The sequence below is a fragment of the Pseudomonas citrullilanati genome (assembly GCF_030580855.1).
Classification (GTDB): Bacteria; Pseudomonadota; Gammaproteobacteria; order Pseudomonadales; family Pseudomonadaceae; genus Aquipseudomonas; species Aquipseudomonas citrulli.
Window position 1 is genome coordinate 173,015 of sequence record NZ_JAUQOP010000004.1, and the last position, 56,105, is coordinate 229,119.

General features: G+C 55.9%; 59 protein-coding genes and 1 pseudogene (2 of these 60 running past the window's edge). 44 read left to right on the plus strand and 16 right to left on the minus strand.

The window, feature by feature from the left end; all coding sequences use genetic code 11:
* From Q6A48_RS05260 to Q6A48_RS05290, 7 genes are all read left to right on the plus strand, one after another.
* Positions 1-415: the 3' portion of a ParA family protein gene (locus Q6A48_RS05260; RefSeq protein ID WP_304552526.1), read on the plus strand. It extends 428 nt beyond the left edge of the window; only the last 415 of its 843 coding nucleotides appear in the window; its start codon lies off the left edge, out of view; the stop codon is at positions 413-415.
* 292 nt (positions 416-707) lie between these two features.
* Positions 708-2,291 (plus strand): ParB family protein, encoded by a 1,584-nt coding sequence (locus Q6A48_RS05265; protein ID WP_047739034.1) that lies wholly within the window; start codon positions 708-710, stop codon positions 2,289-2,291.
* Positions 2,288-2,836 carry a DUF2857 domain-containing protein gene (locus Q6A48_RS05270; protein WP_047739035.1) on the plus strand — a complete coding sequence of 183 codons (549 nt, stop codon included), beginning with the start codon at positions 2,288-2,290 and terminating at the stop codon, positions 2,834-2,836. Before Q6A48_RS05265 ends, Q6A48_RS05270 begins: the two co-directional genes overlap by 4 nt.
* Entirely contained in the window at positions 2,833-4,017 is a 1,185-nt protein-coding gene (locus tag Q6A48_RS05275) for an STY4528 family pathogenicity island replication protein (RefSeq protein WP_080964368.1), read from the plus strand. Before Q6A48_RS05270 ends, Q6A48_RS05275 begins: the two co-directional genes overlap by 4 nt.
* Positions 4,018-4,198: 181 nt before the next feature.
* A complete protein-coding gene (locus Q6A48_RS05280) occupies positions 4,199-4,954 on the plus strand; it encodes a PFL_4669 family integrating conjugative element protein (protein ID WP_047739037.1) in 756 nt (251 codons plus the stop codon).
* On the plus strand, positions 4,951-5,469 hold the full coding sequence (locus Q6A48_RS05285) for a DUF3158 family protein (protein ID WP_047739038.1): 519 nt from the start codon (positions 4,951-4,953) through the stop codon (positions 5,467-5,469). Before Q6A48_RS05280 ends, Q6A48_RS05285 begins: the two co-directional genes overlap by 4 nt.
* Positions 5,466-5,936, plus strand: coding sequence for a single-stranded DNA-binding protein (locus Q6A48_RS05290; protein WP_047739039.1), 471 nt, complete (start codon positions 5,466-5,468; stop codon positions 5,934-5,936). The genes Q6A48_RS05285 and Q6A48_RS05290 overlap by 4 nt, the downstream gene beginning before the upstream one ends.
* A gap of 253 nt (positions 5,937-6,189) precedes the next feature.
* On the opposite strand, the gene Q6A48_RS05295 is transcribed toward Q6A48_RS05290, so the two are convergent.
* On the minus strand, positions 6,190-7,104 hold the full coding sequence (locus Q6A48_RS05295) for a hypothetical protein (RefSeq protein ID WP_304552531.1): 915 nt from the start codon (positions 7,102-7,104) through the stop codon (positions 6,190-6,192).
* A gap of 50 nt (positions 7,105-7,154) precedes the next feature.
* Positions 7,155-8,168, minus strand: a complete 1,014-nt coding sequence (locus Q6A48_RS05300) for a restriction endonuclease (RefSeq protein ID WP_047739041.1) — start codon at positions 8,166-8,168, stop codon at positions 7,155-7,157.
* Between the two features lie 289 nt (positions 8,169-8,457).
* Between Q6A48_RS05300 and Q6A48_RS05305 the strand changes: the two genes are divergently transcribed.
* From Q6A48_RS05305 to Q6A48_RS05315, 3 genes are all read left to right on the plus strand, one after another.
* Positions 8,458-10,329, plus strand: a complete 1,872-nt coding sequence (locus Q6A48_RS05305; protein WP_047739042.1) for an ATP-dependent nuclease — start codon at positions 8,458-8,460, stop codon at positions 10,327-10,329.
* Positions 10,326-12,038 carry a UvrD-helicase domain-containing protein gene (locus tag Q6A48_RS05310; protein WP_080964369.1) on the plus strand — a complete coding sequence of 571 codons (1,713 nt, stop codon included), beginning with the start codon at positions 10,326-10,328 and terminating at the stop codon, positions 12,036-12,038. Before Q6A48_RS05305 ends, Q6A48_RS05310 begins: the two co-directional genes overlap by 4 nt.
* A 430-nt stretch (positions 12,039-12,468) precedes the next feature.
* Positions 12,469-14,439, plus strand: coding sequence for a DNA topoisomerase III (locus Q6A48_RS05315; RefSeq protein ID WP_047739043.1), 1,971 nt, complete (start codon positions 12,469-12,471; stop codon positions 14,437-14,439).
* Between the two features lie 21 nt (positions 14,440-14,460).
* Here the strand turns inward: Q6A48_RS05315 and Q6A48_RS05320 are convergent, their stop codons facing one another.
* Positions 14,461-14,718, minus strand: coding sequence for a hypothetical protein (locus tag Q6A48_RS05320; RefSeq protein WP_047739044.1), 258 nt, complete (start codon positions 14,716-14,718; stop codon positions 14,461-14,463).
* 208 nt (positions 14,719-14,926) lie between these two features.
* Here Q6A48_RS05320 and Q6A48_RS05325 point away from each other — a divergent pair, with 208 nt between their 5' ends.
* The 12 genes from Q6A48_RS05325 (at position 14,927) to Q6A48_RS05380 (ending at position 24,422) form a co-directional block, all read left to right on the plus strand.
* Positions 14,927-15,268: a helix-turn-helix domain-containing protein gene (locus Q6A48_RS05325; RefSeq protein WP_047739045.1), complete on the plus strand. Its 342-nt coding sequence runs from the start codon at positions 14,927-14,929 to the stop codon at positions 15,266-15,268.
* Between the two features lie 908 nt (positions 15,269-16,176).
* The gene (locus Q6A48_RS05330) at positions 16,177-16,731 is read left to right on the plus strand and encodes an STY4534 family ICE replication protein (RefSeq protein WP_080964370.1); all 555 of its coding nucleotides are present in this window, start codon (positions 16,177-16,179) and stop codon (positions 16,729-16,731) included.
* Between the two features lie 70 nt (positions 16,732-16,801).
* Positions 16,802-17,059, plus strand: coding sequence for a hypothetical protein (locus Q6A48_RS05335; protein ID WP_304552536.1), 258 nt, complete (start codon positions 16,802-16,804; stop codon positions 17,057-17,059).
* Between the two features lie 96 nt (positions 17,060-17,155).
* Positions 17,156-17,650, plus strand: a complete 495-nt coding sequence (gene radC, locus Q6A48_RS05340) for a RadC family protein (protein ID WP_047739047.1) — start codon at positions 17,156-17,158, stop codon at positions 17,648-17,650.
* Between the two features lie 53 nt (positions 17,651-17,703).
* Positions 17,704-18,450, plus strand: coding sequence for a DUF5983 family protein (locus Q6A48_RS05345; RefSeq protein WP_047739048.1), 747 nt, complete (start codon positions 17,704-17,706; stop codon positions 18,448-18,450).
* A gap of 111 nt (positions 18,451-18,561) precedes the next feature.
* The gene (pilL2, locus tag Q6A48_RS05350) at positions 18,562-19,104 is read left to right on the plus strand and encodes a PFGI-1 class ICE element type IV pilus protein PilL2 (RefSeq protein WP_080964371.1); all 543 of its coding nucleotides are present in this window, start codon (positions 18,562-18,564) and stop codon (positions 19,102-19,104) included.
* Positions 19,101-19,769: a hypothetical protein gene (locus Q6A48_RS05355; RefSeq protein ID WP_047739049.1), complete on the plus strand. Its 669-nt coding sequence runs from the start codon at positions 19,101-19,103 to the stop codon at positions 19,767-19,769. Before pilL2 ends, Q6A48_RS05355 begins: the two co-directional genes overlap by 4 nt.
* Before the next feature lie 9 nt (positions 19,770-19,778).
* On the plus strand, positions 19,779-20,495 hold the full coding sequence (locus Q6A48_RS05360) for a TIGR03759 family integrating conjugative element protein (protein ID WP_047739050.1): 717 nt from the start codon (positions 19,779-19,781) through the stop codon (positions 20,493-20,495).
* Positions 20,477-21,025 carry a lysozyme family protein gene (locus Q6A48_RS05365; protein WP_080964372.1) on the plus strand — a complete coding sequence of 183 codons (549 nt, stop codon included), beginning with the start codon at positions 20,477-20,479 and terminating at the stop codon, positions 21,023-21,025. Before Q6A48_RS05360 ends, Q6A48_RS05365 begins: the two co-directional genes overlap by 19 nt.
* Complete coding sequence (locus tag Q6A48_RS05370) at positions 21,022-21,498, plus strand: integrating conjugative element protein (RefSeq protein WP_047739052.1); 477 nt, start codon at positions 21,022-21,024, stop codon at positions 21,496-21,498. Before Q6A48_RS05365 ends, Q6A48_RS05370 begins: the two co-directional genes overlap by 4 nt.
* Before the next feature lie 9 nt (positions 21,499-21,507).
* Entirely contained in the window at positions 21,508-23,613 is a 2,106-nt protein-coding gene (traD, locus tag Q6A48_RS05375) for a type IV conjugative transfer system coupling protein TraD (protein WP_047739053.1), read from the plus strand.
* An 80-nt stretch (positions 23,614-23,693) separates the two neighbouring features.
* A complete protein-coding gene (locus Q6A48_RS05380) occupies positions 23,694-24,422 on the plus strand; it encodes a TIGR03747 family integrating conjugative element membrane protein (protein WP_047739054.1) in 729 nt (242 codons plus the stop codon).
* A 38-nt stretch (positions 24,423-24,460) separates the two neighbouring features.
* Here Q6A48_RS05380 and Q6A48_RS05385 read toward each other — a convergent pair whose 3' ends face one another.
* Positions 24,461-25,534: a hypothetical protein gene (locus tag Q6A48_RS05385; protein WP_047739055.1), complete on the minus strand. Its 1,074-nt coding sequence runs from the start codon at positions 25,532-25,534 to the stop codon at positions 24,461-24,463.
* A 111-nt stretch (positions 25,535-25,645) separates the two neighbouring features.
* On the opposite strand from Q6A48_RS05385, the gene Q6A48_RS05390 reads away from it, so the two are divergent.
* From Q6A48_RS05390 to Q6A48_RS05430, 9 genes are read left to right on the plus strand one after another with little or no spacing between them, the layout of a single operon-like run.
* On the plus strand, positions 25,646-25,975 hold the full coding sequence (locus Q6A48_RS05390; RefSeq protein WP_080964415.1) for an integrative conjugative element protein, RAQPRD family: 330 nt from the start codon (positions 25,646-25,648) through the stop codon (positions 25,973-25,975).
* Entirely contained in the window at positions 25,972-26,211 is a 240-nt protein-coding gene (locus Q6A48_RS05395; protein ID WP_047739056.1) for a TIGR03758 family integrating conjugative element protein, read from the plus strand. The genes Q6A48_RS05390 and Q6A48_RS05395 overlap by 4 nt, the downstream gene beginning before the upstream one ends.
* A gap of 17 nt (positions 26,212-26,228) precedes the next feature.
* The gene (locus Q6A48_RS05400) at positions 26,229-26,600 is read left to right on the plus strand and encodes a TIGR03745 family integrating conjugative element membrane protein (protein ID WP_047739057.1); all 372 of its coding nucleotides are present in this window, start codon (positions 26,229-26,231) and stop codon (positions 26,598-26,600) included.
* Positions 26,601-26,607: 7 nt separating this feature from the next.
* Positions 26,608-27,021 (plus strand): TIGR03750 family conjugal transfer protein, encoded by a 414-nt coding sequence (locus Q6A48_RS05405; RefSeq protein ID WP_047739058.1) that lies wholly within the window; start codon positions 26,608-26,610, stop codon positions 27,019-27,021.
* Positions 27,018-27,659 (plus strand): PFL_4703 family integrating conjugative element protein, encoded by a 642-nt coding sequence (locus Q6A48_RS05410; RefSeq protein ID WP_046816021.1) that lies wholly within the window; start codon positions 27,018-27,020, stop codon positions 27,657-27,659. Before Q6A48_RS05405 ends, Q6A48_RS05410 begins: the two co-directional genes overlap by 4 nt.
* The gene (locus tag Q6A48_RS05415) at positions 27,656-28,468 is read left to right on the plus strand and encodes a TIGR03749 family integrating conjugative element protein (RefSeq protein ID WP_047739059.1); all 813 of its coding nucleotides are present in this window, start codon (positions 27,656-27,658) and stop codon (positions 28,466-28,468) included. Before Q6A48_RS05410 ends, Q6A48_RS05415 begins: the two co-directional genes overlap by 4 nt.
* Positions 28,458-29,975, plus strand: coding sequence for a TIGR03752 family integrating conjugative element protein (locus Q6A48_RS05420; RefSeq protein WP_047739060.1), 1,518 nt, complete (start codon positions 28,458-28,460; stop codon positions 29,973-29,975). Before Q6A48_RS05415 ends, Q6A48_RS05420 begins: the two co-directional genes overlap by 11 nt.
* Complete coding sequence (locus tag Q6A48_RS05425) at positions 29,938-30,354, plus strand: TIGR03751 family conjugal transfer lipoprotein (protein ID WP_047739061.1); 417 nt, start codon at positions 29,938-29,940, stop codon at positions 30,352-30,354. The genes Q6A48_RS05420 and Q6A48_RS05425 overlap by 38 nt, the downstream gene beginning before the upstream one ends.
* Positions 30,354-33,104, plus strand: coding sequence for a conjugative transfer ATPase (locus tag Q6A48_RS05430; protein ID WP_047739062.1), 2,751 nt, complete (start codon positions 30,354-30,356; stop codon positions 33,102-33,104). Before Q6A48_RS05425 ends, Q6A48_RS05430 begins: the two co-directional genes overlap by 1 nt.
* A gap of 42 nt (positions 33,105-33,146) precedes the next feature.
* Here the strand turns inward: Q6A48_RS05430 and Q6A48_RS05435 are convergent, their stop codons facing one another.
* Positions 33,147-33,401: a LasR-specific antiactivator QslA gene (locus Q6A48_RS05435; protein WP_080964373.1), complete on the minus strand. Its 255-nt coding sequence runs from the start codon at positions 33,399-33,401 to the stop codon at positions 33,147-33,149.
* Between the two features lie 169 nt (positions 33,402-33,570).
* Here Q6A48_RS05435 and Q6A48_RS05440 point away from each other — a divergent pair, with 169 nt between their 5' ends.
* From Q6A48_RS05440 to Q6A48_RS05460, 5 genes are all read left to right on the plus strand, one after another.
* Positions 33,571-33,825 carry a helix-turn-helix domain-containing protein gene (locus Q6A48_RS05440; RefSeq protein ID WP_047739063.1) on the plus strand — a complete coding sequence of 85 codons (255 nt, stop codon included), beginning with the start codon at positions 33,571-33,573 and terminating at the stop codon, positions 33,823-33,825.
* A 118-nt stretch (positions 33,826-33,943) separates the two neighbouring features.
* Complete coding sequence (locus tag Q6A48_RS05445; protein ID WP_047739064.1) at positions 33,944-34,900, plus strand: TIGR03756 family integrating conjugative element protein; 957 nt, start codon at positions 33,944-33,946, stop codon at positions 34,898-34,900.
* Positions 34,897-36,279 carry an integrating conjugative element protein gene (locus tag Q6A48_RS05450; protein ID WP_047739065.1) on the plus strand — a complete coding sequence of 461 codons (1,383 nt, stop codon included), beginning with the start codon at positions 34,897-34,899 and terminating at the stop codon, positions 36,277-36,279. The genes Q6A48_RS05445 and Q6A48_RS05450 overlap by 4 nt, the downstream gene beginning before the upstream one ends.
* 3 nt (positions 36,280-36,282) lie before the next feature.
* Positions 36,283-36,591: a hypothetical protein gene (locus Q6A48_RS05455; protein ID WP_047739066.1), complete on the plus strand. Its 309-nt coding sequence runs from the start codon at positions 36,283-36,285 to the stop codon at positions 36,589-36,591.
* 10 nt (positions 36,592-36,601) lie between these two features.
* Positions 36,602-38,140 (plus strand): conjugal transfer protein TraG N-terminal domain-containing protein, encoded by a 1,539-nt coding sequence (locus Q6A48_RS05460; RefSeq protein ID WP_047739067.1) that lies wholly within the window; start codon positions 36,602-36,604, stop codon positions 38,138-38,140.
* On the opposite strand, the gene Q6A48_RS05465 is transcribed toward Q6A48_RS05460, so the two are convergent.
* The gene (locus Q6A48_RS05465; protein ID WP_047739068.1) at positions 38,133-38,543 is read right to left on the minus strand and encodes a DUF3742 family protein; all 411 of its coding nucleotides are present in this window, start codon (positions 38,541-38,543) and stop codon (positions 38,133-38,135) included. The two genes, Q6A48_RS05460 and Q6A48_RS05465, sit on opposite strands and share 8 nt — an antisense overlap.
* 447 nt (positions 38,544-38,990) lie before the next feature.
* Between Q6A48_RS05465 and Q6A48_RS05470 the strand changes: the two genes are divergently transcribed.
* Together Q6A48_RS05470 and Q6A48_RS05475 are read left to right on the plus strand one after the other, a co-directional pair.
* Complete coding sequence (locus tag Q6A48_RS05470) at positions 38,991-39,320, plus strand: hypothetical protein (protein ID WP_047739069.1); 330 nt, start codon at positions 38,991-38,993, stop codon at positions 39,318-39,320.
* Between the two features lie 120 nt (positions 39,321-39,440).
* Positions 39,441-40,421 carry an ArdC family protein gene (locus Q6A48_RS05475; protein WP_047739070.1) on the plus strand — a complete coding sequence of 327 codons (981 nt, stop codon included), beginning with the start codon at positions 39,441-39,443 and terminating at the stop codon, positions 40,419-40,421.
* A 271-nt stretch (positions 40,422-40,692) separates the two neighbouring features.
* On the opposite strand, the gene Q6A48_RS05480 is transcribed toward Q6A48_RS05475, so the two are convergent.
* Complete coding sequence (locus Q6A48_RS05480; protein WP_047739599.1) at positions 40,693-40,887, minus strand: DUF7740 domain-containing protein; 195 nt, start codon at positions 40,885-40,887, stop codon at positions 40,693-40,695.
* A gap of 232 nt (positions 40,888-41,119) precedes the next feature.
* On the opposite strand from Q6A48_RS05480, the gene mobH reads away from it, so the two are divergent.
* From mobH to Q6A48_RS05500, 4 genes are all read left to right on the plus strand, one after another.
* Entirely contained in the window at positions 41,120-42,844 is a 1,725-nt protein-coding gene (gene mobH / locus Q6A48_RS05485) for a MobH family relaxase (RefSeq protein ID WP_047739071.1), read from the plus strand.
* Positions 42,845-43,036: 192 nt separating this feature from the next.
* On the plus strand, positions 43,037-43,471 hold the full coding sequence (locus Q6A48_RS05490; protein WP_143045107.1) for a hypothetical protein: 435 nt from the start codon (positions 43,037-43,039) through the stop codon (positions 43,469-43,471).
* An 823-nt stretch (positions 43,472-44,294) separates the two neighbouring features.
* Positions 44,295-45,596: a phosphoribosyltransferase-like protein gene (locus Q6A48_RS05495; protein ID WP_047739073.1), complete on the plus strand. Its 1,302-nt coding sequence runs from the start codon at positions 44,295-44,297 to the stop codon at positions 45,594-45,596.
* 189 nt (positions 45,597-45,785) lie between these two features.
* Positions 45,786-46,952: a reverse transcriptase family protein gene (locus tag Q6A48_RS05500; protein ID WP_047739074.1), complete on the plus strand. Its 1,167-nt coding sequence runs from the start codon at positions 45,786-45,788 to the stop codon at positions 46,950-46,952.
* A 179-nt stretch (positions 46,953-47,131) separates the two neighbouring features.
* Here Q6A48_RS05500 and Q6A48_RS05505 read toward each other — a convergent pair.
* A pseudogene (locus tag Q6A48_RS05505) lies at positions 47,132-47,572 on the minus strand (IS66 family transposase); the annotation flags it as partial.
* A gap of 120 nt (positions 47,573-47,692) precedes the next feature.
* The gene (locus Q6A48_RS05510) at positions 47,693-48,523 is read right to left on the minus strand and encodes a DUF2971 domain-containing protein (RefSeq protein WP_234407913.1); all 831 of its coding nucleotides are present in this window, start codon (positions 48,521-48,523) and stop codon (positions 47,693-47,695) included.
* 169 nt (positions 48,524-48,692) lie between these two features.
* On the opposite strand from Q6A48_RS05510, the gene Q6A48_RS05515 reads away from it, so the two are divergent.
* Positions 48,693-49,391 (plus strand): hypothetical protein, encoded by a 699-nt coding sequence (locus Q6A48_RS05515; protein ID WP_047739075.1) that lies wholly within the window; start codon positions 48,693-48,695, stop codon positions 49,389-49,391.
* Positions 49,392-49,471: 80 nt separating this feature from the next.
* Here Q6A48_RS05515 and Q6A48_RS05520 read toward each other — a convergent pair whose 3' ends face one another.
* The 6 genes from Q6A48_RS05520 to Q6A48_RS05545 form a co-directional block, all read right to left on the minus strand.
* Positions 49,472-50,065 (minus strand): Cap15 family cyclic dinucleotide receptor domain-containing protein, encoded by a 594-nt coding sequence (locus Q6A48_RS05520; RefSeq protein ID WP_047739076.1) that lies wholly within the window; start codon positions 50,063-50,065, stop codon positions 49,472-49,474.
* The gene (locus Q6A48_RS05525) at positions 50,066-50,512 is read right to left on the minus strand and encodes a diadenylate cyclase (RefSeq protein WP_144419464.1); all 447 of its coding nucleotides are present in this window, start codon (positions 50,510-50,512) and stop codon (positions 50,066-50,068) included.
* 252 nt (positions 50,513-50,764) lie between these two features.
* On the minus strand, positions 50,765-51,274 hold the full coding sequence (locus Q6A48_RS05530; protein ID WP_047739077.1) for a Mov34/MPN/PAD-1 family protein: 510 nt from the start codon (positions 51,272-51,274) through the stop codon (positions 50,765-50,767).
* Positions 51,262-52,878 carry a ThiF family adenylyltransferase gene (locus tag Q6A48_RS05535; RefSeq protein WP_047739078.1) on the minus strand — a complete coding sequence of 539 codons (1,617 nt, stop codon included), beginning with the start codon at positions 52,876-52,878 and terminating at the stop codon, positions 51,262-51,264. Before Q6A48_RS05535 ends, Q6A48_RS05530 begins: the two co-directional genes overlap by 13 nt.
* Before the next feature lie 4 nt (positions 52,879-52,882).
* On the minus strand, positions 52,883-54,022 hold the full coding sequence (locus tag Q6A48_RS05540) for a CBASS cGAMP synthase (RefSeq protein WP_047739079.1): 1,140 nt from the start codon (positions 54,020-54,022) through the stop codon (positions 52,883-52,885).
* A gap of 287 nt (positions 54,023-54,309) precedes the next feature.
* A complete protein-coding gene (locus Q6A48_RS05545) occupies positions 54,310-54,969 on the minus strand; it encodes a hypothetical protein (RefSeq protein ID WP_047739080.1) in 660 nt (219 codons plus the stop codon).
* A 284-nt stretch (positions 54,970-55,253) separates the two neighbouring features.
* Here Q6A48_RS05545 and Q6A48_RS05550 point away from each other — a divergent pair, with 284 nt between their 5' ends.
* Positions 55,254-55,412, plus strand: coding sequence for a hypothetical protein (locus Q6A48_RS05550; RefSeq protein ID WP_160310731.1), 159 nt, complete (start codon positions 55,254-55,256; stop codon positions 55,410-55,412).
* Between the two features lie 289 nt (positions 55,413-55,701).
* Here the strand turns inward: Q6A48_RS05550 and Q6A48_RS05555 are convergent.
* Positions 55,702-56,105 (minus strand): IS3 family transposase gene (locus tag Q6A48_RS05555; protein WP_217510060.1) (it continues 819 nt past the right edge of the window). Within the gene, positions 55,702-56,105 belong to an annotated coding region that runs on past the window's edge; the region does not span the whole gene.

Genomic DNA, 56,105 nt, shown 5'->3' on the forward strand with positions numbered 1-56,105 from the left:
TCTCTCACCTATCACTCCGGAAATGCTAGCCGCCCGCGAACTACGCCGTGGAACCTTGAAACTGCTCAACGAACTTGAGCCATTTCGCCACCTGGGCATCGCTCCACCACCCCTGAGGCTTTTGTTGAATCAAGTGGACGACATCAAATCGGACACTCGCATGATCATGCGCAGCCTGCGCGAAACGTTCATCGGGACTTCAGCCATCCAGGTCCTGCAGACCGTAATTCCCGATCGCGTGGCCTACTTGAATGCAGCTTCCCTGGGTCTACCCGTTCATCGTGTCGAAGCTCGGCGTCCCATTGGCCGGCGTTCTGCCTCGGCCTTGGAAACCATACAAACCCTGGCCATCGAGTTGTTTCCTGAGTGGCGCCAAGCCATTTGCTCAGTAAGCGGCCCGCTGGTTCGATCATGACACTTCTCGCGTCGTCATCGTTGTTGCATCAGCCTTTGATGAGCAAGCGCTAGCCAAGGAGTTCTGTAATGCTGAATCACTGCCATATCATCGTTCCACCGCCCGAACTATCCGAGCCACCTCCTAGCGATGAGTACTGCACCGTGGTCTTTCGCCTCCAAGGAGGCCGCTCGGCTGTGGGGTGGTTCCTCGCAGAACTCTCCCAACATTTCGAAGGATCGGGTACGGCCGAGGTCGTTGAGTTTGAGATAGGTGACCACTTGCGCGGCCGGCGTTAGCTGAGGTTTTTCCAATGAAAAAACCCAGTCAGAAGGAGATCACCGACAAGCTGCAGCAAGACCACTTCCCACAAGGGCCGAACCAGAAGCAACCATCCGATCCGATCACCGACACACCCATGCTGGTAACGTTAGAACAGCTACGCCCTTACGACTTGAACCCACGATTCATTCGTAATCCGCTGTACGACGATATCAAAGCCTCAATCCGCGAGCGAGGGTTGGATCAGCCACCGCCGATCACCCGCCGCCCGGGTGAGCCAACCTTCATCATCCGCAACGGCGGCAACACCCGCTTGGCGATTCTCGGAGAGCTATGGCAAGAGACTCACGACGAACGCTTCTTTCGTATCCACTGCCTGTTTCGACCCTGGACCAATGAAGCCACTGCCCTGCTCGGTCATCTGGCGGAAAGCGATTTGCATGGCCAACTCACCTTCATCGAACGTGCCCTCGCCGTTGCAAAACTCAAGACCATGTTTGAACAGGATGGGGGGGCACTATCGCAGCGTGAATTGGCAAAACGCCTCGCTTCCGGGGGCTATCCAATTTCACAATCGCATATCAGCCGGATGCTCGACACCCTGGAATATTTACTGCCAGCTATTCCACAAACACTGTATGCAGGATTGGGTAAGTCGCAAATCGAACGCCTGATCGGTCTTCGTAGCCAGGCAGAAAAAACCTGGAATCGCTATCCGGCCAATAATTTTGAGTTCACCGAGCTCTGGTTGGACACCCTAGCTTCTTTTGATGCCGAGCCCGAATCCTTCGACCTTGAGCGGATCCAGGATGAACTGCTCGAGCGAATGAGCCAACCGCTCGGGCAGTCCTATCGCATGCTGGCCTTGGAGCTGAGCGATAACCAACGCCCTCCGCAGATACCAAGCGTTGCCATGACCATACCAGTAACGCAAACGCTTCCGCCAAGTGAAGAAGAGGCAACAGCCCCCCCTTTTCGCTCTGAGCTCGAACCCTCTGACCATAAGCACCAATCGAAGACCGATCCTACGGAAAAGCTTCCCACACTGCCTCAGGCCAAGCTCACACCAGAGCTTAGCCCTCCATCGCGCGTTCAACAGATTCGCAACCAAATCGATCACGAGACGTTCGCCGAACCAGTGGGAGAAGTCGAACCCGGCACAAGTGACGATATCTGGAACATCCCCCCTGCGCTGGATACCCCCGAACAACTGCGTTCAGCCATCGCTGCGCTAGCGAAGGAGATGGCAGCCTATGCCGGGCGACCCGAAATTATCATCAATCAGAAGGACGGATTGGGTTTCATCCTCGACATGGAACAGGTTGATCTGACGACACCTCGTGCGACCGGTATCCACCTGCTGCTCCTAGCCCTGTTGCGTGCTCAAGACGAGGTGGACTGGGAGGATCGAAAACTATTGCCCTCAGCTCTGTTTGGGCAGTTGTTGCTGGGTGTCTATCAGTTACCCCTGGCAGATCAACCAACCATGGACGTGGGGTTGGAACGCCTGCCGGATCATTTGCTGATCAAGCTGTATCGCCTGATTCGCCTGGCCCGACGCCTGATCGATTTAACATTGACGCCTGAAGACGACTCACCGGAGGAACTGCCATGAGCTTGTCTTTCAACGTACTCAACCAAGCCATGTTGACTCAGGTACTGCATGAGCTGCGGTTGGGTAATCTGCAGCGCTGCAAAGCGTTAGGGCTGGGTGAGGATGACATCTACTTGTTGCAGTCCCTGCCGCCGACCACTCTGGCACGCTTGGCACACGCGAGCGTACCTTGGGTCGAGGTCAAGATCGACTCGCCGGTGCTACACAGGCTAATCGAGCAGGCTGATCGCGATGAGCAGAATGAGCGCTTGATCAATCGAGCTCTGAAGCTCGGCGCCAGCAGCACTATCATGTACCAGACCTTCGGTCTGGCTCACTCGGAAACCGCGATGCGTCGACGTCTGCTCAAAATAGAAACGCGCAAGGGACGACCGCAGAATTTGAGCGAAGCGCAAGAACACGCACTGTGGCAACGCTGGTGTCAGCTACGGGCCCAAGACCCTACCGAAGATCAGCTCGACGCCATGATGATGTTGGCTGAGGAACAACAGATCAGCTTGACCATCGTCTGGCAGCAGATCGAGCACTACAGCAGAAAAACATGAACATCGTCCCGCTCAGCCGCTGGCAGCGTGTCCTGCAGCAATGTGCCCAGCAATTGAGTGAACGCTGGCCTACTCGCCCTTCAATCGAGAAACCCTCCAACCAAGCTCTGCAGGCTGGATTTTTGTTCAGTGGCCAATCACACGAAGTCGTACCGCGTCGTTTGCTGCTGGATAATCGTTTGACGCCTTTGGAGCGCAATGCCTGGCAGGTCTTTCGACTCATGCTGCAAGACCAAGGCTTGGTGACACCGCGCTATGAGGATCTGCAACCGTATCTTTCGAGTATCCCCTATGGGACCTCAGCCTCGCGTGAAACCATCGCTCGCGTATTGACGATGCTCAGGCTCACTCGTTGGCTCAGCTTGGTGAGTCGCGGGCGTGATCAGGTTAGTGGACGTCTGCAAGGCTCCTTGTATGTTCTGCACGATGAACCATTAACTCCCGCCGAAGCCATGGAACTGGACCAGGATTATCTGGAGCTGGTTGGACATTGCCTCAATCATGCCACCAAGGCTGTACGTATCGTCGCTCAGCACCTTCTGGATGAAATCGGACTGGATACCAGTATCGACCTGAGCCATCTTCCCACCCGCCTCGACACTTGGGGTGATCGGTGGGTAGATCAGAACCCTAACTTGAAAACAGAAGGTTCGCTGGACGATTCCGAACAAGGCGGCGACCACTCCGTTCGGAGTCGTGCTGCACTTCGTTCGAATTCCGAACCAGGTGTAGAAACCAGTGTTTCCGGCGACGTTCGGAATCTGAACGCCGCTTGTACAGTATTAAAAGAAAGTATTTGTACAGTACCGCACGCGAACCCAGCGGCGGATAACATGTTCTGGCCCACCACGCTGCACCTGAGCCCGAACGAACGGCAGGCCGTCATCGTGGCGCTGAATAAGCTCAAGCCGACAGAGAGGCAGGCGGTGCTCAACGAAGCTGGAGCACGTTGTGCCGCCGGCGGCATCCGCAAACCTGCGGCCTATCTGATGGGCCTGATCCAGCGCGCGCTGAAAGGCGACTTTCATCCGTGGGCGGGTCAGGCAGAACCGACGCCGGTTACAGTCTCGCAATCAACACCAGCGCGGACCACCCGAAAGAAAGGTGAGCCCGCCTCCGCCCTCGCTCAAGCGTGCTTGAATGAACTGCGCCAATTGCGTGGGAAACATCCTGGACGTTAGTGGATTTGATGCCAGTGGCATCAAATCCAGGGAGTTCCAACAGACGACCTCTGTGGTGCCGTCAGTATCTGATGAGTCCCCCCCCCAGAAGCTCAAACCGAACAGACCGCATTCAGGTTTTCTGCTGCCCCCATAGCTGATCTATCCCAAGGTGCTCGCAAGCCTATGCGAGGACAACACCGTGGCCGATCACTACCAACTCAACCTGGGTTCATTGCGTAGCAGCATCACCTTGACCCTGCATACCCACCACGCCGCCCGCATCTGGCAAGGTCGGAACGCACGCGAAGGCGTCCATTCGATCATGGGCATGGCCGGCTACATCAGTGTCACGAACCTGATCAAACAAACCGCGGCTCAGGACGATCCCTATGCTGACTGGGCCATCGTGCAACTCGAAGAGAAGCTGATGCAGGCCAAAGCAGGGATGCTGGAACTGACCCAACAGTTGGACCGGATCAGGCAGGACCTGCCAACACAGATCGACATGGGTGACAACCTCAACATCCACCCCGTCACCTTGCCGTTGTACATCGGCAGCCAACTCGGCTTTCTGGCCGTCTACCTACTGACCGACTACGACACTCTGGTGCGTCACACCCTGTTAGCTCATCACACAGCTTTGATTGGTCGCAGGGACATGGAAGCCTGGATCGACGATGGCGCACATCTGCTGCGCAGCCTGTTCGGCCAGGCACAGCGTTATCGCCATGCTGGCGTCACACGCGATGATATGGCAGCGAACAACGCCCGTGCCCTGGCGGCTATCGAAAAATTCGGTTTGCCCCCCATGGATATCCTTGAGGGTCATCACCGCTCCCAGTTTGCGCCGCCCATCATTCGTCGCGACACCGAGGCTGTGAGTGACTCCACTGCGTTGACAGAGGTAGCGGATGAGCCAACTGCGACGCTGGATCAGCCGGAGGACGAAGCATGAATCCTCTAAGCCAGACTCAGTCAACACTCGTTGAAACGTTGACATCGGATGCCTATCGACAACTCGAACACGCAGCCTCCCTAAAAGGCCTTTTAAAACCTTTTAAGGGTAAGGGAGAACTGGAACACCTGGCGCAAGTGGCGAGGGAAATCGAGGCGCAGCTATGCCATCTGATGGAAGCTGTTATGCAGCAAGCAGCACAGCCGCCCTACTCGCTGTTGGATATTCGAATGGTGCTGCAGAACACCAGCGCTGGCAGCACCTTCTTGCGTTGGCGCACCCGTGACTTCGCACGTATGGGAGTAGCGGTCTTGGAACGCCAGGTCTGCAACAGAGCCCTGCCGCCAGCCGTGCGCGAAGGATTGCATCGCTTCGAGTGCGATCGCATTGCACTGAACCTACAGATGAGTGTGGTGCATTCGCTCTACCGCCAGGCCACGACCTGCGCGATCAAGATAAGCAGTGCCGATCGGCTACTGCGCCAGTTCACAACCGCAGTGGAGGTATCACAATGAGTACTTTTTTCGTCGGCGAAGGCAATATTGGCAGTGCGCCAGAGTTCCAGGAGTTTCCATCGGGCAATGACGAGCCACGGCGTTTGCTGCGGCTGAATGTGTACTTCGATAATCCCGTTCCGCGCGAGGGCAGCTATGAAGATCGAGGCGGATACTGGGCGCCGGCTGAGCTTTGGCACCGTGAGGCTGAACACTGGAGCACGTTGTACCAGAAAGGCATGCGTGTACTGGTCGAAGGCCGCACGGTGCGCGATGAGTGGGAGGACAGTGAAGACAATGCGCGGGTGACCTTCAAGATCGAGGCCCGTCGAGTCGGCATTCTGCCTCACCGGGTGCAAAGCGTTGTCATGCGGGAGCGATCCAGTGAGCAGGCAGCGTCTGCGTCACGTGCTGGGCAAAATACAGAGCAGGCTAATTCTACTGCGTCGAAACCCAGAAAACGCAAAGCGCCACCGCCGTCGGACTGATGTAGGTCAGGCATAAAAATTGCGCCTTTGCGGGAAGTTGCTGGCTTGATGCTGCTCGCCGCTCGTGGCGCTTCACGCTGCTGCGAAATTGCAGTTCACTTGACCAATTGTTTGCATTCGTTCTGACCTCCGATTGCATCGGTTGACCAGCAAGCGTTGTAGCCATGATCGGCAGAGAACGGCCAGAAGGGGACGGTGGCTCCGATAGATGAATCTGTCCCCATTGCCGCTTTATTGCATTCGGCTACCTGACCTATTCCTCTATCTCGGCAGCAGCTTCCTCTGTTTGTGCTTCCTCCTGCTCATCCGGTCGCGGCGGCTGAGTATCGGGCGACTCAGGCAGGATAGCCAATCGTGCGGCTATAAACGCTGCGATTTCGGCTAGCCCGTTTGCTGATTGAGTAATCTTTCTGTCGGCATCAATAGTCGCATTGTGCTCCCCCAGTTTTGCTTCGACTTTGTCGATACGGGTAAGCCAACACCAATAGACGGGGCGGTGCTGAACGTGCAACGGGCCTGCGTGAAAGTTTGTGACCTTGAGCTTTACGTCAAGGCCCGGAAGATCGCCGATCAACCTCTTGACAGCAGCAGGCTCCGTTTCCAAGTTGGAGACATGGATCTCCTGCTCTCCGACAGTTACCAGAGACTTACACCAAGGACGCCCACGAAAGGTCAGGTAGAACTTGGGGTCAGCGTCATAAACATGCAGAAAGTATCGACTGCTTTGAGTCTTGTTTGCCGTCTCGGGGATGAGCAGTGACAAACGAAGCAAGTCAGCCAATATTGCGCCAGTAGCCGGGGATTTGTTCCCTGCATGCCGGCTACCATCTTCGCCAGCTTGACCGCGAAGGAACTTGCATTCGAGCCATAGATGATGTCGCCAGCCGTATTGGCTTAGCCGCTTGTTGGCAACAAATAGACGATTGACGTCAGCGAACAGGTCTGCACGAAGATATCGTGGGGCTCCTCCCTGCTGATATAGGCCGTCGAGACGGTAAAGCCGCTCGCTTTGCAGGCAACCTATGGGGTTCGGGACATTGCGCCCGTTCAGCACCTGGAGGAGTGACAGGGTCAGAGCAGAAACAAGCCCAGATTCATAGCTTTGTGATTGGTAGCCCGTTCCGTGGAGGACTTCTGGCAGTGAGAAGAAGGCCTGTTCAATAAGCACTTGCTGAATCCCTCATGTGATTGAAGCCAGTCGATATTACTCGGAACAGACTACGTTGGTGGCAGAAAGAAATCTGGCATGGCATGAGGCTGCAAGTAGAAGACGTGGGACACCACCTTCTGCCTGAAAGCCTCATCCAGTGCAGCCGAGAAGCTCGCCACATTCGCAGTGACCTGCTCCCTTCGCAGCAGCCCACGCCAATGCGGCCTGCCATCGTGAGGCGATTCCCAGTTCAGCAGGTAGACCAGGGCTGAGTGCGCGAACTGTATCCCCTCGGTTCCCGCGACGAAGTGCAGGTGGATATGGGAGTCAGTGTGTTCCTCCTTCTCCTCCAGGTCCCATGCGGTAAACAACGATTGGACTGCACTGCCGAAATCCGTGCGACGGGCTCCTTCGCGATCAGTGAAGCTCACGTCGTCAATGGTCATTGCCCACTGCTCTGTGTGGCCCTCGCTGGTCTTATCGGAGCCAAGCAGTCTGTCCTTGCGGAAGCGTAAGTGTATCCCTGCGCCGGCACCGATTTTGTAGGCGACGTCGCCAGCCAAGACACCCAGTAGGTTCTCCCGCATAGCTGTCGCCAGCGGGATGTTGAAGTTCTTGTTGGCCTTCTTCATGTGCCTTGCCTCGAACAGCATCCAGAGGCTGTGGAATTTCCAAGCCACCAGCAATGGCATGCCCACTAGATCGGCGTAGTTCTGCAGGCGCCCCATGTACTCGGGCTTGAATGACAATAGCTTGTCCTTCTTTGACTTCACCTCGATTAGTACGGGGGACTTACTGGTCTGGGTGGAGAACTTCGCCAGAAGGTCAGGCACCTGAAACTCCTGCTTGGAGGCAATGGGCACCTGATGCTGGTCTAGCTTGTGAAGGAGCTGGCACTTCCCGAGCCAGGCGCACACGACTGAGAATTCGTCCTCAATCGGCAGTCCGATGTCCAGGCGGCGAACTCGCTCGGCCACTGCTGCGGCGTCCGCGTCATATCCCAGCTCCGCCAGAACATCCTGGATGAGTCTCGGTAGGTCAAGCGGTGCCGCCGTCTCTTTTTTCTTAGTTTCTATGTCCATGGACCTCCCATCCCAACGACTAAGTCTAGTAAGGATAGCCGTAGCCTTAGCAGACGCGGTAGGCGGACCACCCTCAGGTCGCACCAGATGGCCTGTGTCGAGTCAGGAGGCCTTTACAAAGGCGTGGTGCCGACCGGTTCCATCCGCTTCCGGCCAATAGCGGCCCTGGTTGCACGCGCGGTACGCGAACCGACCCGAAGGAGCTCTCAAGTGGCGATACAGTCGAATCGCACCTACCATGAGGCACTAGAATCAGTAGATTGGTTTCCGCTAGACAAGGAGGGTCGAAGTGCATCTTGTGCGTGTTCGCGTCCGGAACTTCAGAGGCATCGCCTACGGTGAGGTCCATTTCAATGGACACACTGCTTTTATTGGCGACAACAACGCCGGCAAGTCCACATTGCTGGAAGCGGTGGATCTGGTACTTGGCCCGGAGCGCCTGAGTCGCCGCCCTGTAATTGATGAGCACGATTTCTATGCAGGTACGTACGTAGATCCGGCCAAGAACGAGGTCGTCCCGATCCAGATCGAGGTTATTGTCGCTGGACTTTCCGATGAGCAGCTGCGGCATTTCCGCGACCATATCGAGTGGTGGGATTCACAGGCCAAGAGATTGCTTGTGGGGCCCCCCCCAGAGGGAACAGACGCCCCCCATGTTGGCGCAGCAATACGCGTCTTCTTCAACGGCTGGTATGACGTACAAGAGGACGACTTCGCTGGGGATACCTTTTACGCCACTCCCGAAATGCCGGATGGCTCCTACCTGCGGTTCTCTGCGCCCGACAAACGAAAGTGCGGTTTTCTTTATCTTCGCACCCTACGAACCGGCGCCCGCGCACTCAGCCTAGAGCGAGGCTCTTTGTTGGACGTAATCCTTCGGCTGAAGGAGACACGACTGACAATGTGGGAAGACTTGCTCGACCAACTGAGGGCATTGCCAGTTGGAGAGACCGAGGATATCGGCGAGTTACTTGTCGCAGTCCAGGATGCAGTACGGCACTACGTACCATCCGACTGGGCAGAGCAACCCCACATGCGGGTTTCGGACCTCACCCGCGACATGCTCCGTCGAACCCTGACTGTATTCATGGGCACTGGAGCGAAAAGGCCGGACGGCTCCGTCTATTCCGCCCCATATCAGCACCAAGGCACTGGCACGATTAACACGCTGGTATTGGCTCTGTTGTCTATCATCGCCGAACTCAAGCAAAGCGTGATCTTCGCAATGGAAGAGCCAGAGATCGCGCTTCCGCCGCACACCCAGAAACGAATTATCAATTCGCTACGCCAGAAATCGGCACAGGCCATCTTCACCTCCCACTCACCCTACGTGCTGGAGGAGTTCGATCCTGCCCAGGTGGTGGTTCTCAAGCGCACGGCCGGTGTTATGACCGGAGTTCCTGCAACATACCCACCAGCAGTCAAGCCCAAGGCTTATCGCACAGAGTTTAAAGCTCGGTTCTGCGAAGCTCTACTTGCCCGCTACGTGCTTGTGCTTGAGGGCCGTACAGAGTTCGACGCATTGCCTGCCGCCGCCCGCCGGCTCGCCGAGCTGGATCCCACGCGATTCAAATCTCTCGAAAATCTTGGAGTGGCTATCGTCGATGCTCGCGGCGAGACCAATGTCGCTCCTCTGGGTGCATTCTTCCGGTCTCTCGGCAAGATCGTATTCGCGGTGTTCGACAAGCAATCACAGGAGGCGCTCGCAACCATCACTGCCTCGGTCGATCATGCCTATGAGTCCGCGACTAAGGGCTTCGAAAACCTTGTGTTGTATGGCGTGTCTGAGGTCGTACTCCGCAGCTATGCTGCTGTTGTAGTTGCTGGCGGCGATTGGCCGCAGCATCTCGCGGCATGGACGCCAACGCCCGCAACGCCGCTGGCCGATCTGCAGGCGGCTCTATCGAGCTATTTCAGCTGGGCCAAGGGTGGTGGCGACGCCGGCGACTTGCTCGCCTCATGCCCAACCGCCAATGACATGCCTGAATACGTGAGAACCACGCTGGCAGCCATCAAGAACGTCATTGAGCCACCTCCGCTGCTTCCGCTACCTCCCCAGGTAGCAGGCGTGCCCCCTCTCCCAGAGGCGGCAGCCAAATCGCCGCCATTGGCAGCCGCCTATGGGAAGTTCCAACCGTCCCCACCCCAGCCTCTGGCATGACTGAAGTGTGGAGCGATCAGAAGCGCGACTTTCTGGAGTGCACCAGGCACGCCCTGGCGCTAGGTGGCCCTGGTGCCGGTAAAACACACGTCGCACTGGTCAAAGCTCGCAATGAGATTCGCTCAGGAGTACTCAAGCCAGGCCAGAAGGTCCTTTTCTTGAGCTTCGCCAGACCGACCGTAGCGCGCATCATCGAAAAGGCTTCTGAGCTGATTTCTCGCGAGGATCTGAAGCAACTAGAGGTCAGCACGTACCACGGTTTCGCATGGAGCATTCTCCGAAGCCATGCCTATCTGTTGAATGGCAGACCGAACCTGCAGCTTCTGCCACCGCCCGAAGCAGCAGCGCATTTGGCAGATATCGATAAGGCCCAGCACGAAAATGAGAAGCGACGCCTTTTCGAACAGGAGGGCCGCCTGCATTTCGACTTGTTCGCAAGCTTGGCCAGCGAACTGCTGAGCCGCAGTGATCGGTTAGGCGCCATCTTCTCCGACACCTATCCCATCATCATCCTCGACGAATTTCAGGACACAAACAGTGATGAATGGGCGCTGATTCAGCAGCTTGGAAAGCGCAGTCGCCTCATTGCACTGGCCGACCCCGAACAGCGGATCTATGAGTTTCGAGGTGCTGATCCCAGGCGGGTGGGAGAATTTCTGGAGAACTTCGGCGCCGCCCATTTCGATTTCGCGGGTGAAAATCATCGCAGCAGCGGTACCGATATCACGGCCTATGGGAATGACCTGCTCACTGGCGCAAACAAGGGCAAGGCCTACCAGCAGGTCAAAATCACGCGTTACGACTTCATGTATGGCAAGAGCCTGCACTTCACCGCCAAGGCTGCAGTGTTCTCGGCGTTGGATCGCCTCAAAAAAGTACCTGACAAATCGATCGCGATCCTGGTGCCATCCAGGCGGCTGATGCTCGATTTTTCTGACTACCTTTCTTCTGCAGCTGATGGTCTGCCAGCGCTACATCACGACGTCGCAATGGATGCTGAACCGCCGGCTCTAGCCGCTGGCGTTATCGCCACGTTACTGGCGGGAGGTACCGCTGGCGATGTGGCGAGCCGCATGCTCGGCGCACTTCACTCGCACATTCGTGGGCGGCGCGGGGGCAGGCCTACCCCACAGACCGAGCTTGACCTGGCGGATGCTCTTAGCGGGTTCCTCTCCTCGGGAAAGATCCGCGGCTCCAAGCGCCTGTTGATTGTCAGCGAAGTTCAGCGCATCTCAGAATTGCGGCGGCAACTGCAATTAACGGGCGACCCTGCGGAAGACTGGTTATACCTGCGCGGCCTATTGGCATCGTCCACTGCGGAAGCCTTGAAACAAGTAGCAACAGATGCTCGCTACCTACGACTGCTGCACCGAGGCTCAGTATTGCGAACCAATTTGGGTGCGTTGTGGCGCGCCCAGGGAGAGTACATGGGGGCTGAAGAGGCAGTCCGAAGTGCCTTGATGCAGGAGCATTTCGCTGCAGCCCAAAAGGACTGGCGTGGCATCCATCTGATGACGATACATAAATCTAAAGGGAAGGAGTTCGACGAGGTCATCATCTACGACGGCCTTTACCAGCGCATTGCCAAAGCCCCGCAGAATCCAAAAATCTGCGCCCAGGATCTTTTAGTACTGCGGGTGGGCGTGACTCGGGCGATACGTCGGACCACTATTGTGACTCCGAAGCGCGATCCATGCCCTTTACTGTGAATCAAGATTTCCGCTGCTCACACCTCTCCCTGCTAATCCGGCCGCAGCTGAGCGGTCGTAGGCGCACCTATCTGAAGAGGTAAAGAGCTCCTCAGTCTCAAAGTTGCTGGCACAGAATGGTTTACGTTAAGTCCGCTTTTGGCCGTTAGTTGCCTTTCTTGAAAGGCCACTTTGGGTCGTCCTGTGCCGGATATGTCCACGCAGCATGATGGACAAAGCCGATACAAATGAGTGGTCAGTTCGACTGCAAATGGGTGGCCAATGTCTGTGTAATTACCCGCACTGCCGCTCAACCACAACTGGATAGCCCCCTCGGCTCACTCAAGCCTGCCGTCACCGACTAATATGAGGAACCTGTCATTCAGGTTTCTCGTATCTAGCCACTGCCGTTTCCAACAACGCTGCTCTGAACTCAAGCCGGAGCAGCTCTATGCGCCTCTTCCTCTGCGAGAAACCTTCCCAAGGTCGAGACATTGCCAAAGTGCTCGGAGCCACCCGACGTGGTGATGGCTGCCTGATCGGCACCGACTCAACCGTCACTTGGTGCATAGGCCACCTGCTGGAGACGGCCCCTCCTGAAGCCTATGGGAAGCAGTTCAAGAGTTGGTCGTTGGATCATCTACCGATCATCCCTACGCACTGGCAGGTCGAGGCCAAACCCAAAACTGCGGCACAGCTCAAAGTCATCAAGCGCCTGCTCCGTGAGGCTTCCACCGTCGTCATTGCTACCGACGCTGATCGTGAAGGTGAAATGATTGCCCGCGAGCTGTTGGAGCTTTGCAAGTATCGAGGCCCCGTGCAGCGCCTCTGGTTATCGGCACTCAACGAGACGTCAATTCGCAAAGCACTGTCTTCACTGAAGTCAGGTCAAGAGACCTTCTCGCTCTATCAAGCCGCCCTCGCCCGCAGTCGCGCCGACTGGCTGATCGGCATGAACCTCAGTCGTTTGTTTACCCTTCTTGGTCGGAGGGCGGGCTACGACGGCGTACTGTCGGTTGGACGTGTCCAAACTCCCACCTTGCGCCTGGTGGTTGATCGAGATCGCACAATTGCCAGCTTCGTCTCGGTGCCCTATTGGGAGGTGGATGTGCACCTGGCCTCAATGGGCCATCCATTCATTGCGTCGTGGTCACCACCAAGTTCAGAACAGGACGAGTCCGGCCGCTGCATTCAGCAGACACTAGCAAGTCAGGCGACCCAAGCGATTTCTAACACTAGGACCGCCACAGTGCGCTCTTTGCAGACTGAGCATCTCCGTGAAGCCCCGCCCTTGCCCTTCGATTTGAGCACCCTGCAAGAAGTCTGCTCGCGCAAGCTGGGGCTAGGTGTACAGGAAGTCCTGAACATCGCCCAAGCGCTGTATGAAACGCACAAAGCCACCACCTACCCGCGCAGCGATTGTCGTTATCTGCCGGAAAGTATGTTCGACGAGGCTCCGGCGGTCCTTGATGCCCTGCTCAAAACGGATCCCGCATTACGGCCTGCACTCGCAAGCCTCGACCGATCGTTACGCTCACGGGCATGGAACGATGCCAAGGTCACCGCGCATCATGGCATCATCCCCACTACTGAGCCGGCGAATCTGGCGCGGATGTCTGAACAAGAGCGCCAAGTCTACGAACAAATTCGTAGTCACTACCTCGCGCAATTTCTTCCGCAACATGAGTTTGACCGGACCCAGGTCGAACTGGAGTGTGGCGCAGAGCGATTGACCGCTGTAGGTAAACAGATCCTGGTCCAAGGCTGGAAAGGCTTGCTCCACGATACATCTGAGGAGGATGAGTCCAGTCGAAAAGCCCAAGTCTTACCCGTCTTGCAACAGGGCACACAGTGCACAGTAAACAATGTCGAACTAAAGTCGATGCACACCAGCGCGCCCAAGCCGCTCACCGAGGGCGATCTGATCAAGGCGATGAAAAACGTAGCCAAGCTGGTCAACGACCCACGCCTGAAACAAAAACTCCGGGACACCACAGGTATCGGTACCGAAGCCACTCGAGCCGGCATCATCAAGGGATTGATTGATCGGGGTTATTTGCAAAAGAAGAAACGCGCTTTAGTGGCCTCCGCAGCGGCTCATACCCTGATCGAAGCGGTACCCGCAGCAGTTACGGATCCAGGTATGACGGCGATCTGGGAGCAGGCGCTAGACGAAATCGAAGCAGGACGTCTAACCCTTGATGCATTCGTCGCCAAGCAGGCGAACTGGGTCACGCAATTGGTCGAACACTGCGCAGAGCTCACCTTGGCGTTACCGGTCGAAAAAAGCGGCCTAGCCTGCCCCATTTGCAACGCATCAATGCGCAGACGCACGGGAAAATCAGGGCCGTACTGGTCCTGCTCCCACTACCCGGACTGCAAGGGCACCATCCCAATCAGAAAAGATACGCGACGCCCATGACGCATCAATGGAATGTACCGATCAGTGTGTCATTAACGGAGACTGATCCCTCTCCAGGTCAATTAGCGGTTGTCCGATTTCACGGGCCAAGGCGATGCCCGTCGAAATCCATATCTGTCCCAATTCATTGAACGCTTTCAGGTGTGCAGGATCTTCGTTGAGCCAATGGACAAGACTGTCCAAGTGTTCGGGGTTATCAGGACAATCATGGATCTTGATGAACAACTCCAGTGTTCGATCCCAAATCAAATCCGTGACGTCCTTGCTCGACTCTTCCATGCTCAACCATCCCTCAATGCGGCCCTGTTAGACCAATCATCTCTCACTGACCACCCTGGGCTCTGATGCCGAGGAATAGAAACCACATCGCGATGCAATGCAATTTCAGTCATCATTACAACCTAACAAGTCGATACTCAACCTTTAAGGATGTTCATGTCAACGGGTCTTTGCTCAACCATTCGGGTTGAACCGGAGAACTCATCACTTGGCACATAAACATCCAACCCAAGCCCAAATCGGGCGCATGATCGCGAAGCACCGCACCGAGCGTAATCTGACCCAGGAAGAGGTGGCTGAACGCTTAGGGATCGGCAGCGAAGCCATCTCGCGCCTGGAACGGGGTGTGGTGGAGCTTTCCGTGGTCAAGCTGATGCAGCTGGCGGATATTTTTGACTGCCGTATGGATGAACTGCTGACGGAGTCGAGCAATCGTCCCAATGACCAAGGCCAGATGATTGCGGGCCTACTGAGTGGACTGGAGGAAAGCGACCGCGCCTTTATCCTGACGACTGTCGAACAATTGGCCGCTCATCTGGGCAGCAAGTAAGCTCATCATTCGCTGGAGTTCGATATGGAAACCCTGAGGTGGACGCTCTGCCTTGGCCTTGACGTCGCCCCGCCCCCTTTGCTGTAGTACCTCAGGATCATCGCCAACGGCGACCCAAGACCGACTCGCTCCGGGTAGCTCGGTCGGACTCTTAGAGTTCGGAGCCTTTTCTCTTCTCCGGAATTGCATTCCTGACTTGTGCTCGACCTGATTGCTGAGGCGGATGACCGTTGTTGCTTCTACCAGGCAACAACGGTCATCCGCCTCGGCGATTGTATTCAGTCCCGGGGCCCACCGGGGAAACACTGGGCACCCTTTGTGCGCGGATGCGTGCCAGCAATTTCCGACCCAGGCCACGACAAGGGTCGGTTGGCGAGTCGTGACGCGGTTTAATCAAGCTTTGCGAGGGGCTTGTCCGCTGTGTGAGACGGCCAAAGGTGGCTTTTCTCTTCTTCGCCTGGCCGCACGCCGGGCCCACTCTTCATTTTTTTCATTCCAGTGACCGCCACAGTATTCCGGCCCTAAAAATTCGGGTTGCAGCGTCTTGACGCTCCCCTGTGACAGGCTTATACAAAGGGCGTGGTTCGCTGTCGTTGACAGCCCAGCCCAGGTAGCTTGAACCTTCAAGGCTACGCCACGTTCGTGGTGGTTTACCCAAGTGCGATTAGCATCCGGAAGCTCGCACGGTTACCGCTCCAGCGGTGATGAATGCCCACTCCCCCGCCTGCGGATTTTTGCCACAGACATCCCTCTGCTGTATCGCTATTCACCCAGAGCATCGTCCTGTCCCTCATCAATACCGATGGCGGGCAGCTCATTGCTGATCCTCACCTTACCCACCCTGACGGGGTTCACTTTCCCGTCAGGGATCGTGCGCCGCCGTTTTTCCTTGTAACAGGAGAACCATCATGGCCCACGCCAACCAACCTCAAGAAGTGACTTACTTCAATCTACATACCGCCGGCATTGGCTACCTCAACCGTGTGCGTGAAGTACAGGTTCGCCGCGGACAGCCGTTCATGGCCTGCGATATTGCAGCTCTGCACGGTGCGGCCGATGCGGTGGAATACACTCGCTTCGATTGCAAGGTCGCTGGGGGCGAAGCTGAACGCTTGATTCGCCTCTACATGGACGCCGTCAATGCCGAGAAAAAGGTGTTGCTGTCGTTTCGTATCGGCGATCTGTGGATTGATCCGTTTCTCTACGAGAAAGGCGTCAAACAAGGCCAACCAGGCGCCAGCCTGAAGGGTCGTCTGCTGTTCATCGACTGGATCAAGGTCAACGGCATGCTCGAGTACAAAGCGCCTGCCAGGCAGGAAGCAACAGCACCTGCTGAGCAAGCGCCTACCCATGAACCTCCTCCTGCATCGTCTGATGCCGAAGGTGAAGAGAACGAACCCGAAGTTAAACCTTCGTCACGCCCGGCTCGCCGTGTCTCTACTCAAACCGTTCGGTCCGCTTGAATGGTTCGTAAAGCCCGTCATCAAGGCGCTCCTTCGGGCGCCTTTTTTTAACCGACATGGGAGCCATCTTATGGAATCCTTCTGGCTTTGCGACGAATGCTTGTGCGCTGCGGCTTATGAGGACTACAGCACGCTTTCGCTTTATCAAACAGCGGATCAAATCGCTCAACGCATCGCCGCTCTTCCACCTGGATTGGCTCGACTGATACCCGTCAGTGCCGACTTCGATTCCGAGGCCGGCTGGGGAATAAACGGATTTTCCTCGCAGCCCTGCGATGGCTGCGCTTCTCCTCTGCACGGTCAGCGCCACCAATTCACTCGGTTGTAAACGGCTCGACACCTGCTCACAACCACTTCATACCCAGCCAGGGGATACCACTCCCCTGGGGTGTGTGCCCCTGCCGATCCAACTCGGAGGCACCCCATGAGTAATCAACTCACACTGATTGAAACCACCGATCCTGAAGCTGATCGGCTCGCACACGAGAATCGCGTGATCGATGAAGCGCTGCATATTCTGGATCGTCGATTGTTCACCCGCGGCCCAGGTCTGACTTCTCCTGAGACCGTGGCCTCATTCCTGAAACTGCAACTGACTCAACAGGAGCATGAAGTCTTCGGCGTGATCTTCCTCGATGCCAAACATCGAGTGCTTGCGTTCGAAATTCTTTTTCACGGCAGCATCGACGGTGCCAGCGTATACCCTCGCCAGGTCGTTAAACGCTCCATGGCTCATAACGCCGCAGGCGCTATTTTTGTTCACAACCACCCTTCTGGTTGCACCGAACCCAGCCAGGCAGACCGCATCCTGACCGTTAGGTTGAAGGAAGCTTTGGCGCTGATCGAAGTGCGTGTACTGGACCACTTCATCGTTGGCGAAGGCCGTCCGCTGTCCTTTGCCGAATACGGTTGGCTTTAACGCTTACAGGCACTCTCGGGTGCCTTGTTCATTGTTAGCCTGGAGAGCTTCCTATGAACCCTATCCATCAAGACTCAGTTCCGCTGGTAGATTCAAATCCTTTTATGCGTGGCTACCATAGCCTGGATATCGAGCGGCTACTGCAAATCACCTATGACGAATACTGTCCGCCCTGCTTTCGCTCCTTGCACCACTCGCAAGCCCATCTGTCCGACGATGAACTACAACTGTCCCGCTGTTTGTTCAATGATGATTTCGCCTTGATCAGCGAAGGCCAATCCATTCCAAATGAGTTAGATGAATGCTGCCAGACCACTGGACTGGTCCGCCAAGTCGTCTACGCGGTAATGGGTGAAAGGCTCAACCAGAGGCGCCATGTCGGTGATCTGTATTCTCTGGAAGAAGCACAAACTGTGATTCATCACTTGAGCTTCGAAACGGGGCACTACAGTCGGTCCTGGGAGATCAGCACTAGCCATCTTCCCGCAGAGGCGATGTCTTACCTGCAGGAGCGGGTGTACAACGCAATGCCCAAGCCAACGAGTCTGTTTTTCGAGCTGTTCAAATTGCCGGACTGCGACGGCATCGGGTGCAAGCTGATCGGCACCCCTTGGACGGATGAACAGCTGTTGAAAATCGACGGTCGCTCCTACTTGTCACTCAAACAAGAACAACTCGATGCCGGCACCCCGGGAGCCTTGGTCCATGTGTTGTACCTGGCGGCGCTGGCGGATGTGCGGATATTGATCTTCGATCCCTACGCGGCCGTCTTGCCCGGGCTCGCGGTTTTCGACGAATAACCATGCGATGTGCCGCATTAATACGGAGCCCCCCTGAATCGCATTTCTCACTGAATCACGCTTCCCCTCATGTCAGGTTCTGCACTGAATCTGACATGAGGAATCTTTTCCATGGCCCGTTTTTTCACGCTGGTCTGTCTGCTAGGCGCACTGAGCGCGTGCACTGCGCAAGCTCCAAGTACATCGCCGTCCCATCCACCACCCGACAATGAGATGAGCCGGAGCCAATCCAAAAAGGATACTGGCGAAGGCAGTCATCAGGCGGACCTTCGCTATGGCCGCTATACGCTAGTGAGCACCGCGCCCACTAGGGAACAACGAGACCTGCTTGCCCAGATCATCGACATCAGCATCCCGTCAAACCTGAGTCCATCGGTCCAGGATGCGCTGCACTATGTGTTGTTGCGCTCGGGCTATTCGCTCTGTCCTGATGCCCCGCCAGTGAAGGTGCTCTTCAGCCGTCCATTACCAGCAGCACACTATCGCCTTGGACCGATCCCGTTGCGCAGCGCACTGCAAGTGCTGGCCGGTCCGGCTTGGCAACTCACAGTCGACGATATCAATCGCTCAGTCTGCTTCGAACCACAAAAAGCCGAGACCCGAACTGTACCGATCGCCTCTTCTCCGTCCCCCCAGCTGGAGACGCGCCCATGAAAGCCTCAACGTTTCAAACCCTGATCGTTGGGGGACTGTGCCTGGCGGTCGCTGGGCTGAGCGGTGGTCTATATAACCAGGCTCAGAGCATGACGAAATTGCAGGACAGCAGCATCCAACACCAACAGACCTTGGACACCCTGCAACGTGACTCAAACGCCCTCAAGGATACGCAGGAAAAACTGCATTACGCGGTGAAAGACCTGAGGCAGATGGTCGATACCGGCGAGCAACAAGCCAGTGTCCTCGACCCGATGCTGGACCAGTGGGCACAAGAAATTCAGGAATTGCGCGACGGTCTGGCAACCCGGGCTACCGAGGCTGACATGACTGCGTTACGGGCACGCCTGGAACAAGTGGAGCAGAAGCTCCTGGACCTCAGCTCCAAGCCATCACCACCAGCGCCACCGTCCACAGCCAAACCGAAAAACACCGTTCTCCCCAAGTCCGTCCCACTCTCGCCTCCCTTTTCAGTGTCGGGTGTTGAGTCCCGCGGCGGCGAACGTTTCTTGGCGGTCACCCCGCATGACAGCCGTACTCTCGCGGATGTTCGACTGCTGCATAGCGGCGAACAAATCAGCACCTGGCGCCTGAAAGCATTGGAACCAACCTCGGTCATTTTTGCGGTGAGCGGACATCCAGACCAAACCGTTCAGGTTCCTTAAGAGGTCTGCATGAACAAAGTGCTCCCGACCGTCCTCTGTCTCGTATCAATAGTTGCCGTTAGCGCTGCGCAGGGAGATACCGCTGCGATCCATTCGCAGCCCCAAGACACTCAAACCATCCCATTGGAGCGCCTCCGTTCGACTCAGGCTGCGACCTGGGGATTGTCCGAGCAAGAGTGGTCACGCTTCGAGCAGATCCAAGCTGGCCCGCGCGGTTTCTGGAGTCCAACTCTCGATCCATTGACGGCTCTCGGGGTCGAAGCCGAGTCCGATCAGGAGCGTCAGCGCTATGCCGAATTACAGGTCGCGTTGGAGGCCAAACGCGCCGAACGCGAGCTGGCCTATCAGAACGCTTATACCGCCGCATGGGCCAAGCTGTTTCCCGGACTGCTGCCGATCCAGGGCATGGCGTCCGCCTCCCCTGCCAACTCCCCAGTAGCGCCCCGCCCAGCGTTGTTCGTGAAAGATCATTGCCAGCCATGTGTCGTCGAAGCGCAGCGTCTGCAAAACAGTGACGCCGCTTTCGATATCTACCTGGTGGGCAGCCAAGGCGACGATGAACGCATCCGCACCTGGGCACGGCAGGCGGGCATCGACCCGGTTCGAGTACAGCGCCGGCAGATCACCCTGAATCATGACCGTGGTCACTGGCTCAGTTTGGGGGCTTCAGGCCCATTCCCTGTCACGTTCCAACAGGTGAATGGACAATGGCAACGTCTCAACTGAGCAGTTTGTTACTCACGCTCATGGCACTGACGGTTCATGCGAACGAACTGCCGCCGCCGGCCTATCAACTGGCGGCGCACGGTGCAGACATTCCTCCTGCTGTTCTTTTCGCCATCACCTTGCAGGAGAGTGGTATTCGCGTGCGAGGTCGGCTGTTGCCCTGGCCTTGGACACTGAATATCGCCGGAACACCTTATCGCTTCGTCACTCGCCAAGCGGCGTGCCAAGCCTTGGTTCAGGCGCTCGCCCACCACGGCGCCAAGCGGGTCGATGTTGGACTCGGACAAACCAACCTGGGTTATCACGGGCAACGCTTTTCCAGCCCCTGCGAAGCCCTCGATCCTTACCGAAATCTCGCCGTGACCGCCGCGCTGCTGCGTGAACATCACGCCGCCACCGGTGATTGGGTACTGGCTGCCGGACGCTACCACCGCCCAGCGGGAGGCCCGCCTGCTGCTCGCTATCGCGCCAGTTTTTCTCGCCAACTCCAACGGGTACTGTTTTCCTTCAATCAGGTCATATCTCCATGAAACGAATTACCCTCACCTGTTGCTCAATCTTGTTCCTGGCACCTTTCGCTTGCGCGCAACTGGCCATTGCAAAGGATTCTCCTCAGTCGAATAAGGGGCTTTCATCCCATCGGGCCATTTATGCAGACCTGTCCATACCGCCCGATGAGGCGTGGATATTGCCGGTCAAAAGCTCTCAGCTGAGTCCAGGTAAAGTCATATCTCGACAGCTGAAAATGCCCGGTTTAAAGCCGTTCTTTCTAGTGGGCGACGACCCTCGTTCGCTGGATTGGCTACGCCAACGTGCTGGTGAGTTAAAAGCGATTGAGGCGGCTGGCCTGGCCGTGGAAGTCGCCGATACCAATGCCCTGTCACGGATCCGAGCAGCAGCTCCTGGCATCACCATTCTGCCGGTCAACGGCAACGACATCGCCGCCCGCTTGCAGATCGATCACTACCCCGTCTTGATTACTGCTACCTCGCTGGAACAGTGAGCCTAAGCCATGGCCGACCATGCGATGGAATCCAAGCTTCGGCCGGCAGTGGAGCTTTATACCGTAGCGATCTGTATCGCGGCCGCGCTGTTGTGCGTGTTTTCGCCTTGGGCCGTGGCCCTGTCACCTGAAATCGGCAGAGTCACGGCGCTGGCTTACACGCTGTTCGGGCTCGTGCGATTTCGCCAGGCCTGGGATGTGCTGCGCTATCGCCGCAACATCCGTCGGTTACCTCGTTATGAACTGACCAGTCGACAGATTCCAGTCAGCCGCAAACATCTGTTCATGGGGCGCGGGTTTCGCTGGACTCGCCTGCACACACAACGTCTGGTCGAGGCCCAGGATCCAGCCGTCGCCTGTTATGTCGATCCACCTACTGGCTATCGCCTGGCACGAGGCCTGGAGCGTCGTCTGGAGCATGCGCCGTTCCCACTCTCGATCATGGGGCGCGTTACGGCCTGGGACAGTATTTTCAATCCCGTACGCCCCTTGCCACCGGTAGGTGGCTCACCGTTGCTGCATGGTGTCGAACCAAACGAGATGGAGGTCAGCCTTCCCCTGAGCGAACGAGTTGGCCATACCCTGGTACTGGGCACCACCCGTGTTGGCAAGACGCGACTGGCTGAGGTGTACATCACCCAGGATATTCACCGCGCCGAGCACGAGGTAGTGATCGTATTCGACCCCAAGGGCGATGCCGACCTGCTCAAACGCATGTATGTCGAAGCGCGACGGGCTGGTCGTGAGAAAGAGTTTTACGTGTTCCATCTGGGTTGGCCAGAGATCTCGGCCCGATACAACGCCGTGGGACGTTTTGGACGTATATCGGAGGTAGCGTCGCGCATCGCTGGGCAGCTCAGCGGCGAAGGCAACTCCGCCGCTTTTCGCGAGTTCGCCTGGCGCTTCGTCAACATTATCGCAAGAGCCCTGATCGAGCTGGGTCGGCGTCCGGACTATCTACAGATCCAACGGCATGTGGTCAACATCGACGCGCTGTTCGTTGAATATGCCCAGCAGTTCTTCGCTAAGACCGACGCGAAAGCCTGGGAAGTCATCGTCCAGATCGAAGGCAAACTCAACGAGAAAAACACGCCTCGGCATATGGTCGGGCGCGAAAAACGCGTGGTCGCCATCGAGCAATACTTGGCGGCGAAACGCGTATTCGATCCGGTATTGGATGGGTTGCGTTCGGCAGTACGTTACGACCGGACCTATTTCGACAAGATCGTCGCCTCGCTACTGCCACTGCTGGAGAAACTCACCACCGGCAAAACCGCTCAACTACTGGCCCCCAACTACACCGACCTGGACGACCCGCGGCCGATCTTCGACTGGATGCAGATCATTCGAAAACGCGGCATTGTCTATGTCGGTCTGGATGCGTTGACCGACGCGGAGGTAGCCGCTGCGGTGGGCAACTCCATGTTCGCCGACCTGGTTTCGGTCGCCGGGCACATCTACAAACATGGCATTGATCAGGGACTACCCACAGAGAGTAGCAGCACAGAAAAACTCCCCATCAACCTACACGCCGATGAGTTCAACGAGCTGATGGGCGATGAGTTCATTCCGCTGATCAACAAAGGCGGTGGCGCTGGCATCCAGGTGACGGCCTATACCCAGACTCTGAGTGATATCGAAGCGCGTATTGGTAACCGAGCCAAGGCCGGCCAGGTCATAGGCAACTTCAACACCCTACAGATGCTTCGCGTCCGTGAGACGGCTACCGCTGAGCTGCTTACCCAACAGTTGCCCAAGGTCAATGTGCTGACCAAGACCCTGGTGTCGGGGGCCACCGACACTTCCGACCCAGAGGCTAATACGGACTTCACCTCGTCCTCGCAGGATCGCGTCAACAGCACCAGCGTGCCGCTGATCGAACCTGCTCATATTGTCAGCCTGCCCAAGGGGCAAATGTTCTCCTTCCAGGCCGGGGGGCAGTTATGGAAGGTGCGGATGCCATTACCTAAAACCTCCAACGACGATGCCATGCCCAAGGACCTGCAAGAGCTCACTCAGCGAATGCGGGCGACTTACAACCAGCAAGCGGGCGAATGGTGGAGTACGAGCGGCGGTGGCCCAACCGTTGACTTCAATCTGGATCAGGTGGGGTAAGTCTCATCAATGGTCCAGGTTTCGGCTAGGAACATTCAGAAAGCGTCATGACACCGTCGGCACGATGCAATGGGATAACGATGACAGCCTCTACGCAAAACGCTCTACAGCCTATCCAACGTCCAGGATTGATCGTATCGGCGATCAGGCTCGTCCTACGGGTAATTGGAGTGCTGATAGCGTCGTTGCTACTCTCAATTCTGATTGAGTTCGCGGGGCTGCTGCTGTTCTGGGGGGATCAAGGTTGGCGTCACAGCCAAGCCATGCTGAACAGCGAGCTGGGCTGGCTAAGCGAGCATTTCAGATTGTCACTCATCATCCAGCAACCCGGGCAAACAATCGCCAATTGGCTGGGCTTTCTCAATGAGTGGTTGCTGGTCAAGACTGGTTTTGCGGATTTTGCTCAGCAGGCGCGCGTATCGAGCCAGGGTAACGGCTACTGGGGCTGGCTCAATCAACTTTACGTCGACATTGAGGATTTTGTTCTGGCGGCGGTGTATGTCGCCTTCACTTTCGTAGTACGGTTAATGATTCTTGGGTTGGCGACACCGCTGTTTATGCTGGCCATGATCACCGGTTTTGTCGATGGGTTGACGCGTCGGGACCTGCGAAAGTTCGGTGCGGGCAGGGAAAGCAGTTTTGTTTATCACCGGGCTAAACGAGCCGTAACTCCATTGCTTGTCGCACCGTGGCTAATCTATCTCTCCCTGCCCTTTCCGCTCAATCCTCTAACTATCTTTTTACCGTGTGCCGCGATACTTGGAGTGGCAACAGCAATCACTGCAGCGGCATTTAAGAAATATATTTAATACCATCTAAAACCTCACCAACTACCCCAGCACCTCTATCATTTTCTGACTGCATACCGGCAACCATCGGCAATCACATCTACAAAATCCTTCAACCTAGGCCGAATCCAGTCAGCACGTTTTTCATGCTCAGCAAATGGTCGTGAAAACATAAAATTGACCATATCCTTTACCTGCTGCTCTGCATGCGGAGTCCCGAATTCAACGCCCTTGCTTTCGACGTAAGAATGCCGATATCTAAGTACCTCATCCAGATCACGGTCGAATGTCTGTCCCACTAAAACAAAGCCAGCCCTATCTCGATACTGCCTCGACCCATCGCATATCTGTAACATATCAATATCACCTAATCCTGACAGTGCTCCTTTTCTGTTGAACTCGTTAAGATCAGCTAAAGCGTCAGACAATTCACCGCTTCCAATCGGACGCGCGTCGGGATCATGCTGAGAGTCTCGAATAATTGAACGCTCAATTCGACTTGCCAAAACAAACTTCACATACCAAGGACTGAAATACTTCAATGGCAAGTTATCGGGTATCTCGCGATACGCAATGCCTAGTGGAATTTTCACGCCAAAAGGAGCCTTGAGATCCGTTCTCCAATCTCGCGCCTCAATTTCCCGAAAATAATTCGTCAGGTAAATATCATCAGCATGTATTGCTGCAAGCCTCCCTACCAGCTCTTCCATCGAATTAAACCCGACCCACGATATACGCAAGCCAGTATTAACAAAATACTTCTGCAACTCCTCAAGTGCACCTAACACTTCTTCATTAGTAATCCCGCCTCGACGCCCCATGTGCTCGTAGAGGGCTGCCGGCGTAACAGCAAGATATGTCTCACGATCACTCCAACCTGTTACAAACCTAGTAAAAGTGACATAGGACAACGCTTGCAGATTACGATTAGAATCCTTCACCCTATGCTTAAAAGACTGAACAATACTATTATCCAGCACCAAGTACATCGGGCCTTCAAGCTCATAACTTATAGCGTACTTCCTTGCAAAGCCCGCTGCGAACCTAAAAAATTTTAGTATCTCTTCATCCGTGCGCCCCATGAGACAATTAACGACTTCAGCCCCGACCTTCTCTTTAATTTCGCCCAACATCCACAACTCCAGAAATCATTAAAAAAACGATTACACCCTGTTCGAATTATGTACTGACACTCATTCCTTTCTCGTTAATCTTAATGCCATATCAACGTTGAGAGAACTATGATGCCCATCTTTCCCGTGCGTTTTTTTGTATTTAGTTTAATCGTAGCTTACGGCGCTAGCTCTGCTGGCAGTGAACAGGAGCAGAAGCTCCATTTACTCCTCCAACAGCTCGATACTCTCGAAATATTGACGCAACAGGCATCACGTTACGAAGCTCCAGAATCAGGCGCGCGCTACCGTTTTGACTACCCTCGCCTGACTCAAGACATCCAGCGAATTCGTCTCGGTGTGAGGGGCTATCTATCCCCCTCCCGTGCTCAACCTCACGACCCCAGTGATCTAACCGGCGATTACCGTCTCGACTCTCCTCCTCAGGAGCCATCGCCATGAGCATGACAGACGCTCAAACCGCAGCCTTCCAAAACGCCTCCGGTTTTTCTGCGCATAGCAGTTCGACGCTCTGGCTGTCCCTGGTTCTCGTTCTCGCATTGCTCTGGTGTGCGTGGGTGATGTGGACGGCATACCGAGGTTGGGTAGCAGGTAGCGTCCGCTTTGGCGCGTTTGGAGGCAGCGCTGTACGCGTGCTGCTCGCCTTGTTGGTTTTGATGTTCTTCACCCTTTCCTAAACCAGGAGATCGCTATCATGTTCAAGTGCCTTGCTCCGCTGAAAAATAACCTGTGTGATCGCGCCAGCCAGCGACTGATCGGTTTGCTGTTGGTACTCGGTTCGAGCCTGGCTTTTGCCGAGCTCCCCACCATGGAAGCCCCTTCCCGTGGCGAAGGCTCTGGCCTGATCGACACGATCAAAAACTACGCCTACGACGGCGGCATCCTGCTCGGCTTGCTGATCGCCCTGCTCGCTTTCTTGGGTGTGGCCTGGCACTCGCTGACCGTGTATGCCGACGTTCAGAACCAGCGCAAGACCTGGAAAGACCTCGGCGCGGTGGTTGGCATCGGCGCCCTGCTGGTGGTGATCATCATCTGGTTCCTGACCAAAGCCGCGGCGATCTTGTGAGGTTGGCATGAACGACACTATCGAACGTCTTGCCGACGGCACCTTGGTTTTTCTGCCGGAGCGACTCAATCGTGATCCCGCCGTGCTGCGCGGCTTGACCAATGATGAGATGTGGATAGCACTCGGTGCTGGCGCACTCATCGGCCTGGTCCTGGGTGTACCGCTGGCGATTGCTACTGCCTCCATTGCAGTGGCGCCGACCAGCATGATCGCAAGTATGGCGGTGGTGTTATTGGCCGGTGGCACACTACTACGTCGGGCCAAACGGGCCCGCCCAGAGACTTGGTTGTACCGTAAGCTCGAATGGGTGTTGGCCAGCCGCTGGCACCTGAGGCGCGGCAGTTTGATTCTCCATTCCGGCGCCTGGACGGTCCGTCGTTCGCGTCGACTGCGCCCTGCCCTGTCTCGGTGGCAGCGATGAGTCGATTTCGAAACAAGGTCGATGCCCAGCAGGCCCATATCTTCAGTCTGCGTCTGGCGGTGGTGATCCTGGCCCTGCTCTGTGCCGGACTCTGGTATGGCTGGCGCTCGGCACCGACCGATCTGACCGTGCATGTACCACCGGATTTGCGCTCGGGCAGCACGCGCAAGTGGTGGGATATCCCCTCAGAGAATGTCTATGCCTTTGCCCTGTACATCTTTGGCCAACTCAACCGTTGGCCCTCTGATGGCGAGCAGGATTATCGTCGCGCTATCTACGGCTTGCAGTCCTATCTGACACCCGCCTGCAAGGCCTTTCTCGACGGCGACTACGAGTACCGCAAGGCCGCCGGAGAACTGCGCCAGCGAGTACGTGGCGTCTACGAAATCCTCGGTCGAGGCTACAGCGAAGATCCGGAACTGAGGGTCAAGCAACTCGACCGCGACAGCTGGTTGGTAAAGCTCGACCTCAACGCCGATGAGTATTACGCCGCCGAACCGGTGAAACGGGTGGTGGTGCGTTATCCATTACGCGTGGTGCGCTTTGATCTGGACCCCGAACGCAACAAGTGGGGATTGGCACTGGACTGTTATCAGGGCACCCCGCAAAAAATTTCCCTGCCTGGAGGTGAGCCATGAAGCGGTTTTCTACCCTGGGACTCACTGTCGCATTGGCACTCTGGGGAGTTGCAACACAGGCCGTCGAGCTAATGCACTGGGAACGCCTTCCCCTCGCAGTTCCACTGGTGATCAATCAAGAGCGGGTGGTCTTTGTCGATGAGGCTGTTCGCGTTGGTGTGCCCTCAAATCTGACGGGCAAGCTGCGCGTGCAATCAACCGGCGGTACGTTGTACCTGCGCGCGTCGGAAACCATTGCACCGACCCGACTGCAACTACAGTCGGTCGCGACAGGCGAGATCATCCTGCTGGATATCGCGGCCACGCCTGGCGATCAACCGCTGGAGCCCGTGCGTATTCTCAAGAATGCTCAAGTGCAAGCTACCGAGACTGAAACCAGCACCGTCCCTGCCCCAGAACGTACACCGATCCCGGTCTCCTTGACGCGCTACGCCGCGCAAAGCCTGTACGCGCCCCTGCGCACCGTGGAGTCCCTGCCCGGCGTACACCGCGTCCCCCTCAAGCTGCGCACCGACCTGCCTACCTTGTTGCCGACCGAAAACGTGTCCAGCACCCCCATCGCCGCCTGGCGACTCGGTGATTACTGGGTGACGGCGGTGAAGTTGCGAAATCGTGGTTCAGCGACGGTGCAGCTCGACCCACGTCGGCTTCAGGCCACGTTGTTCGCCGCAGCCTTTCAACATGCTTTCCTCGGACCTGTGAGCAGTGCTGAAGACACCACGATTGCCTACCTCATCACCCGCGGTGCCGGCCTCGAACATGCCGTGCCGCTCCCGTCCGCCGCGCGAGGTGCTGACGATGAAGGCTAACGCCTTGCTCAAATGGCTGGTGCCGGCTGCGCTGCTGGCCGTGGTGTTTATCATCCTGAAAAGCTGGGTCGCGGGTGGCAGCACGGCCTCGCCAGCGAGCCCAGTTGACCAGAGCAGTATTCAGTTATCCGCCGAGCAAGCCAAATCCTTGGGCATTGCTGGTGATACCCCACGCGACACGGTCGCCACCCTGGTCGGACAGGTGAAGGCCATGCGCAGCGACATGCTCGGTCTGAAGAAACACAACGATTCGCTGGTGACGGAAAACAACCGTCTGCGCGAGCGGGAAAACAGCGTCGACTCGCGTATCCAGTCGGCGCTTGGCAGCGTGACCCAGCAGCTCGACGAGGGTCGCCGGCAAGCCAACGAGGCACGAGTCAAAGCGGAACAAGACAGTCGTCAGGCTCGCGGTTTGCTCACGCAATTGCAGGAGCAGATGTCGGGGCTGACCGGCAATGGCAAGGATATGCCAATCGGATTAGGGCTTGAGCCTGGCGACGGTGCTCAGTTCGAAGAGCAGCATTCTGCTAGTGATGCGCTGCAGTGGATTGAACCCTCGGATGCTCCGCCTACAGGCGCCCGAGGCACAACCAGGACCGCCTCCGCACTGAGTCTGCCTACCGCCTTCAACTCACTGGAAGGCTTTAAAGATAATGCGGTTGATCGCAGCCAGAAACAGCTGCAAGCCGCCACTCAGGGTGAGCGTGACCTGACGCGATCCGTTGACCGTACTGAAGGCACGAAGCCGGTCTACACCATTCCTGAAAACGCCACGCTGATGGGCTCAGTCGCCATGACCGCGCTGATTGGCAGAATCCCAGTGGACGGCACCGTGAATGATCCCTATCCCTTCAAGGTACTGGTCGGTCCGGAGAACCTGACGGCCAACGGCATCGACCTGCCGGACGTCGCGGGTGCCGTGATGAGTGGCACGGCGTCCGGAGATTGGACCCTGTCCTGCGTACGCGGTCAGGTCGAATCAATTACCTTTGTGTTTACTGATGGCACCATCCGCACAGTGCCTCAACCGAAGGCGGTAACCAGTCGCAACGCCTCCACCACCCAGAGTACAAACACGGACAAAATTCGCGGTGGACTTGGTTATCTATCCGACCCGTACGGAATTCCGTGCATTGCCGGCGAGCGCCGCTCGAACGCCCAACAGTACCTCGGCAGCCAGAGTCTGATCACCGCGGCCGGCGCGGGTGTCGCCGCTCTGCTCGACAAGGAACAGAACAGCAGCAGCGTGATCAGCTCGGGCGGCAGTGCACTCGGAGTCACCAGCAGCAGTGGCAACAGCGCGCTGAATTCAGTTCTCAGCAGTGGGGTCAGCGACATCCGTGAGTGGGTCAACAAGCTGTATGGCGAAGCCTTTGCTGCCGTGTACGTGCCACCGGCCGCACAGGTCGCGCTGCACCTCGAACATGAGATCACCATCGACTACGAGCCCAAGGGCCGGAGCGTTCGCCATGCAAAAGACCAAGCTTCTCTGTCTGACCTCGATTAGTGTGCTCTGCCTGCTCCTGGCAGGGTGTTCCAGCGACAAGGACACATTGCTGCCTCATGGCGAGCAAACCATGCTGGACATCTGGAACGGCACCGGTTCGCAAGGCACTCAGCAGCAATTGCTGGATGCCCGGCAACAGCTATGTCGCCCGTTGGCTCATACAGAGTTCTCCGCTTCCCCCGAGGAACCATACACTCGCACCGCAGCGAACGAGATCCGCAACCTATTCCCTCGCCTACCCAATCCCGATCTGGTGCTGTACGTGTATCCGCACTTGAGTGGTACCGAGCAGGCACCAGTCCCCGGTTACTCGACCGTCTTTCCGTTCTACCAACGCGTGCAGTACGCATTACCTGGTGAACGTCAGGAAGACCTGTAGTGCGTACCGGCGATTCGAACCGCACCGCCGCGTGGAAAGCCTGGCGCCATCCATTGCGCCCGCGCGCCACCTTGGCCGATGAAGCAGCACTGTATGCTCACAATCCCAGCTTCACCGATCACCTGCCGTGGGTCGAGTACCTCGACACCGAGCAGTGTTTTCTGCTCGATGACAATCGTTCGGTGGGCGCGGTGTTTGAGTTGCTGCCGATCGGCACCGAAGGGCGCGAACCCGATTGGCTGATGGCCGCCCGCGACGCCCTCGAGGACGCATTGCAGGACAGTTTTGACGAGTTGGATCAGGCTCCCTGGGTGGTGCAGTTTTTCTGCCAGGACGACAACGACTTCAGTCCATACCTGACCCGGCTTACCGAGTATATTCAGCACAGCGCGCAAGGCACCCTCTTCACCGAGGCGTATTTGGAGCACAGCCGCCGTCATCTGAAGGCCATCGCCAAGCCTGGCGGTTTGTTTGAAGACCAAGTGGTGACGCGCCTACCTTGGCGCGGTAACAATCGGCGGGTGCGTTTGGTGGTCTATCGCTGGCTTGAGTCTGACGCTGAGGAAATGGGACTTACACCGGCGCAATCCCTGCAACAGGCTTGCGAACGAATTGGTGCGTCGCTGCAAGCATGCGGGGTGCAATCGACGAGAGTCGATGGCCGAGGTCTGTATGCCTGGTTAGTGCCCTGGTTCAACCCGGCTCCCAGGCTCACCGATGAAGCACCCGAGGAGTTCTACCGCCGCGTAGCCTATCCGGAGCCAAGCGACGGCGAGTCACTGGAACTACCTTTCGATCACGACTTCGCCGAACGGCTCTTTTTCAGTGAGCCACGTTCGGATGTGCAGCGCGGACTCTGGTTTTTCGACGATCAACCCCACCGGGTCATGGTGGTGGACAAACTGCGCCGGGCCCCCTTGATTGGTCAACTCACCGGGGAAATCCGCAAGGGCGACGCGATGAATGCGCTGTTCGACCAGTTACCCGACGGTACGGTGATGAGTCTGACCTTGGTGGTCAAACCGCAGGATGTGCTTGAGGACCAGCTAAACCGATTGGCTCGTAAAGCCATCGGTGAAAACCTGGCCTCGACCCAGACCCGTCAGGATGTTGAAGAGGCCCGCGCGATCATCGGCCGCCAGCATAAGCTGTACCGTGGCACGCTGGCGTTTTACGTGCGCGGTCACGATGAGCAGCAACTGCACCTGCGCTCGGTCAGCTTGGCCAACGCACTGCTGGGTGCGGGGCTACAGCCGGTACGCGAAGGCGACGAAGTTGCCGCCTGCAACAGCTATCTGCGTTGGTTGCCGATGGCTTTTAACCCGACCCGCGACACACGCAACTGGTACACGCGTTTAATGTTCGCGCAGCACCTAGCGAACCTCATTCCGGTCTGGGGTCGCAGCACTGGCACCGGCCACCCGGGCGTCACCCTGTTCAATCGTGGCGGCTCGCCGTTGAGCTTTGATCCGTTGTCTCGTCTGGACAGGGCCATGAACGGCCATCTGCTGTTATTCGGCCCCACCGGCGCTGGTAAGTCGACCACCCTCGTCACCCTACTGATGCAAGTCATGGCGGTGTACCGCCCTCGCCTGTTTATCGTCGAAGCCGGCAACTCATTCGGCTTGCAGGGAGACTACTTCGCGACACAGGGCCTGTCGGTGAACAAGGTCCAATTGAAACCTGGCGCCTTGGTCAGTCTCGCCCCGTTCGCCGATGCCTGGCGCCTGGTCGAGCAACCGGACCAAGTAGCAAGCCTGTCGATCGATGAGTGGGACGATGAGGCAGTAGCCAGTCGCGAAGACCAGCGCGATGTTCTCGGCGAACTGGAAATCACCGCCCGCCTGATGATCACCGGCGGCGAGGCCAAGGAAGAGGCGCGCCTGAGTCGAGCCGATCGCAGTCTAATCCGCGAGTGCATTCTCGATGCGGCACAGACCTGTGTCGCATCGGGTCGCCAGGTATTGACCCGCGACGTGCGCGACGCGTTGCTGCGCGTCGCCGCCGACGCGCACTTGCCGGAGAAACGTCGTGAGCGTGCCCAGGAAATGGGAGAGTCCATCGACCTATTTTGCCAGGGTTTCGAGGGTGAACTGTTCGATCGCGAAGGCACGCCTTGGCCCGAAAGCGATGTGACCATTGTCGATCTCGCCACTTACGCTCGCGAAGGCTACGAGGCCCAGATGTCCATCAGCTACATCAGTCTGATGAACACTGTGAACAACCTGGCCGAGCGCGATCAGTACCTGGGTCGGCCGATCATCATGGTCACCGACGAGGGTCATATCATCACCAAGAACCCGTTGTTGGCGCCATTCGTTGTCAAGGGAACGAAGATGTGGCGCAAGCTCGGTGCTTGGTTCTGGTTGGCGACGCAAAACCTTGCCGACTTTCCCACTGCCGCCCAGACCATGCTCAACATGATCGAATGGTGGATTTGTTTGAACATGCCACCTGCGGAAATTGAGGAGATTGCTCGCTTCAAGAAGCTCACACCGGCGCAAAAAGCCTTGTTGCTCTCCGCTAGCAAGGAGCCTGGGAAATACACCGAAGGGGTCGTACTCTCGAAAAAGCTTGAAACGCTGTTTAGGGCCGTGCCGCCCAGCCTTTATCTCGCTCTGGCCATGACCGAGCCCGAGGAGAAAGCCGAGCGCTGGAGGCTGATGCAGAGCAACGGCTGCTCGGAGTTGGAAGCGGCGTATCAGGTAGCTGAGCGGATCGATAGAGCGCGAGGAATAGAGCCCGCGTAGAAAAATCCATTCGGATTGCGCTCTAAAGCGAACGATAGATTATTACGATGCGCCTCGAAGCCGCTGTTGAATTCTTAACAGAAATCCGGCTTCAAAAGCATCCTGGCAGTCACCGACAGGAAGGGTTTTTCGTATTTGCGCCAGCTCCCACCACAGTGGAATCTCGCCGGCCGCATCGAGCCATGCTTGGGCGCATTGCACACCACGTTCGATCATTGGGCCAAACTCATTGCCCCAAGGCGTCAGAAGACCTGGGCAACCATCTGCCGCAGGAATTGAAATGTAGTTTTCGTCCATACACACCCTAAATTCTGATTTATGGTTAAACGTAGAGCCCGAGCCTCGAAAATCTTAACGGCGCCAAATGAACGCTCAATAACGGGCGCGAGCATCAAATGGCGTAGAACAATACCAATGTAGACTATATCCCGTGGATTGAGAGTCCCTCAAAGCGCAATTTGCGCGCATGACTCAAGACTACGAACAGCTTCGCCTGCAACTGGCGGAGAACATCCGCTTGATACGGAGTGTGAGGAACCTTACCCAAGAGCAACTGGCGCTCATGGCCGAGGTGGATCGTACCTATGTCAGTCAAATCGAACGAGGGGTAGGTAACCCGTCGCTATTGGTCTTGTGCAAACTCGCCAATATTTTTGAGATCACCGCAGATCAGCTACTCATCGAATCTGACGCCCTTCGCCGCGTGCTGGACATTGAGTAGCTCTTTCATCGTCCTATAAATCCTTGTAAACCGACGACACCAGCTTCAGTTTTACCACTGACGGTGTACGTTCAATCATTGAACGTGTCCAGGCCATTAGCCCCAAAGAGCCTGGATCATGCCTGTCGTATGCCCATCAGATACGCCCCAGAAGCTACGACCATTGGCACTTAGCGTACTGCTGGCGTGTGGGCCGAGCGTGGCGCTGGACACCAGCAGCATCACGACCTCCGTGCTTTCGCCAAATTGCCTCGAATACCGGGTCGTTGGCATTTGTTTCTGGCTTCTCTGCACGCCTTTCGGTTGTACAGTCAAAACCTCACCCAAGGTACGTCATTTCATTCCTGAGCTGGTGGTCTCAAGCTACGCCACCACAGGCAATAATCCCTGGACCGAAATGACCACCCTATCCGCTCCCATCAGCGGTGCGGAAGGTGGCGGCAACCTGATCACGCCGAACACCCATCGCGACAATCTGGCGCGCTTCAAGAACGTTGACGGCATCGGTCACCCAGGTGGCTGGGCTGCAACGCAACTGGCTTCGCAGTCCGGCTACGCCTGCGCCAGTGGTGCCTTCGCTTTCCTGCCCTACTACCTGAGCACCCTGGACTCCCTGGCCTGGCGCCATGGCATCCCGGAAAACTTCTACCCCGAATCCCTCATACCGGGAATCCGCGAAGTCGGCCGTCAGGCGCTGGGGAACATGTGGGGGAACGTCTATCCCCGTCAGGGCTTCCTGGTACAGGCCGATGACTTCAAAGCTTCAGCGGTGATGGCGCAACGGGCGGGCGATGTGATTACCCGCAACGGACAGCCGCATGCGTACTTACCGCTCCTACCCATACCACGCGACGGCTACTGGCCACCCGGCCCGATCGTTGAAAACGACGCATCGACTCACAAATGGCAACTGCTCTATCCCCAGGTTCAACCCACCTGCGCCATCTTCCCCAGCGATCCGGTACAGAGCGCGGACGGCGGCTACGCCTGGTCACTGTGGCGTCCCTATAGCTGCTGCAAACGAGAGGGCCAGACCTTTCTGTTCAGCATCGACTTCGAAGGAGGTGCTTCATGAGCCAGCTTCTCGCACGGCCCTGGTTGGGCGTGATAGGTCTGTTGCTCTGTGAACTGCTTTTCATGGCTGCTCATGCCCACGCCGCCGAGGACGATTACCGCCTGGGCACTCAAGGCGGAGTACTCGACGATCGAGTGATGTACACCATCGGTGGCGGCTCCGCAGTGGGCTCACCGAGCTCGCTCTACCGGCCCAGCGGTCTCGGCGTCGGCGGGTCCTGGCGAGCAAACATGATGTGCGGAAACATGAGCCTCACCAACACCCTGCAAAACCAGCTGAACGGCGCTACCGAAGGCTTTCAGCAGATCATGGGCAGCATTGTGCAGAACGCGACCCAAGCGGTGATGTCACTACCAGCGTTGATCATCCAGCGCGCCAATCCCGGCCTCTATGAGTTGCTGAGTAATGGGGTGATGCAAGGCCGCATCGACTTCGACCGCTCCAAACTGACCTGCCAGGCCATGGCCGAAAAGATGGCGGACAAGGTCGGTCAAGCCGGTTGGGGCGCGCTGGCCAAGAACCAAGAGATGCAGGGCAATCTGGAGCAAACCGGCGGTGATGCGGTGGCTGCGGTGAAAAATACCGAGGCCCGTAACGGCAATAATGGAGTCTCCTGGGTTGGTGGTTCTAAGGCTGGTGGGAATGGGCAAACACCCATTCGAGTGACCTCCGACGTAGTTCGCGCGGGCTACAACCTGCTGCATAACCGGACGGTGGATGACAGTACGTTGATCAGTAGCACCGATTGTTTGGGAGGAGCCATTTGCCAGACGTGGGTGTCGCCACAGGAGGAATCCGAATGGGCCGTTCGCGTGTTGGGTGAAAGTGAAGTCGCGACCTGTGACAGCTGCGAAACCCTGCGCGCTACCGCTGGCAGCGGATTGACGCCGCTGATTCAGGAGGCCTACAGCGAACGCCTCAAGGCCTTGCAGGGGCTGCTGTCCGGCTCACTGTCTACTACTCCAGACAATCTGGCTAAAGCTTCCAGCCCAATGCTGCCGGTAACTCGCGGTGTGATCGAAGCCCTGCGGGATGACCCCGACCAAGATCTGTTGGCACGGCGTCTGGCCAGTGAGACGGCCTTGTCCAGCGTACTCGACAAGGCGCTCCTGTTGCTGCGCACGCTGCTGGCGGGCAGTCACGAACCGAACATCGCCTCCGCCGAGCCGGCCCAAACTGCCTTGACGAAAAACATCGAGGTACTGGAGCGCGAAATTCGCCTGTTGCAGACCGAACTACAGGTCCGGCAGATGCTCGCCACCAATACCGCGAGCCTGGTGCTCGATCGGCATGCCGGCGGTGCCGATGCCTCCCGTACCGTGGAGCAAGGTGACCCCGAGCCGAGCCGACTCAATGATGCCGACGCCAGGCGCAAGTAAGTCATGAATCGCTCATTCCTATTCACATTGCTTTCGAATCTGGTGATTGCCGCGGTGATGATCCTGACCGCCACACTGGTCGCCTGGCTCGGTAGCACTGCGCTGAGTAGCTTCGAGACCTGGCAGCAGGCATTCGAATCCGCACGGCCCTATCTACAGTGCTGGCGTGCCCTGCTCTACGGTGTCCTCTTTGCGCTCTGGTGGGATTTGCTTCGGCGCTACCGACAACGACCACCAGATCGACTCCGCGTCAAACGCATCGGCATATTAGGGCTCGTACTCCTTACCTGCGTCGAGCTCACCCGACTGTGAGGTCACCACCATGCTCATGAGCACCAACAGCTACCTGGAGTTTTACCTCTCGCTGCTGGGCTGGATCATCAACAATGGGGTTTGGAGCGTCCTGTCCGACACGGGGCTGTTCGCCGCGCCCTTCGGTGCAATCGTCTTGCAGGAGTGGCTGTCGGCACGTCAGCAAGGCGCAGATGAAGGCAACAAAGGACTACTGTCGGTACCGCGGATCGAGAACCGCTTGTGGCTGGCCTACATAGTCGTGTTGTTCGGTTGCGCGCCGGTCTTTCCGTTGAGCCTCGCCTCGATGGCGTTCGATGATGCGGCGAGTCAGCGCTGCGGTGTCAGCGTGGCCAAGCCAGCAGAAACTGCCTGGGGGACCACCTTTAATACCATCGGCGAGCGCTCTGCCAACGTCCCGATATGGTGGTTTCTGGTGCATGCCTTGAGCAAAGGCGTAACCGCCGCGGCCACTGCCTCTGTCCCCTGCGCGCCAGACATCCGGCAGATGCGTATGGAGATCGACAGCTCTCGCATCGATAGCCATGTGCTGCTGCAGGAAGTCGCCGACTTCACTCGTGACTGCTATGGCTATTCTCGCTCTCGGCTGTTCACCAACCGCCCGCAGTTGGACAAGGCACAAAGTCACGACGCATCCTGGATCGGCTCAAGCTATTTTCTAGACACGCCTGGCTATTACGACACCGATCGCTCACGCACCCCGCGAGTCAGCTGGTCGTATGACGAAAGCCGCGACACTTCATTGCCGCGGCTGGAGAATGGTGCGGGGTATCCCACCTGCAAACAGTGGTGGAGCGACAGTGGGATCGGGCTACGCGATCGCTTAATTGAGCAGCTCGACCCTTCGCTTTTGACTCAGTTGCAAGGTTGGTTGACTGGTCATTCGAGCAACGAGATCGAGGATGCCACCCTGCGTGAGCTGGTCAGTCCACGTCAGCAATCGATGTCCATGTCGCCCGGACAGGTGTATCAGGACTATGGCTCCAGTGCCCGCGGCGGCTCGATCAATCAAGGGCTCAATAACCTGGCGACCAACACTGGGCTGGCCCTCGGTTCCTTCAGCAATTTCCCGGCGATGAATGCGCTACGCGCTGCCCTGCCGATGGTGCAGGCTTTCCTGATCATGGGCGTCACCATCAGCTTGCCGCTGATTTTGCTGGTCAGTACCTACCAGCTAAAGACCGTCATGACAGTGACGTACGCGCTGTTCACGCTACACATGCTGACCTTCTGGTGGGAGTTGGCGCGCTGGGTCGACTCCAGCATGCTCGATACCTTGTACAACCACGTTTCGGCGTCCAATCAGGTGCTGTTGTCGTTGCCCACATCCGGATTTATGGATGGAACGGTCACGGCGCAGGTGATTGAGTATGTGATGGGGGCGATGTTCTTGGTACTGCCAGGTCTATTTCTGGTGGGTATGAGCTGGGCAGGCTACTCAATTGGCAGCAGCCTTGAAGGTATGCTTGGAAGTGCAAGCAAGGCAGCGCATGGCGCCGCAGGCAAAGGCGCAGATCAGTTGATGGGAGCAACGAAAAGGATCATCTGACATCGCTATTCGATGATTTGGAATGACCAATGTAATGGCCATTGTCATCGTAATTGCCTAGATAGGAGTTGGCCCCTAAAAAATCTGGTCCCGGATCATTGTCTTCAAGATTCGCGTTCTTACCAGCCTTCGACACCAGAAACACAATCACAGCAATCATCGTTGACACAGAAGCGACCAGCCAGAAACCGATAAAGAGCATCCCTAGGATTAGAACCAGCTTCGCAACCAGAAAGCTCCCACGAACCAATAGCCCACCTGCGGGCATTCCTGCCGCCACAGCACGCTTGGCCACACGAAATTCAAATTCCTTCACCTTGCGATAACCACGTTCTGCCGACATACCGCATGCATATGCCCAGCGGTATGCGCGGGAAATCTGTACGGGCTGCTGAGCCGGCATGATTGCGCCCTCTTCTAAGCGTATTCCTGTGGGAATCGAGATTACAGCCTACTACTGAAAACCGCCCATGCTTAACCGTTTATCAGCTTGGTCGCTCGAAAACTCTTCACTGGAAGACAGAAGACGCACCTCTTGCAGCAGCGCCGCTATGGCCGTTGACCCATGCAAATCATCCAGCTACATAGAGGATACGGATCGCTGTTATCGACAGCGCCTTCCCAGGTAGCCAGAGCCTTCAAAGCTACGTCACTCCAGTGATGGTTCCCCCAAGTGCGATTGCGTTCGGCAGCTCGCACGGTCATCGTTTCATACGGTGATGAACGCCCACTGCTCTTCCGAGCACCTTTCGAGCTCTGCTCGTCCTAAACCCTCTTCTTTTCTTCAACCCATTGCGGGAATTCCTCCCCTACGGGACAGGTTTCTTCGCGCGTTCAACGGAGGTACACCATGTCCGACTCACTCACATCCGATGCGTTGAACGCCCTGAGCTTGCCCGTCGTGTTCACTCCAGACGCTTGGCAACGTGCAGTACTGCTCAATGGCTCAAGTCATCCTGAGAAGCTGCAAATCGATAGATTGAGCAACGTATTGCGCGCAGCCTTTAGAGCTCATCTGGCCCATCCAAACGCACCCTTTGTGGTGTTCGAAGTAGCCACAACCGACTCGACGGGGCATGCCGATCAGCACACTTCGATGCAACTGAAGCTCAGCCTGCTTCATGCACCGAACCAACCTGACGCCTTATTGATAGCGCTTGCAGAAGAGCATCAACGCTAAACACACACGGCCATACCCGGCCACAGATCGGGCTGTGCGCAGTCCTGCATCAATCCATCACCCACCGGGGAACCCTCCCGGACGGGCAAGGCGTTCCTCCTTTCTCTCGAGGAAAATGCCATGCGCAATATTTACCAAGACGTGACGGATAAGATCGTTACCGCGATAAACCAAGGCGTAGTCCCTTGGATCAAACCTTGGTTATCAACTGGCTCAGCTGATGTCGGTCGTCACCAACCCTACCCCATTAATGCGATCACGCAGCGTGCCTATTCGGGCATCAATTTGCCGTTGCTCTGGGTCGAGGCCAGGTTGCAGGGGTTCACTCAGGATCGCTGGCTGACCTTCAACCAGGCCCAAAAAGCCGGCGGACACATCCGTAAAGGTGAGCGCAGCACTCTGGCAGTGCTCTACAAGCCGATGGAGCGCGAGGAGCAAACCGAATCAGGCCAACCCGTACTCGATGAAAACGGTGAGCCCAAGGTCGCCCACTTTGGCATTCTCAAGACGCACTTTCTGTTCAACATCGAGCAAACAGAGGGGCTCGAAACGCTCAACGAAACCTTGCTCGAGACGGAACCAAGCGAGCCCTTCTGCCCCAACAGCGCTGCGGAAAACCTGTTGTTAAGTTCGGGCGCAAACATCATTCATCGGCCTGCCGACGAAGCTTTTTACCACCCGATCAGGGACCTGATTCAACTGCCGACGAAAGCGCAATTTCACGATCAAGGTGGATACTACGCCACCGCACTTCACGAACTGACGCACTGGACCGGACACCACTCTCGATTGCAGCGCGAGGGCGTGACCACACCTTGTCCATTCAGCTCGCCAAGCTATGCATTCGAGGAGTTGGTCGCCGAAATGGGCGCCGCTTTTTTATGTGCATATGCCGGTATCCAAGGAGAGCTTCGGCACGAGGGTTACATCGATTACTGGCTCGGCCTGCTCAAGGCTGACAACCGCGCAATCTTCCGAGCCAGCGGCCAGGCTCGATGCGCCTCGGAGTATGTGCTCAATCTGGAGCAGCAACAGAAGCAAGCATTATTGGAGGACCCCGCGGAGCAAAAACACGAACGTCTGATCGTGAGCCACTCTTGAACTCACCGCCTCAGATCCTTAAGGGCCCAACGCAAGTTGGGCCCTTTTCTATCAGCTACGTCCCTCCTTGAAAGACCCGCTTCAATGTCAGCAGACGTGCCGTGAATCATCACGAGCGATGGTGCTCAATTAGTAGTCACCCCATTGCAATCAGCGTACGCCGTGGCATGTAGAGTTTTATCCACAGAAATACCCACGCTTTTCGTGAATAACTTTACGGCTCGCTTCCGAGGGCCATCCTAGAAAGCTGCAGCGCTACGGACGGTTGAGGTCAGTCATCCAGGTTCTCTGCCAAAAATTCGACCAGATCAAGAGGGCTTTGGCTGTCGATTACTTTGTAGATCAGATCGCGCTTGCTGCGCGGCAACTTCTTGACCACGCTCTTCGCTGAAGCCCTGACGGCTTCGTCTGTTCCATGGATACGTGCCGCGAGCAAAAGTATGAGCGTGGCGTCAGTGAGATTCATGGCAAGACCCGATAAAATTCGCACCGCAGTGTAACGACACTTTCCTTTTTCATACCAGTACGAGCCACCTAACAAAACGGCACCAAGGTAAATCGTTATTCCAGTTGCCGCACAAAGGGATATACGGAAAAAGGACGGGTAAGGGTTGGAAGGGGAATGGGGACTCAAGGGTAAGAGCTCTATCCGAAAAGGCTAAAAGGCCACTGACCCTGCCATTTCCCGGGAGGCCACAATGCTCAGTCTGTTTCGTCACAAAAGGCAGAAGCCCTCACCGCCACCCACCGTCAGCGTCATCGAAGGTTACCTGGCCATCGAGTCGTCCAAGAGCTTATTAGCAGTCGAACACCGCCGCCAGTTGCTCGATCGTATCTGGCAGTACACCGCCCTCTCCCATCAGCAGTTCAGCCAGCTCTACTTAAATCCGATCCATCTCTACGCCGAGCTCGTCCAGCAGCTTCCAGCCAGCGAGACGCACCATCATGCTTATCTCGGCGGCATGCTCGACCATGGCCTCGAGCTGGTTGCTTGCAGTTTGAAATTGCGTCAGTCGTATCTGCTTCCCACCGGCGCCGCGCCCGAAGACCAAGCCGCCCAGACCGATGCCTGGTCGGCTGGCATCGCCTATGGCGCCCTGCTGCATGACATCGGCAAGATCGCCGTGGATCTGCTGGTCGAACGCCAGGATGGTCGTGTTTGGCATCCTTGGCAGGGCTCCCTGGATCAGCCCTACCGTTTTCGTTACATCAAGGGTCGTGACTACCACCTGCACAGCGCCGCTGCAGGTTTGCTCTACACCCAAATTCTCGACCGCCCAATCCTCGATTGGCTCAGTGGATTTCCGCCACTGTGGGCAAGTCTGCTGTATGTCCTCGCGGGCCAGTACGAACGTGCCGGCGTGCTCGGTGAGTTGGTGATGCAGGCCGACCGTGTTTCCACCGCACAGAACATCGGTGGTAACCCGAGCAAGGCGCTGCAAGCACCAACTCACTCGCTACAACACCATTTGATCAGCGGACTGCGTTATCTGGTTCAACACGAGCTGAAACTCAACCAGCCGGGTGCCGCCGGATGGCTGACCCGGGATGCCCTGTGGCTGGTCAGCAAGACGGTCACGGATAAGCTGCGAGCTTATCTCCTGTCGCAATCGATTGAAGGCATTCCCTCATCCAACCTCGCGGTGTTCGACGAGCTGCAGTCACATGGATTGGTTGAGTCCACGCCGGAAGGCAAAGCCATCTGGACCGCACTTGTGGCACAAGGAAATTGGCAGCAGAGTTTCACCTTTCTTCGCCTTCAGCCGGTGTTGATTTGGGGGAATGAAGACCGGCCTGAGGCTTTCAGCGGAACGGTGAGCATTGCAGCCCATGACCACTCTACTGACACCCCGGTACCAGTAGCAGCGCCCGACACAGGCAGTGCAGGATCAGGTCAAAGCCAACCGCAGCCGGATCCATTGGCACGAGAGGATGCCGATTACCTCGGCACGCTGCTGGACATGTTCGAATTGAAAGAGCCTGAAGCCAGAGACGCACTGTCAGAAAGTGCTGTCGAAACTTCAACGCTTCAATCGGATAGCCCAGGCCAGGTATTCCTGAACTGGGTCAAGGAAGGCATTCTCAGCCACAAACTGATCATCAACGACAGCAAGGCCAAAATCCACACGGTGGGTGGCAGCGCATTTCTGGTCACGCCTGGTCTCTTCCAACGTTACGCGCAGGAGTTTCCCGGTATTTCTCAGGGCGCTTGCCAAAAGATCGAAGAATGGCGTTGGGTGCAAAAGCAGTTTGAGAAGCTGAAGGTTCACAAGAAGCGAGACAACGGTCTAAATATCTGGACATGCCAAGTGCAAGGTCCCAGGAAGAAAACGACCTTGAAGGGATATCTGATTGCGGAGCCGACGTCACTTTTAGAATCGATACCGTCAGATAACCCTTTTCTCGCGTTTGATGAAAGCTAACGAGGCTAATCAAACTCTTCACTTTTGTTATATCGAATCTGCTCCGCAGGTCGAAGTCGAGTGCAGTACGGCCTACCCGACGGTTACCCCAGCGCCCCCCCTGGTGACCTACAAATCTGGTAACGAATTCTGAGCCCAGCACATGATCCCGTGTGAGACGATCCACGTCGAACTCATTGACGGGTGAACCCCATGATTGCAGCTCTGAGCCGTACTGCTCCGATAGATCGCAAAGACCCACCCAAGCGCGTTTTATACCTGTCATTGGTAGCGATATCCCCTTGCCTGGTACTCGGCGCGTTATGGAAGCAAGGTGACTTGACTATGGTGTCCAGCGCGATGACATTGGCCGCCTCTGCACTCCTTCTGCTCAATTTGGAGAGGATTCAGGACTACGTACGCCCAGAGTGGGCTCGCGAGTACGAAGCCAAGCTGGCTCCCCTGCAAGCACGTCTACTGGAGCAGGATCTGAGTGCCTCGGAGCGCGAGCTTGTCCTTAATCGAATCGAGGATCTCAACGATCGCTACCACCTGGTCACAAGCCCAGCTGTCACCTATCGCTGGATCAAAAGGATGGGCGCTGCCATGGGGAGTATCGCCCAGTTCTTGCGATCAAGCTCGCATTAAGTCCGGATTGCATCGTCCCAATGCTCGCAGCACCTGATTGGCGATAAGCCCAGGTAGCTGCGAACGATCAATCTGGTGGCTGCACGATCTCCTCCAAATCTTCTTCCGAGTCATCACAGAACGCATCTACCGGCCCCGCCTTGTAAGGTCTGACATCATACATACGCTTCTTGATATCTGGATTGAACCACCCTTGTACAAAAATGAAATCCCTTCAACGACCCAGCTGGACAGCTTGCCCGATCCAGCTCATCTGTGAGTGTCTGACCTTGCTCGCATCGATCACAGCACTCAGCATTTGAGTCATGTGAAGGTAGAGCTAACGTGCACCGGCGCTATCGTGTAATACCTGCCGGCCATCCTCTGCACAAACCCAGAACTTCGATCTTGCTCGAGTTCCACCAGCCGATCAAACTCAACCCCGACATTCTGTGCGACTTCGAACAGCCTGAGGTGGTTGAAGCACCACCAATGACATCCTTGCCCCTGGGTGGGTATATGGACGCTCAGCCGGTCAAGATTCTCGACGCAGCTCTCCCTGGCGGCCTTGAAGGCCTGTAACCGCTCTGCTGAGAGCGTCGCGTCGAGTGTGCGCCTCGCTGTGGTGGCAAGAGCAGAGTACCGCGAGGTTTGTCAGGAGTGATCTCGACTCTCCGACCAAGGCCGGATATGGTGAACCACAGGAAGGACGGCGTTCTGCATGCACTTTGTGCGGATGGGATTCAGCCTACGGGCTTAGCACCATGTTCTCACTCGATCAAACAACCTGTGACACCCCGTGTACCAGTGCAGACCACGTCGGCCGATAGGATCACGTTGAACAATGGACAAGCCAACCGCAATAGCCAGTGATGCTCTCGCCCGCGCCTGGCTGGAGCAGTTCAATCTTGGCGATCGCTCGCGCGCCCAGAAACTGCTAGAGGCGTTTGCCTTCGTATCTCGAGATGACTTCATCGATCAAATGCGTGCCATGCTTCTGCGGGAAGCAGAAGCTACACAGGGTACCGTTGCTCTGTATGCCGAGCGCGAGCTTAGGCATCGCCTAGGTAAGCCGAACCGTTTATTCAGCGAAACCCGACGCTCCGTCAAGCGTGCCACCGGCGCAAAAGGGCCTGACGCGGTGAAGCCAACGAAAGCCTATGACCCCTCGGTTGGCAGCGAAGGCATAGTCGCGCAGATGATTTCTCAGCTTTGCCAGGAGTATCCAAAAAAATTCTTAAACCATCCAGGCCCAGAGCAGATACGCAGAAAACGTGCACGGGCTTTCTGGGTCGTTACGGACCTGATTGGAAGCGGTGATCGAGCATCGAACTATCTTGAAGCGGCATGGTTAGTCAGATCCGTCCGCAGCTGGTGGTCAGGAAAACTGATGAGGTTTGCAGTCATGGCGTATTCCGCCACTGAATCTGGCGAGCGCTCGGTAGCCAGACATCCGTCCAAACCGACGATACATATTGTTCTGCCCTGCCCCACCATCGACACCTGTTTTTCCCTTAAAGAAGCCGAGCAGATGAAGACGCTCTGCACCACTTATGATCCCACTGATGGAGAGCCAGGCCACGGCCCTTGGTTTTGGAGCGGTTCAAGCCTTGGCTACGGCAACACTGGAGCTCTGCTTGTGTTCGCACACGGTGCGCCAAACAACGTACCACTCATGTTTCACAAAGCCTCAAAAGACAAGAAAAAAACATGGACGCCTTTATTCCCTGCTCGGGTTTCAGCCGGTATCAGCAAGGAAGTGTTCGGGATTGACTTGACGGCCGAGAGCATCAGCGCTCGCTTGGCTAACCTCGGCGATAAGAGCCTGGCCAAGTCGAAGGCGATCTTGAAATCAGATATAGGCACAGGACAAGCTTTTCTGGTGCTAAGTGCGCTGTTGCAGCGTTCCCGCTTGAACGACCGGGCACTCGCCACTCGAACCGGCCTGAAAACGTATGAGCTGACGAATCTTCTCCGAAAAATGACTCAGTATGGCTGGATCGACTCACAACGCAGACTGACCGACCAGGGTTACGGCCAGCTCGCGCATGCCAGAAAACAGGAACATCTTGCTAAAAAAACCACACCTGTTGGCAATCCGATTCCAGAACCGTACTATCCCTCCTCGTTGAGGCATCCAATCTAGATTCTAGCTCCGGCGTACGTTCCTAGAATGTTGCTGCCATGATGGGTTGGATTCTCAACTCATCACCGGGCGCAGATTACTGCTGCCCTATGTCTTAGCTCCTGCTTACGGTTAAGCGCTCACGCCACAGCCTAGTGGCGTAGCCTTCTGCCCGCGGCGCGAGCACTCACCCTGCGGGTGTCAAAGTAGATGAAGGATTGGACGCCTCAACACTACCGCCGAGCCCAAGGCGCAAATAGCATTGCCCCTCTGGTGATGGACGCTGCGATCGTGACCTCTCAGAAGACGGTCGCTGTTCACCCATCGCTGCCCCCAATACTGACCCTCAAGCACCTCGCCCACCTTACCCAAGTGTCTTATAAGCACCTGCGAGATTACGTTACTCGCGAAGTTGAGTCCTACAAGGTTTTTCGCGTTAGAAAACGCGGCCGACTGGGCCAGCCCACTTCATTCCGTGTGATCTGCGTTCCACCTCCAAGCCTGTCGGTAGCCCAACAGTGGATCGCGCAACACGTATTAGCTAAAGCCAAGCCTCATGCGGCCAGCACAGCCTTTGCACCGAACTGTCGGCTAATTGACGCGGCCTCGCCTCACTGCACGAGTCGTTGGCTGATCAAGGTCGATGTGAAACGCTTTTTCGAGTCGATCTCTGAAATTGACTGTTACCGGGTCTTCCGCAGCCTCGGCTACCAGCCCTTGGTATCCTTTGAATTGTCACGCCTCTGCACCCGCACCGCTAACTTCAGTCGTATACGCCGCACGATCAAATGGCGCCGAAAAGTCTCCTTGTCCAAGTCAAAGATTCCCAACTATGCATCACGGAACATTGGTCATCTGCCACAAGGCGCCGCAACGAGTCCCATGCTCGCAAACCTTGCGATGAGAGAAGCCGACATTTTGCTGACCGAGCTAGCCGAGCGGCTTGGGCTGACCTACACGCGCTACGCGGATGACCTGACCCTCTCTACAACCGACGTTACATTCGATCGGGAGCAGGCTCGTCGGACAGTGAATGAGGTCTACAGGATCCTCCAGCGATTTGGGCTCAACCCGAATCTCGCCAAGACTACGATCGCCTCACCACGGAGTCGAAAAATCGTCCTGGGCCTACAAGTGCATCAGGAAACACCGAGGCTGACCCGCGCGTTCAGAATGAAAATCCGGATGCACCTACATTACCTAGAGCGCAAGGACGTCGGGCCTTTGACACATGCAGAGCGTCGAGGCTTTTCAGCAGTTGCTGGCATGCGCAACCATCTGATGGGGCTCGCTGCCTACGCCATTCAGATCGAGCCTGACTACGGCAGAGAGGTAAAAGCAAGACTGGAAGCTGTGGAGTGGCCGGTGCTGTACTGATGCCCCACCACCAAACGGGTATGACACCCGACGAAAGATGACAGCCGTGCAGGTTGAAAATTAAACCGTCCATCGAAGTCACCTTCCCTATTCCGGCCAATGCGAATGAACAACTGTTCGCCCTGGGTCTTTGCCCAGTCTTCCGCTGTGTGCGACACCGGCGGCAACTCGATGGGCGGTTGATGTGGCCACAACTTGCCGATTTCACTCGCCCACTGCGTCGGTAGGCGTGTAAGAACGTCCTTCAAATAAGCATGGGGATCATGCCCGTTGAGCCGGGCATATTGGATCGAACTCATAATTGCAGCCGCCCGTTTTCCGCTGCGTAGCAGCCCTGCAAAGAGCCGGTTCTTTCGTCCAAGAACCCATGGTCGGATCTGGTTCTCGCACCAGTTGTTGTCAATGGGGACGGCACCGTCATCAAGGTAGCGCGGCAGTGCTGCCCAGCGTTTCAGGCTGTAATCCAACGCTCTGCTGATAGCCGAATCATCCGGCACGAGGTCCCGCTGGCCGATCATCCAGACATGCAGCTTCTCCATCACCGGTACGGCTTTTCCTTGCCGTATTCGGCGCCGTAAATTTGGCTCCAGGTCGCGGCCTTCGCTCTCGCTTTCGTGAAGCAACTGGCTGATTTCACCTTCACGCGCTGCTTACCTCCGATGGGTCATCCATTAAGCCGCCGGCTAAAGCTCAATGTAGGAGGCTCACTGCTTGTTGCGCAGCCCACCCATAGCCTAGTTTCAGGATGCACTGGACGCTAAGTAGGGACGAAACCCAAGGCCGAACACGTCCTCGAGCATGAAGGCTTCCTTGAATTGGATTCCGGGATTCAGATGGAGGATTTGGTGAATTTCTGTTTTATGGGCATCAGGCATACGTGCACCAAAAATGATTGCTGAGATCGGCGCCGGGGCCCGATAAAGCTTATCGCCTGTAAGCGCAAGGGCTCTCCATTCTCTCTCGTAGCTCCACTGCTTGGCCTTCGTATACACACAGACGTCGATGAAGCTCTCCTCAGCATCGGCAGGCAGATCTTTCAAAGAGAGCGACGGGTAGATCTCGGTGTATTTCACGGGTTGAGCAAGGCGTCCTAACAGACACATATCATCGATCATGAACTCGATGCAAAAACCCTTGTGGTACTCAGCGTAGTGAGACCACATGAGGATTTCTTCGGGAGTCTCGCTGAGGCAGAGAACCCCGATTTTTTGCATGTGCGCGCGTAGTGACTCCCGAAGCTCAGCATACGCGGCCTCGTCCAATTCACTCGGTGCTTTCAAGGCATCGTCCACCACTGCATTTTTCGTGACGATCTCGAGAGCATGTGCGACAGACTCGTGCAGCCTCTTGGGATCTAGATTAATGGCACAGTCGAAAGGATCGTTGAAGCTAGCAGGGCTGGACATCCAAACGGTGTTTTCACTCAACGACTGCAATGAGTACTGCGTGAAGCTTTGGTACTTGTACAGGAAAGGCGGAGTTTTCATGGTTGTCCGAGAGCTATGATGCTGAATGATTGGCATAGAAAATGGCCGCGCGAAATCATAGCCTGCCCCGGTTACAGGCAACATGAGTCTTCCACTTTGCATCATGAAAGGTCGATTGATATGCGACTACAAACAGGCATTTTGGAATTTTTCTACTAAAGGGCTAAAACCGTGCCAATAGATAAGGCATCAATCCTGCAAATCATACAGACCAGCGCGTTTGTGGCACTTTAATCGATCGTGAGGAAACTAGATGCTGCATTGGATCACCTGCCTGTTTGGCCTGTCTCGCCGCTACCTCCCGTCGAGCCACCACGAAGACATTTCTGGGAGCTTCGAGCCGACCCTTGATGACCTGCGAGCTGAGGCAATTGACTTCGAAAGACAGGTTAAAGCCCATATCGGTCGCGAGTCAGGAAAAATGCCAACTGGCCCCCTGGGTCAACTGATCCGCGACATGCTGCCCAAATATCCCAAGTACCCCCAAATCCCGGGATTCTGGGATGGTTTCGTCGTCGAAGCAGCAGCCCTTAAAGAGCTGCGCAACAACATTGCTCACTCTGATGTCCAAGGCCTCCCGCCTCTTCCAGAGATTTATGGGCGCTTCAAAAAAGCAAATGATGTTCTCCGCCCATTCACCGTGTGTAGCGTTCCTCGTGATCGCTTCACTCAGTTTTTTTGGGTGAAAAGCCTCTTGCACTTTAAAATCGACGAACAGGTGTTCCGATTGTCCGAGCGTGACATCGAGAACCTCCTCGTCGAGCTGCATCCATCGTCGCGAGGAAAAGTGCGTTTCAAGGCTGGCAAGCAGATACACAGTGCGATGCTCGACATCAAAAATGAGTCACGAACCTACTTTGTCGAAGACTGCGCCCCCTTCAACCTGGACGATCAGGAAGCGATGGCTCTCGACGATTTGTTGATCTCGTACCTAGGGCCTGTACGTTATTAGGTAGCCACCGGCGATCTTTCTTACGATAGAAGGTGCAAGACAGAGTCGCGTCTATTCAGCCACAAGAGCGAAGTCAGCCACTATCTTCTCGTCAAAGAAAAATGCCCCTGACTTTTCCGACTTGTAAAATAGTTACCTCTCAAAACATTTCCTTCGTGCCCATAAAGCTTCAAAATGGAAGCCCCTTCATAACCACTTCCAGCCGAATCTTTTGAACCTTTAGGAACGATCCTATAAAAGTAATAAAGAACTGGGCGAGCAGAATTAACATCCTTGATAGTTTTTACCACGAGCGTTTCAGAGTCTGAGCTTTCAGAATGAACTTCCATGCTCACCGAAAACAAACTTTGCTTGATATTGGCGACTGCCTTTTTCGTCCCCTCCGCACCGTCCCACAGATACGTGATATCCATATCCCACATACCATTCAAGTCGGGAAAAACCCAGTCATTCAAAATCGGAAAGCGATTCCATATTTTCCTCCAGAGGAAGCTGCTCAACACGAACAATGCTAATTCTAATAACACGGCCCCGCCAACCACCGCTCTGAGAGCTTGCTGCAGCGTCACCTCGAATCCACAGACAAACATTATAAATATCAATAATGTTACGAAAGCAGCATAGATCTTAGCAACGAGTACAATTGCTTTTAGCGGAGAAAGAGTAGAAAACATTCACACCTCCTGGAAATAGACTTCACTTCCATCTTTAAAAACCACTATCCCAAGCCTTGGCGTGGAAATACCGGTGAATATAACGCCGGGCAAAAGTGACCCGAATAGGGCCGCTAAATACCGACCACCAAATGCCCGACTTCGATTCGGTAAAATCCCAGGAGGAATCGGAGGAGAGAAATACTGCGTCAAGGAAACAATTCGCAGATCGGAATTTAAAATATGAAATCCATCATGCAAGTCATTATTGGGATTTGATATCTCAGCTAGACACCTAACAGAGTCTGTCATGCCATTTACTTCCAGGTCGACACGCATTGGAAATACCGGCAGATTAATACCATCTTCCAATACAATCACACCCAGCCCGGAAAACTCTTGCCCAGAAAGCGCGGTTATATCTCTGAGCAAATCAACCAATCGCTCCAACATTACTTCATCGCTCACGTAGTCGCACAATAAAAACCAATCCAAAGCTTACTTACGGCTCTGAATTACGCACCGAACGTCCCTACCCTATCTATCAACTAGCTATTAAGCACTCGATTTTTTAATAATTTATCAACTCGAGAAATCAGTACTTCGATGATATAAACCACTCTTCAAGTATTACTGTATAGCTAGCATAGCGTCTCAGCTAGGCGTTCGAATTAATTTTTCTCGGAAGCGTACGGCTGGATAAATTTTCTAGAACCGGCTTCAATTGAGAAACACACTTTCCTCGCCTCGCCTAAAACTGGCAGGCTCGAGAATATTTCGCTTGCCTGCGCCAGACATGTACTCAACATGGATATCCTTACACCCGACGATGAGCGCAAGCAGCGGACGACCATCAACTCGGTCAGCAGCCAGTATTTGCCACTCTTTAAGGTCAATTGAGGATGGACTCGGATAATTTTGGGGATGAGTGTGCCACTCCCCAATGTATCGCACCAGACCATTGCTTTCCTTCCACCGTTTCATGGCCAACCGGTGATGAAAGTACGGCATACGTTCAAAGAGAAACCTGAAGCGCTTGTCCCAAAATGAAGGTTCAGTCGCTTCGATAATTTCCAGGTGCTCACCGCGAACGTGGCCAAGTAATATCCCTCCCGCCTCCTTCGAATCCATGCCTTGCTGGATGTAGCGACTAAAAACCTCAAGCGGCTGTTGCCTTAGGTAAACCAAGTGCTCCGTGCCGGGCACAATCCAAGTTTTCACGAATGGCATGCCGGACATCCGGGATATGGCAGCGGCGAACAATCAGGGGTAGCGGGCTCATAGCTCTGATCGGTCAACCGGGTTGAGAGCGATGGCCATGGTTTACCTGCAACCCAAGCCAAAGCGGTGTCCAGTGCCAGGGCTGCGGCTTGAATCGACACCGATGCTGGGAACGGCACGTAGAGTCCCTCACACCCCTGCCCAGCAAAAATTGGCTGCACGCCTCCAACGACAGATAACATAATGCCTCGACTATTTGCCTCAGTAAGGCACCGGTAGCAACCCTGTCCAGTGCGCTGCTTAATCAGAGAACGCACGGCGGCGCCCGCCCCCTCAATCCAAACATGCATGGTTGGGCAGATGGCGACCTTGGCAAGCCAGTGCCCGAACGATTCCTCGCCCGTGGCATCAATGATCAAATCCAGCCCTCCCAAATTCACGTCCTTGGCGTCGCTAGTAAAGGTACGCACCTGGGCAGCGGGCATGGATACCATCAGCTCGTCTGCCAGTGCAGCTGCCTTTTCCCGGAACAGATGGTTAAAGCCCAGACGATGCCGCCCGAGGTTTTGAGGCATCAGAATATCGTTATCAATCAGCGTCAATTCACCGGTGCTCGTTCCCGCGCCAGCTTTCACGAGCATCTCAGCGAGGAAGCCACCGATGGTACCGCACCCGATCAACCCGATACGCTTGCCAGCGAGTGTTGCCTGCCCTGGGATATTGCGTTCGCTCAGGTATTTGTCATCGAGGCGAAGCATTTGCAGTGGTTCGATAGGACAATCAAATATGGGCAGTCGTTGATCGATGGAACGCCGATCCTCAGGACGATTGAGCTGAAGGTCAAGTACGAGAAAGCCGTAGCTGTAACCCGTTTTTTCTGACTCAATTACTATCATTATTCCGAACCGCCCCTCGCGATACGCCGCGATAATCTTATCGCGTACCTTGCGTTTACAGGCGTCATCTATTTCATGTAGCCAGTCGAGAATTTGTCCAACTGATTTGGGTGGCCAGTTGTCCTGCAGCGGTCTTGGAGCTGCGCTGGACGTGATCATCGCAACATGCGCTGGGAATTCCTTGATCGTCCTACCCGCACGCGCAAACTTGAGCCGGCTTCGCCCGACATCGTCAGTGAGCACATACATTTTGTTGTCTGATAATTGGAGGATCTCAACCGCGCCGGAGGTACGACGCTCGATATCATGGAAGCAGTAGATACCGTCCCAATAGACGAAGAACTCTTCCTGCAGATCCTCTTTCATATTTCCAGCCAGAACCTGCTCAAGAACCTCAGTGGCTTGAAGCAAGGACGTACGGATTTGTCCTACTGGATCGTAAATGTCGATCACTTGAGTACCTGGCGCGGCGTAGCAAAGATAACCATCCGGGCCAAGATGCGGCACCAGCCTAGGCAGTGCCTTCGGCACTCCTGTAAGCCATAGCTTGAGAGGCCGCTCAAATGAGCGGTCTATCCATACCTCGCATTGGACAGTCCCCTGAGTGGCCGTCGACAACTCTCCGGCCATCACAAGCCACCCAGCGTTCGACTGAGGATACACTTTAGTAAATCCCCATTCGGTCATATGACGCAGCACTTCGGGCATCGCGTCCATGAATTTAGCCTGCCTTTGTACGCTTTACAGGCTCTGCGGGGCCCGCGAGAGGAGCAATTGCAGCCATGGACGCCGGCAGGCTCTCAGAATTCGGCTTCATGCGATAAGGTGCATTCGGGAACCGGTCACCCAGCATGCTGTGAAGCCAGTGATAAGCAGTTTGTGCATCAGTTGCCTTGATTGAACCTTCCAAGTGATTCGCGAAAACCTGAAAAAGCTCCACGGCTTCGGCAATCGCCTCCTTGGGCATATGCGCAGTGAGCGATGACTCGGGGTCAATGGGGCTCATGACGCCCTTGCGCAGGGCATCAGGAATTCCCTTTACGACGTTCAACAGCGCGTGGTCATCTCGCTTGTCGAAATACTCATACAGCGGGCAAGCTGCCGCCATCAGAAGGATTGAGCTTGGGCCTTTATCCTCCCATTGCTTGTCGCGGAATGCTTTTAGGTAACGCACGACACGGATGAGTTGATCACCCTTTTCCTGGCACTCCCGCTTGAACCAGTTTTTCATAGCCATTGGGTCGGATTTACGCCAGCCCTGCTTTCGATCTGCCAGCAGAATCTTGTCCGAGGGCAGGGTCTTCCAAGTGTCCCTCTCGGAATTGATCGCACTGTCGAATACGGCATGGCCACGGCTTTCCATGCTGGCTTTTATCAGCAGGAAAAGGGTATCCGGGATCACGTACAAAGGAAGGTCGATGTGAGCATAGGGGGAGATCGTTACCCGAACACAGGTATCCTTGCTCTCGGCGTTCCACCCTCTTTCGGCGCACATCGCTTGAAGTACGTCGATGACAGCGTCAAAGAACAAAGTGATAGCTAGCTTGGGGCTGCTCTCTTCACGCATGACACTAAGCGGAAGGTACACACCATCGTCGATATCTGACTGTTGGGGCGGGGTCGTGCAAGGACTGTTGAGCGTTTTGTAGGCACGCGAACCTTGGATGTAGAACCGCGGCTCACAGACCTCACCCTCGAGGCCTTTCTCACGAAGCGCCCGAGGCAGGTCAGCCTTCAAAGCCTCTCTGATATCTTTACGAGCGCCATCGATTTCAGTCAGCTCGTCAGGTGTGAGGTTGAGTTCATCAAGGAAGCAATCTTCCCCGGTAGTAGTGAATAGCAAGGGACTAAAATTCGGCATGAAGCCTCCGCTCAAGCGCTAAATGAACGGTGTCTCCAGCAATTGCTGACCTTCACATCAAGACTACCAAGCGCTTCTGCGCTCCCGAATCTCATCACTGCCACCCTACGCCAAATACGTAATCCAAAGGGTGCAGTCCTTCCCAAGTTGTCAGCTACCATGCTCGATGACACGTGCGAGATGACATAGTGCCACCCCACAACATATAGATCAAGCCAAGAAAAAAAATCCCACATGTAGTGTATTTTGATCCACTGGAATAAAGGACGGCATTGTGAGACACATAGTTAAGTGGCGTTAGACCTAGTGAATGTGACCTGCCCTGCCGTGTTGAGCCCTTCCGTCCACTTACGGTCGGTGAAATAGGTGCCGTCCATGACAAAATCGTCACCAGACTCTTTGACGAAGACCCTAGCCGCCCCGGTGTGCACATTCGTATCAGTCGCCACCGGAACCTGGGTGTAGTTGATATACATGTAGTTAAGTTCGAGGATACCGACCTGATCACTGGGTCGGACGGAGACGCTGATCGTCTTGGATTCGGAGTATGGGATGTCCGAAGTGAACTCCATCTTAACGCTGAACAAACGCGCCTTAATCCTGACCTTTCCCTGAACGACGTAGAGCTCGGTCCCATCGCGTTGCCCAAGCCACTTCTGCATGATCCCCCAGTTGGACTGCAGCTTCATGTTCCACTCTCCATCGATGGGCGGGAGCAATTTGCGAACAAAAGGAAGCCTGCACAGCCACACAAAAACAGGGGTCTGGCCTAAAACGTAGAAAACAGCAGCACCAATTCCTACCGCTGATCCCACGGGCCGACGAAGATCGGTTAGCGGCCCAGACAGCAGCTCTGACATATCGTTGTAATGCAGAAACAGGAAGACGACCAGGCATGTTGTAGCGAAGTACCCGAGGGTTTTGGTGATCCCTATGACTTGATACATGCCAGCCCTCAGTTTGCGAGTGTTAGCGCTCTACCCTATACGCTCGCCGACATGCTGTACATGGCATCGAGTGTCGATGCCATGGCGGTCGCAAAACACCTCCTTCCATCCGCCCCCCCTTCGACATGGGCGCTACAGTAAGATCCGTGACAACGAAAAGCGCCATCAACAAGTAAGCCAGGCCGTCATTGGTTGCAGGTTTTCAGAACACCCGGATAACACGGAGTGAGCTGCATAACTCTTGCTCTTCGCGTATAGGCCGTCTGCTTCTAGGTGGCATTCCAATGGATTATCTCTTCGTGGTGGCACAGGTTCTCGATGACGACGTTCTGACCGGGGCGGGCGCGGGCGTTATTCAGGGCGAATATCCGTGGGGGGAAATGTGGGAGTATTTTTTCAAGCATGAAAAAGCCCAACCGATGAAGATTGGGCTAAGTCATTGAATAATATGGCCGGGACGGAGTGATTCGAACACTCTCCCTTTAGCACCCCATACATGGGGTAGCTGAATATTCCAAGTTTGTCCGCCAGCCGTGCCTGCCGAACGAATAAAAAACCCGGCACGAGGCCGGGTGGTTACCCGCCATCCCCAAGACGCAGCCCCCAAATGAGAGGGATAGAGAGCTGACAAGAGAGGGCGGGAGCGAGATGATGCCAAAGGGTGTCTTCCTGCGCAATAGAAGCCTCTTGCCGAATGGACTGGCCCCAACAAAACCGGACACCGCCACCCCGTTAACTTGATGCCGTTTTCATGCGCCTGAACTCTCTGGGAGAGCGGTATTTCAGCGCGCTGTGTGGATGCTGCTCGTTGTAATGTTCGAAAGCGATTGCCAGGTTACGTAGCGCCGTTTCGCGGTTCGGACGAGGCATGTGGGCCACGTAGTCGCGTTTGATGGTCTTCACGAAGCTCTCGGCCATGCCATTACTCTGCGGGCTGCGAACCGGCGTCGTGACAGGCTGCAAGCCGATTTGCTGTGCAAAGAGCCGAGTCTGCTCTGCGATATAGGCCGAGCCATTATCGCTCAGCCACTGCACAGGCGTGCTGGGCAGCTGATCGCCAAACCGCTTCTCCACGCTTTCCAGCATCAAGTCGCGAACATCGTCGCCACTGTAGCCTGTCGGGCTGGCGACCCAGC

Excerpts from the sequence above, each read along its gene's own strand:
- Q6A48_RS05265 (WP_047739034.1), top strand. The coding sequence starts at position 708 with ATGAAAAAACCCAGTCAGAAGGAGATCACCGACAAGCTGCAGCAAGAC.
- Q6A48_RS05270 (WP_047739035.1), top strand. The coding sequence starts at position 2,288 with ATGAGCTTGTCTTTCAACGTACTCAACCAAGCCATGTTGACTCAGGTA.
- Q6A48_RS05275 (WP_080964368.1), top strand. The coding sequence starts at position 2,833 with ATGAACATCGTCCCGCTCAGCCGCTGGCAGCGTGTCCTGCAGCAATGT.
- Q6A48_RS05285 (WP_047739038.1), top strand. The coding sequence starts at position 4,951 with ATGAATCCTCTAAGCCAGACTCAGTCAACACTCGTTGAAACGTTGACA.
- Q6A48_RS05290 (WP_047739039.1), top strand. The coding sequence starts at position 5,466 with ATGAGTACTTTTTTCGTCGGCGAAGGCAATATTGGCAGTGCGCCAGAG.
- Q6A48_RS05300 (WP_047739041.1), bottom strand. The coding sequence starts at position 8,168 with ATGGACATAGAAACTAAGAAAAAAGAGACGGCGGCACCGCTTGACCTA.
- Q6A48_RS05310 (WP_080964369.1), top strand. The coding sequence starts at position 10,326 with ATGACTGAAGTGTGGAGCGATCAGAAGCGCGACTTTCTGGAGTGCACC.
- Q6A48_RS05315 (WP_047739043.1), top strand. The coding sequence starts at position 12,469 with ATGCGCCTCTTCCTCTGCGAGAAACCTTCCCAAGGTCGAGACATTGCC.
- Q6A48_RS05320 (WP_047739044.1), bottom strand. The coding sequence starts at position 14,718 with ATGGAAGAGTCGAGCAAGGACGTCACGGATTTGATTTGGGATCGAACA.
- Q6A48_RS05330 (WP_080964370.1), top strand. The coding sequence starts at position 16,177 with ATGGCCCACGCCAACCAACCTCAAGAAGTGACTTACTTCAATCTACAT.
- Q6A48_RS05335 (WP_304552536.1), top strand. The coding sequence starts at position 16,802 with ATGGAATCCTTCTGGCTTTGCGACGAATGCTTGTGCGCTGCGGCTTAT.
- radC (WP_047739047.1), top strand. The coding sequence starts at position 17,156 with ATGAGTAATCAACTCACACTGATTGAAACCACCGATCCTGAAGCTGAT.
- Q6A48_RS05345 (WP_047739048.1), top strand. The coding sequence starts at position 17,704 with ATGAACCCTATCCATCAAGACTCAGTTCCGCTGGTAGATTCAAATCCT.
- pilL2 (WP_080964371.1), top strand. The coding sequence starts at position 18,562 with ATGGCCCGTTTTTTCACGCTGGTCTGTCTGCTAGGCGCACTGAGCGCG.
- Q6A48_RS05355 (WP_047739049.1), top strand. The coding sequence starts at position 19,101 with ATGAAAGCCTCAACGTTTCAAACCCTGATCGTTGGGGGACTGTGCCTG.
- Q6A48_RS05360 (WP_047739050.1), top strand. The coding sequence starts at position 19,779 with ATGAACAAAGTGCTCCCGACCGTCCTCTGTCTCGTATCAATAGTTGCC.
- Q6A48_RS05365 (WP_080964372.1), top strand. The coding sequence starts at position 20,477 with ATGGCAACGTCTCAACTGAGCAGTTTGTTACTCACGCTCATGGCACTG.
- Q6A48_RS05370 (WP_047739052.1), top strand. The coding sequence starts at position 21,022 with ATGAAACGAATTACCCTCACCTGTTGCTCAATCTTGTTCCTGGCACCT.
- traD (WP_047739053.1), top strand. The coding sequence starts at position 21,508 with ATGGCCGACCATGCGATGGAATCCAAGCTTCGGCCGGCAGTGGAGCTT.
- Q6A48_RS05380 (WP_047739054.1), top strand. The coding sequence starts at position 23,694 with ATGACAGCCTCTACGCAAAACGCTCTACAGCCTATCCAACGTCCAGGA.
- Q6A48_RS05385 (WP_047739055.1), bottom strand. The coding sequence starts at position 25,534 with ATGTTGGGCGAAATTAAAGAGAAGGTCGGGGCTGAAGTCGTTAATTGT.
- Q6A48_RS05390 (WP_080964415.1), top strand. The coding sequence starts at position 25,646 with ATGCCCATCTTTCCCGTGCGTTTTTTTGTATTTAGTTTAATCGTAGCT.
- Q6A48_RS05395 (WP_047739056.1), top strand. The coding sequence starts at position 25,972 with ATGAGCATGACAGACGCTCAAACCGCAGCCTTCCAAAACGCCTCCGGT.
- Q6A48_RS05400 (WP_047739057.1), top strand. The coding sequence starts at position 26,229 with ATGTTCAAGTGCCTTGCTCCGCTGAAAAATAACCTGTGTGATCGCGCC.
- Q6A48_RS05405 (WP_047739058.1), top strand. The coding sequence starts at position 26,608 with ATGAACGACACTATCGAACGTCTTGCCGACGGCACCTTGGTTTTTCTG.
- Q6A48_RS05410 (WP_046816021.1), top strand. The coding sequence starts at position 27,018 with ATGAGTCGATTTCGAAACAAGGTCGATGCCCAGCAGGCCCATATCTTC.
- Q6A48_RS05415 (WP_047739059.1), top strand. The coding sequence starts at position 27,656 with ATGAAGCGGTTTTCTACCCTGGGACTCACTGTCGCATTGGCACTCTGG.
- Q6A48_RS05420 (WP_047739060.1), top strand. The coding sequence starts at position 28,458 with ATGAAGGCTAACGCCTTGCTCAAATGGCTGGTGCCGGCTGCGCTGCTG.
- Q6A48_RS05425 (WP_047739061.1), top strand. The coding sequence starts at position 29,938 with ATGCAAAAGACCAAGCTTCTCTGTCTGACCTCGATTAGTGTGCTCTGC.
- Q6A48_RS05435 (WP_080964373.1), bottom strand. The coding sequence starts at position 33,401 with ATGGACGAAAACTACATTTCAATTCCTGCGGCAGATGGTTGCCCAGGT.
- Q6A48_RS05440 (WP_047739063.1), top strand. The coding sequence starts at position 33,571 with ATGACTCAAGACTACGAACAGCTTCGCCTGCAACTGGCGGAGAACATC.
- Q6A48_RS05445 (WP_047739064.1), top strand. The coding sequence starts at position 33,944 with ATGCCTGTCGTATGCCCATCAGATACGCCCCAGAAGCTACGACCATTG.
- Q6A48_RS05450 (WP_047739065.1), top strand. The coding sequence starts at position 34,897 with ATGAGCCAGCTTCTCGCACGGCCCTGGTTGGGCGTGATAGGTCTGTTG.
- Q6A48_RS05455 (WP_047739066.1), top strand. The coding sequence starts at position 36,283 with ATGAATCGCTCATTCCTATTCACATTGCTTTCGAATCTGGTGATTGCC.
- Q6A48_RS05460 (WP_047739067.1), top strand. The coding sequence starts at position 36,602 with ATGCTCATGAGCACCAACAGCTACCTGGAGTTTTACCTCTCGCTGCTG.
- Q6A48_RS05465 (WP_047739068.1), bottom strand. The coding sequence starts at position 38,543 with ATGCCGGCTCAGCAGCCCGTACAGATTTCCCGCGCATACCGCTGGGCA.
- Q6A48_RS05470 (WP_047739069.1), top strand. The coding sequence starts at position 38,991 with ATGTCCGACTCACTCACATCCGATGCGTTGAACGCCCTGAGCTTGCCC.
- Q6A48_RS05475 (WP_047739070.1), top strand. The coding sequence starts at position 39,441 with ATGCGCAATATTTACCAAGACGTGACGGATAAGATCGTTACCGCGATA.
- Q6A48_RS05480 (WP_047739599.1), bottom strand. The coding sequence starts at position 40,887 with ATGAATCTCACTGACGCCACGCTCATACTTTTGCTCGCGGCACGTATC.
- mobH (WP_047739071.1), top strand. The coding sequence starts at position 41,120 with ATGCTCAGTCTGTTTCGTCACAAAAGGCAGAAGCCCTCACCGCCACCC.
- Q6A48_RS05490 (WP_143045107.1), top strand. The coding sequence starts at position 43,037 with ATGATTGCAGCTCTGAGCCGTACTGCTCCGATAGATCGCAAAGACCCA.
- Q6A48_RS05495 (WP_047739073.1), top strand. The coding sequence starts at position 44,295 with ATGGACAAGCCAACCGCAATAGCCAGTGATGCTCTCGCCCGCGCCTGG.
- Q6A48_RS05500 (WP_047739074.1), top strand. The coding sequence starts at position 45,786 with ATGAAGGATTGGACGCCTCAACACTACCGCCGAGCCCAAGGCGCAAAT.
- Q6A48_RS05510 (WP_234407913.1), bottom strand. The coding sequence starts at position 48,523 with ATGTTGCCTGTAACCGGGGCAGGCTATGATTTCGCGCGGCCATTTTCT.
- Q6A48_RS05515 (WP_047739075.1), top strand. The coding sequence starts at position 48,693 with ATGCTGCATTGGATCACCTGCCTGTTTGGCCTGTCTCGCCGCTACCTC.
- Q6A48_RS05520 (WP_047739076.1), bottom strand. The coding sequence starts at position 50,065 with ATGTTTTCTACTCTTTCTCCGCTAAAAGCAATTGTACTCGTTGCTAAG.
- Q6A48_RS05530 (WP_047739077.1), bottom strand. The coding sequence starts at position 51,274 with ATGCCATTCGTGAAAACTTGGATTGTGCCCGGCACGGAGCACTTGGTT.
- Q6A48_RS05535 (WP_047739078.1), bottom strand. The coding sequence starts at position 52,878 with ATGGACGCGATGCCCGAAGTGCTGCGTCATATGACCGAATGGGGATTT.
- Q6A48_RS05540 (WP_047739079.1), bottom strand. The coding sequence starts at position 54,022 with ATGCCGAATTTTAGTCCCTTGCTATTCACTACTACCGGGGAAGATTGC.
- Q6A48_RS05545 (WP_047739080.1), bottom strand. The coding sequence starts at position 54,969 with ATGTATCAAGTCATAGGGATCACCAAAACCCTCGGGTACTTCGCTACA.
- Q6A48_RS05550 (WP_160310731.1), top strand. The coding sequence starts at position 55,254 with ATGGATTATCTCTTCGTGGTGGCACAGGTTCTCGATGACGACGTTCTG.